Source organism: Salimicrobium halophilum, from assembly GCF_900100295.1.
In the GTDB taxonomy this organism is placed as follows: Bacteria; Bacillota; Bacilli; order Bacillales; family Halobacillaceae; genus Salimicrobium; species Salimicrobium halophilum.
In genome coordinates, this window is record NZ_FNEV01000007.1 from 115344 (window position 1) to 173014 (window position 57671).

Consider the following 57671-nt stretch of genomic DNA (forward strand, 5'->3'; position numbering starts at 1 on the left):
CTGCTTCAGAGCACAGGAGATCTTGATGGAGTGGATAATCCGCATAGCCCAACAATTGGTTGTGAACCCGGCCGCCGACCTCCTCTGGACGCAGTCGCCGGTGAACGAGCCATTTCTGGAACCAGGCAGCTTCCAAGCCTGGACGGGCGGCTTTCGTTACGAAATCGAGTACATGAGGAGCTCCGAACGTCGGGAATCCGATTTGTGTAGTCGAATCAAGGTAAGGGTTCGTTTTATCCCAGGCGGCATCCCCATAGCTTAGTAGAATCAAGCACGCTGTAACTCCGTCTTCCACCGTGATGTCATGGTGGACATATTCGCCCAGATCCCGTCCATTTCGAATGTAGCGGGGGATTGAATCGTACTCAGGATCGCAAGGAAGCCCTCCGTTTTGTATGGCGAGCCAATCCTCGTATGTGGTCAGGTAATCGATTCCCGGGGTCGTGGTTCGGTAACGCTGGGTGATCTGCGTCGCTACGTACGGAACGTCTTTCCAAAGAAATTGGGAAACGTAAGGTCCTTCCAACGTACCCGGAAGATGCCCACGGAATAAGGTCTGAGGGGTGACCTGATCCCTCGTTTTCGGTCCTCGGAAATCTTCCAGAGAAGATAGCTCTTTTGCGGCCTCTATCGTGAGAGGGTGGGTATCGTAATCATCGAAAGGAATGTCACGTGTCAGAGCCTGCCAATAGACTTCCACCATCTCTGCTGCCATTTCGGCGCTGGCAAGTGGAGCTGGAGGTGGGGTCGTCAACTGATGACTGTCCGGACCGACCATTTCGAATGCATAGGCTGCTTGGGGATCCACCATTTTTCGTTTTCCTGCAAGGGGGAGATTTTCATAATCTTTCGGTTCTCCACATTCCAGTATATGGATGTATTGTTCGTAGGCATCGACATTCACTTCACCGAGAGAATCATGGGGCAAAGCTTTCGAAAAGCTGGCTATTTTACCCTGGTAGTGTGTTTCGTCTCCATTCGTAGGGTGGTTTGAGAGCGAGCGATTTCTATAGAACAAAGCTGCTTTCACGCGGATCACAAAAGCTTTCAGTCGTCGCTTCCATTTGGAAACGATTTGTTTGGCGAACGTCACTCGTATTCCTCCTCTCTATAAACGTTCACCATAGTATATGTAGAATAATGGAGCGGCGAGTGGACCAATCGACCAGTTTTGACTAAAGTCGGGCGCAAAAAAAGCGGACTTGGAGTACAAAAAAATCCAGCCCTTCCGAGTAGAAGAGCCGGATTCTTCATCAGCTTCGTGACTGTCGCAAAAACCTGGGATAGGAGAGCAGGGCAAGCACCATTCCCGCAATCCCTGCAAAAATAAGAAACAACAGATGGAACCAGACATCGGTCACATTCCCGTCCGAGAGGATGATTTCTTTGTACCCCTGTAATGCCCAATACTGAGGCAGTGCCTGACTGAGGGTACGGACGATGTCCGGCATGAACTCGACCGGCATCCACAGACCTCCGAGCAATGCACCGCCAAGCGCCAGGATCTGGGTCAGGGCGATTCCCATGTTTTCTGTTTTGACGATTACAGCCATCGCCATGCCCCATCCGGTTACGATGAAGGCCAAAGCCAAGGATAATAGAATAAGAGCGAAGGGGTCTCCCAGTGGCAGATCGTAGATGATGACACCGAACCCGAACAAGACGGTAATCTGAATAAGTACGATGATGATGAACGGCACCCATTTCCCGAAAAAGTATTGATAGATGGAGATAGGGGTACTCGCGATTCTTGAAACCATTCCCCGCTCTCTGTCTTTCACGAAGACGATGACCATGGAGATCATGATGAAAAAAGCGAACATGATCGTATACCCTGGTATGATTTGGGTGACGACCTCTTTGTAGCTTGTACTTTCATCCCCGGAAAAGATCGCGACAAATGCCACGATAAAAACGACCGGAAGAACGAATGTCCAAAACCACAGTCCTTTATCCTGGATCGTTTTCTTCAACTCTGTGCGTGCAATCGCCCACATCCTTCATTCCTCCTTTGATTAAGCATTGCGCAGCTGGGTACCTGTCAGATGGAAAAAGATATCTTCGAGTCTCGGATGGTATAGTTCCAAGCGGTGAGGTTCAAGGTTGTGTTCGTCACAATACGTAACCAGATCCCTCAAGGTCAGGAGAGGCTCATCGCTGTTCAAGAGGTAGCCATTCCCTTTCTTCTCGACTTTCCCGAAGTTTTGGAGCATTTCCGGTTCTACATCCTGACCGGAAATGAACAAGGATGGTTTCGCATACTTGTCCAATAACGCTTCCATACGTCCGAATTCCACAAGCTCTCCTTTGTCGATCAGACCGATGCTGTCACAAAGTTGCTCCACTTCTTCCATGTAGTGGCTGGAATAGATGATTGTGCTTCCGGCCTCCTTCAATTGATGGATGATGGAAAAAATCGAATTGCGGGACTGCGGATCGATTCCCACAGTCGGTTCGTCCATGATGATAATGCTCGGATTGTGCAGCAAAGCACAGCCGATGTTCAATCTCCGTTTCATCCCTCCGGAAAATGTTACCACTTTATTTTTCGCCCGGTGAACCAGGCCTATCTGTTCGAGGACTTCGTCTATCCGCTTATGAAGTTCTTTTTTCTTCAATCCGTAAAGGGTTCCGAAAAGCATCAGGTTGTCATAGGCGGTCAGGGTTTCTTCGAGACAAATCTCCTGAGGGATATATCCCAATTGCTGTTTGATTTTCGAACGATCCTTTGAGACTTTCCACTCATTTACCTGGATGTCACCTTCAAAATCAAGGAGGATACCGGATAAAATCTTCATGAGCGTTGATTTTCCGGCTCCGTTCGGACCTACAAGACCGAAGCACGTGCCTTCCTCGATTTGAAAATCGATATTTTCGAGTGCCTGGATGGAACCATATTGCTTGCTTACGTTTTCGACATTGATCATGTAGCTGCCACCCTCTCCCTGCGTTCTGCTTATATGTACGTCAGCCAGATGATAAAGTTTCAGAATTTTCTTCTGAATGTGAAACTTTTTCAGCTCTTATCCGGTAGGTAAAGAGTAAAGGAGATGAGGGCTATGGCTGACCGGATTGATGAGTTACGCAAACAAGTGGATCTGAAAACAGCGAAGAAACTGGAGCTTGAGAAGGTGGATAGAATCATGAAGCGACTTGAAGAATTTTCACCTGAATGTGAAACATGTGCAAACGATAAGAGGCGCCTTGCACAACAATTGGACGATCTGCTCGAGAAGAACGGGAATCTTGAGAAGAACGATATTGAGAAGCTTAAAAAGGTGAAAGGGGACATGATTTCTCATCTTCAAAAAGTGCATAAAATGGTCCCTGAAGGTCAGAATGTAGGATTGTTTATGGCGATCGGAATAAGTATCGGTACGTCTCTCGGCCTTGTTGTGTTTGAGAATATGGCGATAGGGATATCTCTTGGTCTTGCAATGGGGGTAGCAGTAGGGTCAGGGAAAGATGCCGAAGCTAAAAAGAAGGGGCTTACGATATAACGGAGAGAAGGTCTGCGCTTAATTATGCGAATGACATTGTAAAAAAAGCACTTATCCACTGGGAATAAGTGCTCTTAAGGCCTGACTACTGATTATCAGTATTTTCGACGTGTAATTCTTTATAGGTAGAAACGATATTCTGAACGGTGAACCCATAATCTTTGAACAGGTCTCCGGCTGGACCGGAGGCACCGAATTGATCGATCGTCAGTGTATCTCCGTAATCTCCTGTATATTCTCTCCATCCGAGAGATGCGCCGAGTTCAATGGCCAGGCGTGTTTTGACAGCAGGGTCCAGCACGCTCTGTTTATATTCTTTGGACTGTTGGTCGAATCGATCCCAGCTTGGCATGCTTACGACAGATACATACACCCCTTCATCTTCAAGCTCTTTCTGTGCTTCAAGGGCGATAGATACTTCTGATCCTGAAGCAAGCAATAATCCGTCCGCTTCCCCTGTCACATGCGAGACGATATAGGCTCCTTTTCGGACGCCTTCCGTTACTTTCGCTTGTTCAACATTAAATGTAGGAAGCCCTTGTCGAGTGAGAACGAGAGCCGTTGGTGTGTCTGTGCTTTCTATGGCAAGTTCCCACGCAGCTCGTGTTTCTTTGGCATCCGCCGGACGGATGATTGACATTCCAGGCATAGCGCGGAAAGAGGCGAGTTGTTCAACAGGCTGGTGCGTCGGACCATCCTCGCCGACGGCTATGCTGTCGTGCGTAAATACATAGGTGACAGGTAATTTCATCAAAGCAGCAAGTCTGGCTGCCGGTCTCAGATAATCGGAGAACACGAAGAATGTTGCTCCAAAGACTTTCAATCCACCATGCAGTGCTATCCCGTTGATAGCTGCACCCATCGCAAATTCCCGGACTCCGAACCAGATGTTACGTCCATCGTAGCCATCAAGGCCATAATTCTTCTCCCCATCGATCAGCGTTTTGTTCGAGCTTGCCAGGTCCGCCGAACCACCGATGAAGGAAGGGTGAGCTTTTGCGAGGGTATCGATCACCTTTCCTGAAGAAGCCCTTGTGGCCACTTCTTCTCCATCAGAGAACTCCGGCAGGGAATCCGTCCATTGTTCCGGGAGCTCACCTCGAAGGGCTTGTTCAAATTGTCGGGCTAAGTCCGGATATTCCCGCTTATATGATTCGAACATGTTCTCCCACTTTGCTTCTTTTTCTTTGCCGGACTCTTTCAGTTGATGAAAGTGCTCAGCTACCGTTTCAGGCACGTAAAAGGATTCCTCATACTCCCAAGCATAGGATTCTTTCGTTATATTCACTTCTTCCTCGCCGAGGGGAGCCCCGTGGGAGGCTGACGTACCCGATTTGTTCGGAGAACCGTAGCCGATGGTCGTCTTGATCTCAATGAGGGTAGGTCGGTCCGATTCCAGCTTCGCTTCCTGGATGGCTTTTTGGATCGCTGCCATGTCGTTGCCATCCTCCACACGTAACACTTGCCATCCATAAGCCTGGAATCGATCTCCTACATTTTCCGAGAAAGATCTGTCCAGATCTCCATCGAGGGAGATATCGTTGGAATCATATAATAATACCAATCGCCCCAGTTTGAGGTGTCCGGCGAGGGAAGCGGCTTCCGCAGATACCCCTTCCATCAGATCGCCATCTCCGCAGAGGGTATACGTATAATGATCTATAATATGAAAATCGTCTCTGTTGTACGTTTCAGCCAGGTGACGCTCGGCCATGGCCATACCTACGGACATAGCGATACCCTGCCCCAAAGGTCCTGTGGTAGCTTCTACGCCCGGGGTGTGACCGAACTCAGGATGGCCGGGAGTTTTACTGCCGTGCTGTCTGAAAGATTTCAGATCATCCATCGTCACGTCATAACCGAACAAGTGTAATAAGCTATATAACAACATCGAACCGTGACCCGCAGATAAGACGAACCGATCCCGGTTGAACCAATGCGGGTTATTCGGGTTATGGTTCATTTCTTTCGCCCATAAAGTATAGGCCATCGGAGCAGCTCCCATCGGTAAACCGGGATGCCCCGAACCTGCTTTTTCCACGGCATCGATCGAAAGCGTCCGGATGGTATCGATCGATAATTGATCTATCAGTTTAGTTGTTTCTGTTTGCATGTCCCTCACTCCTGATCTTTAGTTCTTCCAAGTGTCTCACCACTGTTTTTCATGGTTTTTCTGCTGAAACAAGCGGAGATTTTAGAAGGTAGCATCTAAAATCTCCGTGTGATCATATGAAGTTTCTGTCGTCACTTTTGGCCAAATGCTCTGTGGCCTTGTCTCTTTTTTGGTAAAATCTATTCCGTCTTAAGTCTCTCTAACAATTCATCCAGTTTCGGATCGCCGATATAATTCTCGATGGCGATGATTTCATGATTATCATAGGACATCTTCGCCCGGTCCACCAGATTTTTGTGAACGACGATGATATCTGAATCCTGAGGGACATCTTCAATTCTGTAGTGTTTCACTTCAATCCCTTCAATTCCTGCTTTCTGCAGCTTCTTCCTGAAGGTAGTTGCACCCATCGCACTGCTTCCGGCGCCCGCATCACAGGCAAAGGAAATTTTGTCGATGTCTTCTTTAGCATCTGCCTCATCAGAAGCAGCGCCATTAGAAGCGTTAAGCACTTGTTTTCCTTCTGATTTCATGTTTTTCGATTTTTCGATGGACTCGTTCAACGCTTCTCCATCTTCTTCTTTTGTTTTCGTCAGCTTCAGGATCAGGGAAGTGACAAGGAAGGAAACGACGGTTGCCACAAGGACACCCAGGATGATTCCTACGAAACTTCCTTTAGGAGTCAAAGCTAGATAGGCGAAGATGGAACCTGGGCTGGGTCCAGCTACAAGTCCTGCGTCGAAAAGTTGGAACGTTGCGATACCGGACGCACCACCAGCGATGACACCGAGAATTGTAAGTGGTTTCATTAGTACGTAAGGGAAATACAATTCATGGATACCACCGAAGAAGTGGATGATGATCGCGCCTGGCGCTGTTCTTCTTGAAACGGTGTTACCAAAGAATGTGTATGCCAAAAGCAGACCGAGACCCGGTCCCGGGTTAGAAGCTACAGTGAAATAAATGGACTTTCCGACTTCAGCTGTTTGCTGTAGCCCCAATGGGTAATAGATACCCTGGTCAATCACGTTGTTCAAGAACAGTACTTTCGCCGGCTCATTGATAAGAGATAGCAACGGAAGGAAACCGGTTGCAACCAAAGCTTCAATTGCTATTGTTACCCCTTCATTTGCAGCTTCAATGATCGGTCCGATAACCGTATAAGAAAGAAGTAGCAAAAAGAACCCAAGGATACCGATAGAGAAGTTATTCACGATCATTTCAAAACCGGCGCGGATTCTATTTTCCAATAATTTATCGAAGTGTTTGATGATCCAACCGCCGAGTGGTCCAATGATCATCGCACCGAGGAACATCGGAATATCAGCACCGATGATCATACCGATGGCACCGATCGAACCCATGACAGCTCCCCGTTGACCTCCGACCATCCGGCCGCCTGTATAAGCTAAGAGCAGCGGCAAAAGGAAATTGATGGTGGGACCGACCAGTTTCGCCAGGTATTCATTCGGCATCCACCCGGTCGGAATGAATAGGGCAGTAAGAATACCCCATGCGATAAATGCGCCAATGTTTGGGAGCACCATATTGGTCAGGAATCCACCCATGGCTTGAATTTTTGCGCGAACGGACGATTTAGGAGCAGAAGAATCCGGCATTGTAAATTCGTTTGACATACTATTTCCACCTTTCCGTGTAGAGTATAACTATAAAACTAAGAGATAAAGGCTTCATTCAAATAATTTGGAAAGGGGAACGCAGGTAAAGGCTCCCCCTTTAGAAAACGTAAGGAAAGTTACTCGGCGCTCTCGATCAGACGAAGGATTTCTTCTTTACTTTCAGCTTTCTCCAATCCTTCTTTGGTATCTTCCTCGGATAGGACTTCGGCGAGAGTAGAAATAAGATCAAGGTGACCGTCGCTGTCCGTAGCCGCCAGTACCAGAATAAGAGAAACTTCCTTGTCTTCCGGATAAAGGACGGGTTTCTCCAGTTTCAGAAGTGAAACCCCCGTGCTGTTCACTTCTCCGGCGTTTTGCGCGTGAGGCATAGCTACTCCAGGCACAATGACGATATACGGTCCGAATTCGTGAACATTATTGATCATTTTCTCGATATAGCTTTCTTTGATGTTTCCCTGGTTCAACAAAGGCTCAGCTGCTACCTTGATGGATTCTTCCCAGGAGGAAACGGAATCCTGAAATGTCACAGTGTCTTTCAAGTGAGTGCTTAACATGATGAACAGTCCTTTCTTCATTGATTTACGATAGAGAGTAAATCATTCTTTTCCTTAAGCTTGGTGTAGTTGTTCTGGATAGCCTGACATATATCATCGTTCTCCAACCCGGTTACGTGTACGATGGCTTTTTCTATCCCTCGTTCTTCGATGAGGTTCTGTAGCTTCACAGATTCTTCATCCTCCGGGTTGTCGAATAAGAATCCGGCTGCAATAGCCACGGTTAGGTGTTCCGTCGGCAGTCCCGATCGGCGAAGCTCTTGTGTCGGTTTGCTCAATCTTTCATTCTGTCCCAGTTTTCTAAGAGGGGCTCTTCCCACTCGGAAAATATTATCACTAATATTCTTATTTTTGAATCGATTTATGATTTTCTCGATATAATCATTCATTTCGTCCTGCGATACGTCGAAGTTCTCCACAAAGTACTGGGCTGATTCGTGCATTGTTCCCCGTACGAACGTTTCGATGTCCGGGTTCTCCAGGGCACTCTGAATCGTAGGTTCTTCGTAAAGAAACGCGATGTATGCGGTGGTGGCATGTCCCATGTTTACGAGAAACAGTTTTCTTTCGATGAATGGCTTCAGATCATTCACATACGTCGCGCCGTAAATGGGGGGCAGGTCGTGATTGCCCATTTCCTTTTCATTGATGACCCATTCATAGAACGGTTCGACTAAAGCGGTTTCATAATCTGCACCTTCTTTGGATAGAGCAAGACGATCCACGGAAGCGTTAGGAAAGCTGACCAGACTCAAGATTTCTTCCATCTCTTCAGGTGATACGTGTTTTTCCACTTCAGCTTGTAGGGTGGAAGAAGCGTTGATCGCATTTTCATTCGCTATGATGTCGAGCTTGTTATGATTCCACGTTATCCTTTGCAACAGCGCGTTTGCCAAAGTTCCTGCAATCCGGTGCAGGTTATGGACACCGATGGAGGTCGTTATGACATCCGCATGCTGAATCCTATTGATCACTTCTTCCTGCTGATTCAAACTGTTCAAGGCTGAAACCGGGGAGACCGTCTCAGTCGTCTCGGCATCATCTAATAGTTCGACATGGTAACGATTCGTTTCGTTGAAGCGATCGATCGCTTCCTGATCGACATCAACGAAACAAACGTCGTAACCTGTCTTGTTCAGCAAATAACCGATGAAGCCCTTTCCGATGTTCCCGGCTCCGAAATGTAATGCTAGCATTTTACTATCTCCTTTCGGAAAGAACGAAGGCCGTCCGTTCCCTTACTATTCCAGGTTCGCGTGGTATTCCCAAAGGCTTGGCATATCGATGTCCTGCTCACGGATCAGCATCAATGCGAGTGTATCTCCGAGTAACAGCAAACTTTGTTCAAACAGGCTTGTCATCGGTTGGACGGATGGGATTTCATTCGGCAACTGAAGTTTGGTACTTACCGGGATCCTTACAAATACGTCGGAGTATTCTTTCATGGAACAATCAGGATTTGCACCGATGTGGGCGATCCTTGCGTTGTATTTCTTCGCCTTCTGAGCAATGGTCAGTGGGAATGCTGACTCTCCACTTCCGGACCCTACAATAAGAAGGTCATTTTCAGTAATGGCCGGTTCCGTAATCTGGCCGACCACGTACGTTTTGATGCCGAGATGTGCCAATCGCTTGGCTACCCCTTGTAAGGAAAGAAGAACTCTGCCGACACCTACGAAGAATACTTTGTCCGCCTTTTTGATTTCTGCCAGCAGTTCATCTGCACTGTCCCCGTCAATCTGATTCAGTGTATTGGAAAGTTCTTCTACGATTTCTTTTTGAGCCTGATTATAATCCATTATTTCGTTACCTCCTCTGAAGAAAGACCTTCAGCAATTTTTTCTTCCATGATCTTTTTGTTTTCAGCGATGCTTCGTTCCTTGATGAATAGGCTTGTGCTTCCTGCAACCAGGATATCTGCGCCTGCATTCACCAGTTCAGGAATGGTTTCGAGGGAAACTCGGCCGTCTACTTCGATTCGTGTATCCAGTCCTTTTTCCTGGATGAGTGCTTGCAGATCTTTCACCTTTTTGGTGGCGTAAGGAACCTGTTTCTCATTTTTGTCTGTTGCAAATCCAGGGTTGATCAGCATCAGCAGCACCGTATCGCACTGAGGCAGGATATAATCCAGCGACGATAGCGGGGTGGAAGGGTTCAAGGCGACTCCGACCTTCGTTCCGCTTTTCCTAATCAAGTTCACGTAGCGGTCGATATGGACGCTGCTTTCTAAATGGAAAGAAATCTGCTCGACACCGATGTCGATCATTTCCTGAATGAAAAACTCATTATCGTTCGCCATGATATGAACGTCGAAATTCATATCCGTGACTTTTCTCAACTGTTTGATCGTATCAATACCAAGAGGCATGCTCGGGCTGAACGATCCATCAATGACATCTATGTGTAACGTATCTAATCCTTCATTTTCGATTGCTTTAACGCTTTTCTCCAAATTACATAAATCTCCACTCATGATGGAGGGTGCAATAGTGATTGCTCTTTTCTGCATGTTGTTGCCTCCTTGTGCTGCTTTTTCTTAATTGTAAAGCGTTATCATGCAGATGTAAACACAAAAATTGCATGTTTTTGTCGAAAGTCTGCGTGTTTGGCTTTGTTTTGTGCATGTCTCTGCGTTTGTGGTAGGATGGAAAAAAAGGACAATGAAGGGTGAAGGAGTTTTGTTAAAACAAGAACGTCAACAGAAGATACTAGAAATCCTCAATGGAGAGCAGAGAGTCATTGCCAGTGATCTCAGTCAACGCCTCTTTGTTTCAGAAGATACGATACGCAGAGATTTGAAAGAGTTGGATAATAAAGGTCTGATCCGTAGAGTCCATAGTGGAGCGATGAGAATAGGGCCGCCGGTAGTAGACTTTTCTACAAGAAAGAATGTCATGAATGAGTTGAAGATGGATTTGGCCAAAAAGGCGCTGGAGTTTATTAAAGAGGACATGGTTCTTCTGATCGATGGAGGAACCACGAACTTACACTTTGTAAACCAGCTGCCTTTGACACTGAAAGCCACGGTCATCACGAACAGTCCACCGATCGCCATGGCTTTGACGAACCATAATGATATTGAAGTGATCATGATCGGCGGAACGTTGTTCAAGGAATCTATGGTGAACCTTGGGGTAAATACGGTGGAATTCCTGGATAATATCAGGGCTGATTTGTATGTTATGGGGATCCATAAAATCGATCCGAACATCGGTATCAGTGTTCCGAGTTTAGGGGAGGCTGAGGTCAAAAGAAAAATGGCATCTGTATCGAATGAGATTCTGGCTATGGTGACCTCTGATAAATTGAACACTTTCTCGAATCATATCGTCACTCCGGCAAGCGCCTTGACTTATCTGATTACAGATAACGACCAATCCGATATTTTGAGTTCTTATCATAGTCAACAGATCACAGTCGTCAATGAATAACCGTTAGCGCAAATACGCAATTCGGAAAGAAGGTTAAGAGTTCATTCCTTGATATCTCTTAACCTTTTATTATGGAAGGGGAAAACCAATGCCTGACTTAACGGAAAACATTATTCTCGTCACCGGAGCGAACCGGGGCCAGGGTAAAGCCATCGCTGAACACCTGGCCGACCTCGGAGCAACTGTAGGTGTAGGGGCTCGTAACTATGAAGAAGCAGAGCACACAGCTGATACAATCGAAAACGCTTTTCCTGTGAAGCTGGATGTGACAAAAGAACGAGACTGGAAAGAAGCGGTTGAACATGTCGTAACGAACTACGATAGAATCAATGCGCTCGTGAACAATGCCGGTCTCCTGACGCGGAAACCTTTCACGGAAATCACGCTGGACGACTACCGTCAGATGATCGAAGTCAACCAGCTCGGCGTTTTTATGGGGATGCAGGCCGTCATTCCTCAGATGGCGAGTCAGCAGAAAGGTTCGATTGTGAATAACGTATCGATCTCCGCGTTCGCTCCCATCAGCCAGTCCTCGGCTTATGCTGCAACCAAAGCGTCGGTCGTAGCTATGTCGAAAGCGGCTGCCATCGAAAATGGGCCGAAAGGGATCCGCATCAATATGATCCATCCAGGCGGCATCGAGACGGATATGGCTACCGGTGGAAAAGGAGTGCCGTCCTTTTATGATTCTGTGCCCCTTGGCCGCATCGGTCAGCCATCGGAAATCGCAAAAGCCGTCGCCTTCCTCGCTTCTGAGGAGAGTTCCTATTGCACAGGTGCTGAACTTACCGTCGACGGCGGTATGACTCTCGGCACGACCGATCAGTAACTTTTTTCAAAAACAGTGACACCTGATCAGGGCTCCCTTCGATTATAGCTGTGAAGGGAGGGAATGCTGATGGCTGTTACCACAGAACGGATCAGTTCCACACTGAAGCTTCAGTTCGCAACAGGGATGGATGAATTCGGAGAACCGATGACAAAGACGAAATCGTTCCGCAATGTCCGCACCGATGCTACGACAGAAGCTCTTTATGAAATCGTAGCGAAGCTCAAAGATTTGCAGCAACATTCACTCGTCAAAGTGACGAGAGATGATGAATCATCGATCGTGCACACAGAAAACTAAGGGGGAGTTAGCGAATGAAGAAGCTGGAGCTGAAGTTTTTGAATGAAGACGGGAAAGTCGTAACGGTTTCTCTGGATGCCCCGGTCGAGCCGGCGGATCCGGTAGCGGTCGGAGCGGCGATGGATGAGATCATCACGCAGGATGCTTTTTCATCCTCCGGGAGAGCGCTCGTGTCGAAGAAGCAGGCCCGGATTGTCGAACGGAACGTCACAGATATTGAAATGTAACGAAGAGAAGTCGCCGAAGAGGCGGCTTTTTTTTGGAAAAAATATTTCAGGAAAAGTTTCAGAAAAAGAGACACCTGATCGGTAGTTCCTTCGATTATAGTTATGAAAGGAGGGAACGCTGATGGCTCTAATGACAGAACGCATTGATTCAACGCTGAAACTTACGTTCGAAACGGGCGCGGACGAATTCGGAGAACCGACGTACAAAACGAAATCATTCCGAAATGTCCGCACCAATGCCACCTCTGACGCACTTTACGCAGTCGTTGAGAAACTTGACGTCCTGCAGCAGTACACGCTTGCCGAAGTGACCAGAGACGATGAATCATCTATCGTCTATATCCAGGACTAAGGAGGAATAGAGTATGAAGAAGTTGGAATTGAAGTTTCTGAATGAAGACGGGAAGGTCGTAACCATTTCCCTGGATGCCCCGGTGGAACCCGCGGATCCTGTTGCGGTAGGAGCGGCGATGGATGAAATCATCAGTCAGGACTGTTTCCTCTCCTCAGGAGGAGCACTTGTCCAGAAGAAACAGGCACGCATCGTCGAACGGAACGTCAACGAAATCGAGCTTTAATATAGAGAAGCCGCTGCTGAAGCGGCTTTTCTCATAGAAAGGGGAAAGAATATGGACATGGGGATGCAGTTCCTGACGGATGTCGGCTTTCCGATTGCGGTCACTTTCTACCTGTTGCACCGTATTGAAGGGAAATTGGACATTCTGATTGAAACCATTCATCAGATTCCTGAAAAAAGAACGTAATGAAGAAGAAGCCTGTACCTCTTGCCATGAGGCTGTTCACAGCTCGGGACTAAGAGGAGAGGCTTCTTTTCTTTACATGAAAAATTGTCACATAAAGTTAATCATTTTTTTACGTAAAAACGGGTAGAGAGTCTGTGTCATAGAATCACCAGCATGACAAAGGAGGGACTACTAATGAAAGCAGCAGTATGGTATGGAAAAAAAGATTTGCGCGTAGAAGAACGTGAACTGAAACCTCTGAAAGATCATGAAGTGAAAGTACGCGTCGGTTGGGCCGGTATTTGTGGAAGTGACCTTCACGAATATGAAGAAGGTCCTGTCTTTATGCCGAGCGAAGCGAAAGATGAATTGACCGGGGAACAGACACCTCTGACGATGGGGCATGAGTTTGCCGGAGTCGTAGAAGAAGTCGGTTCAGAAGTGAAAAACATAAAAGCAGGAGATCGTGTGGCCATCAACCCTACCCTCACGCATGGCAACAAACCGGAAATCGTGGATATTTATGACGGGTTCAGTTTCATTGGTCTTCATGGTGACGGAGGGTTTACGACCTATGCGAATGTCCCGGAAGCGAATGCTTATCTTCTTCCGGAATCAATGACCCTGCAGGATGGAGCGCTTGTGGAGCCGATGGCAGTAGCAGTTCAGGCGGTGAAAGAAGCGGACATGCAGTTCGGAGATACCGTAGCAGTGTTCGGTGCAGGACCGATCGGGCTTGTAACGATTCTGGCTGCCAAGGCTGCCGGTGCAACTCGCATCATAGCCCTCGACCTTTCCGAGAAACGACTGGAGAAAGCGAAAGAGCTTGGAGCGACTGATATTATAAATTCCGGAGACACCGATCCGGTGGTAGCCATCCGCAAACTCGAGAAAGATGGAGTGGACGTAGCTTTTGAAGTGGCAGGGGTGGAACCTACCTTCAAACAGGCCATTGATGCAACGAAAGCACGCGGCACGATGGTTATCGTATCCATTTTCGCAAAATCGATCGACTGGAACCCGATGCAGTTGACCGGGAGCGGTGTGAAGGTGACATCAACGATCGCTTATTCACCGACTACCTTCCAGCAGACGGTCGATCTGATGGGGACGGGGCAGTTGAATCCGCGTGGGATCATCACCGATAAGATTCAACTCGATGATATTGTAGATAAAGGGTTTGAAGCTCTCAGCAATGACAAATCCCAGGCGAAGATCCTGGTGGAATTGAGCGGGGAAAAGTAAAATTTCAAAATATATAAGAGGTCTTGTGGAACAGCTATTTGTTCTACGAGACCTTTTTTTGTTTAAAATTCAGATTTTTCGATAAAAAATCATATATTTTTAAATCTTCTGGATAGCCCGGAGAATCAACGTTTGTTCACTGTATGAGTAATCCTTTCCGAAATTTGTATATACAAATTTGAAGAATAGTGTTGACTCGGGTCATGTAAGAGGTCTATACTCTGTGTAAGCCTTTTCACGAAAACGTTTTCGAAAACGGCGTTCGTCGTGAGGAATGAGACATTCATTTCAAGGTATATCTTAAAACATTGAGGGAGGAACTCACATGAAAGTTGGGAAGAAGGCACTCTTTTCGTTGGTCTTTATCAGTTTAATAATGGTTCTAGCAGCTTGTGGCGGAGATTCCGGAGGAGAAAGTTCCGGAGACGGGGAAGGTGGAAATGGAGAGAAGATCACCATTTTCCAGAGTAAAGTGGAAATCTCTGATGCCCTTGAAGAACTTGCTGCCACATACACGGAAGAAACAGGGGTGGAAGTGGAAATTGTCGGTACGACCGGGGACGATTACTTCTCTCAACTGCAGATCAAGTTGAACAGTGAACAGGGACCTTCCATTTTCACTCTTGGGAATGAGAGGGAAGCACAAAGACTTGAGTCTTATGTCCACGACATGAGCGACCTCGAGTATACGCAGAACATCGCCCCTAACATGGGACTGATGAACGGGGAAGAGCTTGTGGGAATCCCTTATGGTATCGAAGGTTTCGGTCTTGTCTACAACAAAGATCTTGTAAATGAAGAAGACATCACGGATTATGAGTCGTTTGTAAGCGAAATGGAAAGGTTGAAAGGGGAGGACGTCAATCCGATCAGTCTTTCTCAGGAAGCGTTCTTCCTTATCGGTCACCCAAGCAACTATCCATTCGCGCTTCAGGATGACTACAGAACATATATCGATAATCTGTCAGCTGGCGATACATCGATGACAGAAACCGAAGAGTTCCAGAAGTTCGGTGAATTCATGGGAGCCATTAAAGAGCACGGCGTCAACCCTATGGATGTGAACTATGATGAACAGATGGGAGCTTTCGCAAACGGGGAAACAGCGATGGTTCACCAGGGGAACTGGTCTTACGGAATTCTTCAGGATTATGAAGTAGATTTTGAGGTCGGCATGATGCCATTCCCACTTATGGGCAATGACAAATTGGCTGTAGGTGTCGGTGGTAACTGGGCCGTTAACGGTACGAAGAGTGAAGAAGAAATCGCAGCAGCGAATGATTTCCTTGAGTGGATGCACACGAGTGAAACTGGTAAGCAGTATGTCGTGGAAGAATTCGGTTTCCTTCCGGCCATGACGAACATTGACGCCGGAGAAGTCGATCCGCTTTCCCAGGATGTACTGGAAGCTTCCAACAGCGGCGAAACGATTCCATGGGCGATCAACTACTTCCCTGCAGGAGTCATCCAGAACGATTTCACCCCTGCAGCACAGGAATTCTTCCTGAACGAAGACGCAACGGGAGAAGACCTGATCGAAGGACTGGATAGTGCCTGGGATAATGCAACGAAATAACTGACAACAAGAGAATCCGTGGGCACGCTCTGACAGTGGAGGGTGTCCACACTCTCTTTTCAGACAAAGCACGGTGAAGAAAGAGGGATACATGTGACCAAACGTAAAAAATGGGGATGGTTCTTACTATTTACCGGCCCCTTACTACTTATATTTCTGACAGTCGTCATCGTTCCGTTCATTATAGGAACGTTCTATTCTTTCTTTCAGTGGGATGGAATCAGCGCAAACCCGATGGTGTTCAATGGGCTTGAAAACTATAAAAACCTGTTGGAGGACGAGCGGTTCCTGGAGTCAGCCTGGCTTACGGTGAAATTCACGGTATTTTCCGTAATTACTATCAATGTCGTGGGCTTAAGCTTCGCTTTATTTGTCACTTCCAAATTGAAAATCGCCAATACGGCACGCACGATGTTCTTCATGCCATACCTGATCGGTGGCTTGATTCTCGGTTACATCTGGCAGTTCGTTTTCTCGGACGTTTTGAAAATGGTCGGAGAGTGGACCGGATGGGGCAGCATTTTCTTCAACTGGCTGAATGACCCGGAGTTTGCCCTATATACGCTCGTATTCGTCTTTACCTGGCAGATGGCCGGTTATGTCATGATCATCTATATTACAGGCTTACAGGGCATTCCGAAAGATATCATAGAAGCGGCCCATATCGACGGAGCGAACAAATGGCAACAGCTGAAAAGCATAACGTTCCCGTTGCTCATGCCGGCATTCACGATCAGCTTGTTCCTGACGTTATCGATGGCCTTCAAGATCTATGACGTCAACCTATCACTCACCAATGGTGGGCCTGCGAATGCGACAGAGTTATTCGCGATGAATATTTTCAATGAAATCTTCGGCTACGGTAACTACGGGTATGGACAGGCGAAGGCGATTATATTCTTCCTTATCGTCGCCGGTGTAGCTCTGACACAGGTGTATGTCACGAAGAAAAGGGAGGTTGAGATGTAATGAAAAAGCCGAATGCGTATATCAGAGAAATATTGCTTTTCCTTTTGGCTCTTGTATTTTTATCTCCCATTTACATCATTGCCGTGAACTCGTTCAAGGATCGTGCCTCGCTGTATGAAAACGTGTTGGCCTTTCCTACAGAGTTCAACTTCGGTAACTATGCCCAGGCAATCGACGACATGAACTTCATGATGGCCTTATTCAACTCTTTTGTTATTACGACGATTTCGGTCATCATCATCGTCATTCTTTCGTCCATGACGGCATGGATGCTGGCACGGACTCCGCATCCTATCAGTAACATCATTTTCATGCTGTTCATCTCTACAATGCTTATTCCGTTCCAGACGATTATGATGCCACTTATACAGGAAATGGGCTGGATCATGGACTTTACTGGATTTACGATGCTTGATTCGCGTGGCGGTCTGATCTTCATGCACGTCGGCTTCAACTCGGCGATTTCCGTATTCTTGTACCACGGATTTGTGAAATCGATTCCGATTTCTCTGGAAGAAGCGGCGACGATCGATGGAGCTTCGAAAATGGGAGTGTTCTGGAAAATCATCTTCCCTATGCTTAAACCGATTACAGTAACCGTATTGATCATCAATGTCATCACGATCTGGAACGACTACCTCTTGCCGTCCCTCGTGTTGACTTCTACGGATTTGCGGACCATCCCGCTTTCCACGTTCTATTTCTTCGGGGAATTCACGATTGAATGGAACCTGGCGATGGCAGGGCTCGTCATGACGGTTATTCCGGTAGTCATTTTCTACGCTTTGGCACAGAAACACATTATCCAGGGTATCGGAGACGGGGCAGTAAAATAACAAGAAAAGGAGGGAGAGCCCTATGCAAAGTTATACCGGTGTTTTCGGCTTCATCTATCTGCTTGCTTCCTGGTTTATGAGATTCTCTGTCACCAACTTTCTATGGTTTATTCTCAACGTTCCTATAGTAATTGTGGTCTGGACGTATCTTGTCAGTGATGAAGGAACGCATATATACGCTCTGCCTCTCGTTGTATTACTGCCACTTATCTTCTATCCGGCTACAACAGCTCTGTTTGCGATGGCGAGAGATTGGATGAGAGATGAAGAACACCATACTCTCTTAAAAACGTATCTTGTTTATCTGAAGAACAATTACAGAACGAGCTTTGTGGCTGGAGCGATCTGGACACTTATCTGGAGCGTCTGGGTTTTGGATTTCCGCTTTTTCGCGGATAACAGCGAGTTGATGGCTACCATTTTTTCCATCTTAGGCATTCTGCTGGCAGTGATGAACCTGCACTTTTTTTCCATGGTGGTTCATTACAACATGACGATCCGCGAACGGTTCATCAACAGCTTTTACATGACGGTCGGACGACCGGGGGTCACGGTGGTTACAGCTTTGATCGTTTCCTTCATCATTTATATTGCGAGCACCCTGTGGTTCGTCACCGTCTTCTTCGCGGGTTCTCTTATCGCTACCACCTCTTTCTATCTGTTCTACAGATCTTACTTAAAAATCCGCCAGGAAGCCTGTAATATGTAGGTTAAGAGGTAGAAAGCGGGAGAGGAGCGGATGAGCATATGACATCCATCAAAGAAGTGGCGAAAGCGGCGAATGTATCCGTCAGCGTGGTATCGAAAGCGTTGAATGACTATCCGGATATCAAGCCGGAGACAAAAGAACGGATTTTACAGATTGCCGAAGAGATGAATTACTCTCCGAATCTGGCAGGACGGAACCTTTCTTCGAAAAAACAGATGAACATCGGGCTGATCTCGTCGGCCGTTTTCAATTCGAGTGAGAAGGACACGAACGCTTATCAGGTAATCAAAGGTATTTATAGAGGAGTGGAAGATAACAATCATGAACTGTCCGTCTTCCTGATCGATTCCAAAAAACAAAAGCAGAAAAGCTATGCTCAGTTTTGCAGGGAACGAAATATAGGCGGAGCGATCCTTCAGGGACTGAGGATGGATGACCCTTACTTTAAGGAGTTAGTGGATACGAATATCCCCTGTGTCTATATAGATCATATTACGGATGAGAAATCCGAAAATATAGGAAGCATTTCTATTGATAACTATGCAGCGGGCATAGAAATGACGGACCATTTACTAGAGAGAGGTCACCGGGAGATCGTGGTTATAGGTGGAGTGGAAGAAACCTTCGTCAACGCCAAACGGTTAGAGGGGGCTCGCGAATCTTTCCGTAAACACGGAATTCCTTTGCCTGAAGAGTCGATTATCCATGCGAACTTTGATGAAGACCAGGCCTACCGGGAAGCGACGGAGTTGTTGAAAAAAAGGCAGCCGACCGCATTTTTGTGCTTCAGTGATCTGATGGCGTACGGAATTATGAAAGCAGTGAAAGAAGCGGGGCTAACTATTCCGGAAGACGTTTCTGTGATAGGGTTCGACGACTTGCCTTTCAGTGCCATAACCAATCCGCCACTTACGACGATCAATCAGAACTTCTTCGACATAGGAAACGAGGCGGCTCAACTTCTCGTGAAAGTTATGGAGAAGAAGCAATCGAGCCAGCACGTCATGGTGAATCATGAACTTGTAGAACGTGGAAGTGTGCGGGATATACACAAAAGATAAAGGAGAAAGATCATGGAATATAGCGTAATAAAAGAAGACGATCTGTTTTTGACTACTGAGAAGAGTGGGGACGTGGAAGGGTCTGAGGAGAAAGGCTATGGGCTTTATACCAAAGACACGAGGTTTTTGAGCAAGTTCGAATTGATGCTGAATGACAGTAAGCCATCGCTCCTTTCTTCGGATGATGACGAAAACTATAGAGCTTCTATGCGTCTCGTAGAAGTCGAGGAGGATAAAGGGGCGACAGAAGCCTTGCGTGAGCGTTTTATCTACGACGGCATTCTATATGAACGGATGACGTTCACGAATTATTTCCTTGAAGAGAGAACGTTGAAAGTGAACGTGCATTTTGACGTGGACTTCCGGGATATGTTTCTCGTGCGTGGATTCGCGACAGGAGAGACAGGAGAGAAGACAGGTATTACATATGAAGATCAATCGATGGTAATCGGTTATCAAGGAAAAGACGATGTTCCACGTGAAACACGGATTACCTGGAAAGAATCGGGGGCGCATGTTGTGGAAGAAGGGGAAGTGGAAGCAATATGGACCCTTGCCCCCCAGGAAAGAAAGACGCTCACTTTTATGATCCATCCGGTCATCAACGGAGGGAGTAAGCAGGCTCTGGAATTTGAAGAAGCTCTCGGGCGTCTGGAGAACTCTTATGAAGAATGGACCAGTCAGGGGACGAAGATAGACAGTGATCATCCTATTTTCAATAAAGTCTATCATCGCGGAGTCATCGACACGCGGATGCTTATGACTGATGTCGGATTCGGAGATGTACCTGTAGCAGGGGTGCCGTGGTATTCTGTTCCTTTTGGCCGGGACAGCCTGATTACCTCTCTGTTCCTGCTGCCTTTTCAACCGGAACAGGTCAAAGGAACGTTGCAGACGCTGGCGCATTATCAAGGGAAAGAAGAGAATCTGTACAGAGACGAGCAGCCGGGCAAAATCATGCACGAGCTCCGTTCCGGCGAGTTGGCATCAACAGGTCAAATTCCGTTCACGCCTTATTACGGAACGGTGGACGCAACGCCTTTGTTCGTGATTTTGGCTACGGAATATTACAACTGGACTAAGGATGAAGCGTTTCTGAAGCAGATGAAGCCTTCTCTGGATAAGGCTATCGAATGGATCGATCAGTACGGAAGTATCCGGGGAGATGGGTTCGTCCAGTATCAACAGACGACAGACGCTGGTTTCGTGAATCAGGGATGGAAGGATTCGGATAACTCGAACGTTCATGAGGACGGAACGCTGGCCAAAGACCCGATTTCACTGGTGGAAGTGCAGGGCTATGTGTACCAGGCGAAGACTACTCTCGCAGATGTTTACAAAGAAATCGGAGAAACAGAGAGGGCCGAGCAACTGAGAGAAGAAGCCGAACTCTTAAGCGACCGGTTCGAGAAAGCATTCTGGATGGAAGAAGAACAATTCTATGCGCTTGGTCTCGACGGAGAAGGGAAGCAGATCAAAGCTCTCACTTCGAATCCGGGTCACCTGTTGATGTCAGGCATCAGTGAAGAACAGCGTGAAAGGTCCGTAGCTGAGAAACTCGTCGGTAAATCACTGTTCAGCGGCTACGGGGTCCGTACGATGTCGGACGATTCCACCGGATACTATCCGATGAGCTACCACAATGGAAGTGTTTGGCCACACGATAACGCGATGATTCTTCTCGGTCTGTCTCAAGTCGGAAAATCGGAAGCGGTGACGGTCATCGAAGGGTTGCTGGATGCAGCTGAATACTTCGAGCATCTCCGCTTACCTGAATTGTTCTGCGGCTACAGCAAGGAAGAAGGTCATCTGGTACCTTACCCGACGACGTGTTCCCCGCAAGCCTGGGCGGCTACCGCTTCGTTTGTATTCCTTCAGTCCATTTCCGGAGTAGAGCCGGATGCCTACAACGAGCAGATCATCGTGGAGCCGGCGTTCCCTCAAGGAATGACTCGTTTGAAAGTGGAGGATATGCGGATCGGAGAAGGCAGACTATCGCTTGTAATCACGAAAGAAGAGGAAGGCTACGCGTTTGAAGTGTCGGAGAATACGTCAGGCTGGGAACTTACTTTCAGAGAAAAAGTAGTGATGGATTAGGTACCGAAGAAGAATTCTTATATGGAGAGGGACGTTTATGAAGGACTATCCGAAACTGTTTATTTTCGATTTGGACGGAGTGATCACGGATACAGCCGAACAGCACTACGTTGCGTGGAAAGAGATGGCGCAGAGCATCGGCATAGAGATAGATAGAGAATTCAATGAAAGCTTGAAAGGTGTATCGAGAGGGGATTCTCTTGATAAAATTCTGAACCTCAACCACAACCTCCATGTCTCTGAGGAACAAAAGACGGAGTTGATGGAGAAGAAGAATGAAGCTTATCGAGAGCTCATCACCTCGATTGAACCTGAAGATATCTACCCGGGGATCGGTGAACTGTTGGAGAGATTGAGGGAAAACAGTATAAAAATTGCGTTAGGCTCTGCAAGCAAAAATGCTCCCTTCATCATTAAGCAATTGCAGATCGAGCACCATTTCGATTACGTGGTAGACCCGGCATCTGTCGAGAATGGAAAGCCTGCGCCGGATATTTTTCTGAAAGCGGCGGATGAGCTGGACGTTGCCTACGAGGAATGTGTAGGTATCGAAGACGCGATTGCAGGGGTCACAGCGATCAATGAGGCAGGCATGTTTTCGGTAGGTGTCGGAGACGAAGCACAGTTGGATCACGCTGATTACGTCGTGGCAGACACGGCTGAACTGAAATTAGAAGCCATCATCGATCGGTTCGATGAGGCAAATAGAAAGATGTAAAGGATGTGAAGAGATGTCATGGACGATCGAAAGCAGCAAATTGAACCAGAGTGATTTACTGACGAATGAGAGTCTCTTTTTCCTCGGAAACGGATACCTCGGCGTGCGGGGCAACTTCGAAGAGGGCTACTCGGAAGGCGATAAATCCATACGCGGCACCTATATCAACGCTTTCCATGACAAGGTGGACATCGAATATGGAGAGAAGCTGCATGGCTTCCCGGACACGCAGGAGAAGCTGCTCAATATCATGGATGCGCAAAGTGTGCAGGTCTGGTTGGATGACGAGCGGTTTTCGCTGTTTGAAGGAGAAGTCCTGGATTTTCAGCGTAAGCTTCGAATGGATCAGGGATATTCAGAAAGAATCGTACATTGGAGATCTCCGAAAGGCAAAGAAGTGAACATCACGTTCAAGAGACTTGTATCGTTTGTAAATCGGGAAGTGTTTGTACAGGAGATAACGGTGGATCCGGTCAAAGGTGTAGAAAGGATTGCCATCCACTCAGAGCTTGAAGGGGACGTTTCGAATTTCGTCGATCCGGATGATCCGCGTGTAGCTTCCGGTCATGCGAAGAGACTTGCAGCAGGCGCCGTATATGAAACGGATGGATGTCACGTGGCAGGTGCCGAGACGCATGAGACGAAGATGTCCGTATGTTGTTCTTCGAAAACGTTTTCGGACAAAGAGAACCACGATTATGAGAGCAACATCGAAGGCGCAAAGGCACAGGAGACGTATACTTTTTCCGGAGAAGAGAAAATCACCTTCACGAAACGTAACGTCTACATGGATTCCATGAGATATGGACAGAATCTTGAAAAGAAAGCAGTGCAACTCCAGGGAGAATTGGCGGATGATCGCTTTGAAGATTTTCTGGAAGAGCAGGCCCGATACCTGAACGACTTCTGGAAAACATCTGATATTCTCATCGACGGGGACGACGACTTGCAACAGGGGATCCGGTTCAATATGTATCACCTGCTGCAGTCTGTTGGGAAAGATCCGAAAAGCAACATTGCAGCGAAAGGCCTTTCCGGGGAAGGATACGAAGGTCATTATTTCTGGGACACGGAGATTTACATGTTCCCGTTCTTCCTGATGACGAACCCTGAGATAGCGAAGAACCTGCTTCTTCATCGTCATTCTTTGTTGGATAGTGCACGTCAGCGGGCGAAGGACATCGGCCACACGAGAGGCGCACTGTTTCCGTGGCGTACGATCACCGGAGGAGAAAGCTCGGCCTTTTTCCCGGCGGGTACCGCACAGTATCACATCAATGGCGATATCGCCTATAGCTATATCCAATACTATATGGTGTCCGGAGACGAAGACTTCTTCAGAAATGAAATGGCGGAAGTGCTCTTTGAAACATCCCGGCTATGGCTCGAAGTCGGCCACTTTCATAACGGTCAGTTCCGGATCGACAGTGTCACCGGACCCGATGAATATACGTGTATCGTGAACAATAACTACTACACGAACGTCATGGCGAAGAATAACTTGCTGTGGGCGGGGAAAATTTATGACCATTTGAAAAAGGAAGACCCTGAGAGGCTTACGGAACTGATGAACGATTTGGAAGCAGAGGAAGAAGAAATTGAAATGTGGAAGGAAGCCGCCGAGAAGATGTTCCTCCCGTACAACGAGGAATTGAAAATCAATGAGCAGGACGATACCTTCCTGCAAAAAGGGAAATGGGACCTCGACACCACGCCGAAAGACAAGTATCCGCTACTCTTGAATTATCATCCACTGCTGTTGTACCGTTATCAGGTATGTAAGCAGGCGGATACCGTACTTGCTCATTTTCTTCTGGAGGATTTCACAGATCAGGATACGATCGAGCATTCCTATAATTATTATGAAGCGGTCACTACGCACGATTCGTCGCTATCTTTCTGTGTGTTCAGTATCATGGCGTCCAAGCTCGGACAGAAAGAGAAAGCGTACGACTACTTCAGCAAAACGTCGCGACTGGATATTGATAATCTTCACGGTAATACGAAGGACGGTCTGCACATGGCGAACATGGGAGGTACCTGGATGGGGATCGTTTACGGCTTTGCAGGGCTCAGAGTGAAAGAATCGAATGTTCACTTTTCTCCTTATCTGCCTGAGCAGTGGGGATCCTTAGAGTTCAATATCAGATATAGAAATTGTTTGATCAACCTGAAGCTGACAGAAGGGAAAGTGGTTTATACGCTCGTAGAGGGAGATGCTGTCCGTATCTTCCATATGGATTCGGAGATATCTCTGGATCCGGGTGTGCCCGTTGAAAAAAGAACTTCCCTGTGAGCTGCATATATAAAGACTCTGAGTAACATAATACAAAAGGGCCCTCATGAAACAGTCATTATGGTCTATGAGGGCTTTTTCATCATTGATTATAGATTTCCTCTTCCCGCACAACTCTCCACAGGTTCTGGTCTCTCATTTCTTCATTCAACTGCTCTGCGTGCCGTTCGGCTTCTTCTTTCTCTTCGAACATTTTGAATTTCCGGGACGTAGCATGATGGAGCACTTCCAGATAGTCCCCGCTTCCTTTCACCAGTAAAAACAATGGCTCCACTCCTCTCTATATCTTTTCACGCATCTATTATTACAAACAAATCATTTTCAATAAAGAAAATCCCCCGTGAAATCTTTTCGACAATTGAATGATATACTGTACATACTTAGACAGAAAAGGAGTGAGGAAGTTGAACAAAACACAATTAGGGGTGCGGATGCGGGATAGCTTCTGGTTCCTCCCGGCGGTCTACAGCTTACTGGCCCTGGTAGTGGTGAGTATCGTAAATGGGTTGGATACGCTAGTCGTACCTCTCATCCAGGACCATATGCCTTCCTTCTTCTTTATGGAGAAAAGCGTGGCACAGACGATGTACGGGTCCCTGATCACTTCGATCCTTACGATGACGACGATCAGTTTCTCTACCATTATGGTCGTCCTGACCACGTATACGACACAATTCTCTCCTCGTACGTTGCAGGACTTTATGAAGAGTAAGATTACGAAGCACGTGCTCGGTGTCTTCTCTTACGGGTTCGTTTTCACACTGATGAACCTGTTATTACTCGGAAGCGGGGATCAGAAACAGTTCATCGCTCCTTTTCTGACAGTGATCGTAGCAATCATAAGTCTCGGTTTCTTTATCCTGTTTATCCACCACTCTTCCCGGTTCGTACAGGTGAACAATCTTATCGGAAAAATCCGGACCGACGCCTCTACGCTTATTGAAAACACGTTCCAGGAGAAAAACTATACGGAAGCCACAGAATGGGATGAGAAAGAAATTCATGAATGGCAAACTTACACGCCTTATGCGGTCAAAGCGAAGCAATCGGGATATCTGCAGGGCATCAGGACGGAAGGGCTCCTGGCCTTCGCCAAAAAGCATGACATTCTACTTGTCGCTGCGTTTCAGATGGGGGATTATATCCAAAAAGGTGCGCCTGTCTTTTACTACTGGAAAAAGGAACAAGGCGAAGAGAACGAAGGTTTGGAAGCTTGCACGAATTACATTGTTATCGGCAATGAACGGACCGATGTGCAGGACATCGAATTCTCGATTCAGAAACTGGTGGAAATTGCCGTGAAGGCCATTTCTACGGGGATCAACGACCCTCATACCGCCGTGAACTGCATCAACCGGATCGGATCGCTCCTTGCTGACCTGGCTTCGGTGTATGAGCCGATCCGCTATTACGCAGACGATGACGAGAACCTGCGTTTCATGATGGAACCGAAAAAGTTCCGGGATTACCTCTATAAAAGTTTTTATCAGGTTCGTTTATACGGGAAGAAGGACCTCACCGTCATGGACGCGGTGCTGGAGGCGTTATACAAAATAGCCATCGTCCACCACGGTCAGATCAAAGAGGATACGTGGCGCTTCGCGGAATACATCATCGAGTCCACGAATATAGAAGAAATGCATGAACTCGATTTCGAGCGTTTCTATGAGACATGCAAGAAGCTTGCAGATGAGTGTGAGAAAGAGTTGCCTTTTGAGAGTGTACGCAATGGATCTTAATTGAAAGAGAGCCCCGGGGACTGATACTGGGGCTCTCTCTATGTTTTATTCTAACGTAGAATTTTTTCCATAGCTTTTCCTTTTGCCAATTCATCGATCAGCTTATCCAGGTAACGGATTTCCTGCATCGTCGGTTCTTCGATTTCTTCTACGCGCACCCCGCAGATGACGCCTTTGATTTCTTTTCGGGAAGGGTTCAGTTCAGGGGCCGCAGCGAAGAAGGTCTCGAAGTCTGTTCCCTGTTCCAGGTGGGCATCCAATTCTTCCTGGCTGTAGCCGGTCAGCCAGCGGATGATTTCGTCGACTTCTTCTTTGGTCCGGTCTTTCTTTTCCGCTTTTGTGACATAGTGGGGATAGACTTTTGAAACACTCATAGTATAGATTTTGTGTTTGGTCATACTCTATCACTCCTCTCAATAACTGGTATCTTTATTATACCACTCCTATTGTTGTAGGATGACTGAAGCATAAGCTGGATAAGAAGGTGAGCAATCGAAACGTTTGAACCATAGCGTCTGAGCCGTTTCTTATCATAATGAAAAGAAGGTAGACTTTGATTATCCAAAGTCTACCTTCTTCATTTTACAATCTCCGTATTATTTTCTTCGCCCTCAATAAAAGTTTTCTGCGCCTTATTAAAGCGCTTGGGAGCGAATTTATGGTGCAGCTTCGAGAACTGCATTCCGAGCTCCGCACTGAAAAATCCAAGCAATACTCCAGCTAATAGGGAAATAGCTACAATCAACCAATCTCCTCCTGAAGCGAATGTGGAAAAAGCTCCTACAAAAATTCCCGGCGTATAATTCGTCGGCTTTACGGTACCGAGCAACACCATAACTGTGGTCACGATTCCACTGAAAATCGCCATCCCTCCGGAGAATTCGGTGGTTGTAGAAAGTAGGAGAATCATCATCCCACAAGCCACTCCGGTAATATTGGTGATTGATGCTGTAGCCAAAGCTCTGAACCTACCTGTTCCCACAGCAAAAAAGGTTGTACACCCGGCAAAGCCGGCCCAGATCAACATTCCAAAAAACGGGGCGATATACGTCCATATTCCACTCAACAGTCCGGTTGCCAAAGCAGCAGCCATTCTCACCATCTCCTATATATTAATGCGAAAAGCTAATAAATTAGTATAGTACGAACTATTACTATATAAGGTGGTTGAATACTTGTAAATAGTTATTTCTGCATTATTTAAGGAAGGATGAGGGTTAAAGGTCTACTTAAGCTCTTTATTATAGAGTTCTATTAACTTTTCTCTCAATTCCGGTTCAGTAGCATAGATGTATAACCCTCTCATCCCTCGCTTCATCAACACATTGATAGAGTTCAGGATCACTTTTTCTTTGAGTGCCTCGTTTTCCGCTTCCGTTTTATCTTTTCGTGAAGCGAAAGCTCCTTTATCTTTATATTTTTCCGGTTTGATCACGAGTGAATCTTTGTCGGGGTCGTACGTTACGGAGGGGCCGAGAACGACTCCTACGTAATTCAGATCGAACCCCTGCACGGTATAGATAGAGCCTACTTCATGAATCGTATCCGCTTCTTCCGCCCACGTCGTGTTCTCATGGGTGACGTTCCATGGCATGTTGATTCCGTCTTCATCTACGTAATAGGTCTGACCATCTTTTTTGTGTAGATAATCAAAGGTCGAGACGATCCGTGAGAGGCCATATCTTTCATTCTTTTCGAAGATCGCTTTTTTGAAGACTTCAGGATCCTCAAAGATCTTAAGTTCAAAGTTCTCTTCCTTTTGGGTGGGAACAGGAAGCAATCGCTTATTCACAAAGTGATCAACCCAATCTACGATGTCTTCGGAAGCGTTCATCCGGAATTGATCGGTCAATGTGAAAGTCTCGGCATTATAATTCTTCGTGATTTCATTGAGTAGCTGGTTGTTCCAATAACTTTTCAGCTTAAGGACTTGTTTCGAATCGAAAATCACGACTGTTATGTTGCTACGTTTGATGATTTCATCCAATTGATTATCATAGCGGAAATTATTATATGAATCTTCCTTCGTCAATAGCAGATGAGCTTCGTCTACCAGGGTAATATCCGCCTTTTGTTCATACTTATCCATTTGATTGATGAAAGAGGTAGGTTTGACGAATTGTTTCTTCTTCAAATTCGGGAGACTGAAAGCGATATGTTTATAGGTTTTCAACATTTCACTATGGTTTACAAGCACATAGTTATCAGAATTATGTAGGGAAGAAGAAGGTTCTTTGGATAGGTCTTGAATCGTATTGAACAAAGAGCTCAATAATACGCTTTTGCCGCTGCCGGCTTCTCCTTCGACGATGAAGACATGATGCCCTTCTTGATCCATTTTCTTTTGGCAGAAATCAATGATTTCTTCTTTTACATCCAATTGTTGCTCGGAGAGTTCTTTGTAGGGAGAAAGCTTGTAAATATCTTTATTTTGCAGATGTTCTATTGTCTGTTCAGCAATCTGCTCTTCTCTTAATTTCTCCCATATGTCGTTGAAAATTTCATTGTTATACATGTCCTTTTGGTAATAGTCATGCATTTTTTCTGCCCTTGTTTGACTGACGTTTTGAAGTTTGTATTTATTATCAGCGATGAAGTAGTTGATCAACTTCGTCTCGATGTTATACGTTGCAGATTGGTTGAGTTTGTTATGACCTATGAGAACCGTCTCGTTATGAAGGTTTCTCTCAGGGGAAGCAAGGTGGGTTTTCAATCGTCGTCGTGCTTGAGCGGTTTGACCGATATAAGCGATGGATTTCTTCTTATTCAAAAGAAGATAGACGACAGGGTAGTTATTCAAGTAGATGGTATGTATCTTACTAAGTTCATTATCAGTAAAGGTTCGCTTTTCGAATATCAGTTCATTCTGCATTTTAGTCACTCCTTGATGAAGGGTTTTCGTAATGAGAGATAGGAGGAGCTTGAACTATGAGGTGACGATTTAGGCATCAAAAATATCATGGTATGTACTTTTTCTTATTGTTGTAAACAGGAACCCCTGGCTTTAATGCAAACCGGGGGTTCCTTCTATACATTATTCAATTCTCCACCGTTTCTTCTTCCTTGATCCATTCACCCGACCAGGACTCGAGCTCCTTCATGAGAGGCTCCATATCTTTCCCTTTCTCCGTAAGCGAATACTCGATACGGACGGGAGTCTCCGGGAACACTTCACGTTTTACTATCCCTTCATTCTCCAAGTGCTTCAGACGATCAGAGAGGAGTCTTCCGCTGATGCCGACCGAAGATTCGATCGTGCAGAAGCGCTGGGGTCCTTCCATCAGTTGATATATGACGAGACCGGTCCATCGTTTGCTTAATATGCTCATAGCTTTTTCAAATTTCGGACAGATTTTAGATGTATCCATGATTCATCACTCCTGAGCTTATTTTATCACACGTGTTTGATTAGTAAAAAGATTATGTAATACAACTTAGTTCGTTGACATAATCAATTTATTAATATACACTTACTTACGAAAAGTAACTTAATAAAAACTGGAAGGGGAAATTAAAATGAACAAAGAAGAAACAGGAAGTCTTATTGTACGAGTCATCTTGGGGATCATCTTTTTCATGCACGGGTTGGACAAATTTCAGGGAGGACTTGGCAACACGGCAGGATTTTTCGATAGTGTCGGGGTTCCTGGATTTCTCGCATATGTGGTCGCATTCATTGAACTTATAGGTGGAATCGTGCTGATTCTTGGTATCGGAACGAAAGTGATCGGAACGTTGTTCGCCATAATCATGGTTGGTGCTATACTTACTGCAAAACGCTCTGCCGGTTTTCTCGGAGGGTATGAGCTGGATTTGGCATTACTTGGAATGTCTATCTACACAGCCCTGGCAGGAAATAAAGGTTTCGCTTTGGGAGAAACTCTATTCACTTCAGATCGCGATAAAACGCTTGAAAAAGCATCCTGAATATAAGAAAAAAGGAGAGAATCAACATGTCATTTCACCAAAAGCCGGTCACTTTCGTCAAAGACGTAACGATAAGAGTAGCCGATTTAGAGAAGTCGCTTCAGTTTTATAGGGAAGTCATCGGTTTGAATGTTCTTGAGCGAAAGGACGGTAGAGCCGATTTGACGGCAGACGGAAAGACTTCCATTTTGTCTCTCGAGGAAATCGAGAATCCTGTTCCTAAACAGCGGGGAAGAGCCGGGCTTTATCATTTCGCGATTCTTCTTCCTGAGAAGTCGGATCTTGCGTCGGTAGTGCGTCATTCCGCTGAAAAAAGGATACCGATCGGGTCTTCCGATCACCTCGTAAGTGAGGCGCTGTATTTGAACGACCCGGACGGGAACGGGATCGAGATTTATATAGACCGCGATCCTTCAGAATGGACGTGGAATGGAGACCAGGTGACTATGACGGTCGATCCCCTGGATTTCGAGCAGCTGATTGCGGCCGGAGGAGAAGAAGCGAAATCATGGAACGGTTTGCCTGAAGAAACGATTATGGGGCATATCCATCTGCACGTTTCCGATTTACAGGAAGCAGAGAAATTTTATATCGAAGGTCTCGGGTTCGACGTCGTGAATCGGTTTGGAGCGCAGGCTCTCTTCATTTCTGACGGAGATTACCATCATCACATAGGTTTGAACACGTGGGCGGGAGTCGGCGTACCTGCTACTTCGCCGGAAAGCCCGGGTCTCGAATCATATACCATCGTTCTTCCTGATGAAGAAACGAGGAAGAACACGATCAGTCGCGTAGAAGGTCTCGGAGCGGAAGTTGTCCAGGAAGAGGACGCTTTTGTGACGGAAGACCCATCCGGGAATCGTATTCGTCTGGTCGTGTGAGGCCTTTACCTTTAGAAATCCCTGTCGTTATAGGACAGGGATTTTTTTCTATGTGATAGTATAGATGAAAAGGCATAAAAATAAGAAAGTGTGTAGAGAGCATACATACGTTGCAGAACTTGCAGTTAAAAGTCAGTAGAAGAAATGCTGATTGATGAAAGCGAAATTTTCCCTCAGGAAGGGTGGTATTCGATGAGGCTGATATCGATTTGTCCCAGCAATACCGAACTCTCGGTATATCTCGGTCTGAAAGAGTCGCTTGTAGGAGTGGACAATTATTCTGATTGGCCGGAAGAAGTTCTGGGCTTACCGAGGCTAGGTCCGGATTTAAGCATCGACATGGACAAGGTGGAAGAACTGCAACCCGATCTGGTTCTGGCTTCTCTCACGGTGCCGGGTATGGAGAAGAACATTGAAGAACTTGAAAACAGAGAGATTCCCTACGTGATCGTTCCGAACCCCACTACATTGACGGAAGTCGGGGAATGCCTGCTGTTTGTCGGAGAAGCGACGGGTACGAAAGAGAAAGCCCTGAAGCTGAAAAAGAAGTACGACTCCATCCTCGGTTATTATCAGCGACTGTCCACACAAGTCGAACAACCGAAGACTGTATACTGGGAATGGTGGCCGAAACCGATATTCACGCCTGGAGCGGAGAACTGGCTCACTGAAATCAGCGAGCTTTCCGGCGGTAGTAACATTTTCGAGGATCAGCAAAAGGCAAGTGTAGAGACCGATTGGGACGATGTCAGAGAGAGGGACCCGGATGTCTTCTGCGTCGTTTGGGTAGGGGTCGAGCATGAAAAGGTGAACACCAAGGTTATCTATCGCCGGGACCGCGCGGAAGAAATGAGATCTCTGAATAACGGGAATCTGCATGTGCTGGAAGAGCCGTTATTCTGCAGACCGTCCCCAAGGTTGTTGCTCGGGCTGGTCAAAATTGCGAACATCCTTCACCCGTCGGTTTATCCTTCGTTCCCCGAAGGTATGGATCCTTTGATCGACCATGCAAAAGGGTGGGGATTTTCCGATGACTAATCGTTATCATTGCTGCGCTACGTGTAAACACTTCCGTATCGAGGTCCAGGAGAATCGAAGCAAACGTATTTATTGTGAAAGGCTCGGTTTTGATACGAAGCCGACCTATCAGTTCAACTGCTGGGATCCGAAAGAACGGGTAAAGAAAGCGATGGAGAAGGAATCGGAATAGTTACAAATATAAAAACGCCCTGTATGCGTCCGGGTAATGGACGCATACAGGGCGTTTGTTATGCAGAGCGTTGTTCGCTTGAGGAAGCTTTGTCTTTCTTCAATCGGAATGGAGCCGTGATCAGTGCGAAAATCAGAAACAGCCCCATGTACCCGATCAGCGGATAGAAGATGGAAACGAGATCGGTGAACCCTACGAAACTGAGACCGAGCGCGACCGCTCCGATGATGAACACGAACTGCTTGTGCTGCTTCGTCCCGAATGTGGTGAAGCGTGCCGCGAGTGAGAAGAACATGCTGACCGCCGTGTTGAAGATCATCCCGAACAAGACAAGCGAGAACAATAGACCAAGCCCTGGTGAAATGTCGGCTACGAGCTTCAACATCGGCATATCGACACTGGCTACGACGTCCACCTGTGAAAAGATGGCGAGGTGGGACAGGACAATCATCAGTCCGAGCGAAAGGCCACCGAGCAGCCCTCCGATAGAGGAGATGTGCTCATCTTTCTCCGTTCCTCCCATCAATAAAGCCATGGAAGCCCCGACGGCGATGTTGAATGATACATAATTGATCGCGGACAAAAGCCATCCGGGTAAAAGCAGGAAAGATCCATTTACAACGGAATCCTGCGCTTTAGCCGTAGCATCCAGTTCGCTGAGGGATGTGTCCATCGTCGCAACGCTGTAGGCTGCGATAAGAAGCACGGATCCAATCAGAAACGGAGTGATACTTCCGATGATATTCACGACCTTTTCCACATTCAATAGAATGGTAGCGACGACTAGTACGCTCATCAGTATAATTCCGAAGACAGGCGGGAGTCCGAATTGCTGGCTCGGGATGGATCCTGCTCCGGCAATCATAACGACACCGACCCCGAACAGGGTGAAGATGATGACGCAATCGACGATGAACCCGAGCCACTTGTATCCACTCACGGTATAGATAGCCTCTTTGTGGGAGGTGGCTTTCATGCGTGTCCCTAGTCTGGTAAGCATCATACCCATGTAGGCGAAGATGGCTGTGGCTACAATGGCGCCGATGGTCCCGGCATAGCCGTAACTTGTGAAATACTGCAGGATTTCCTGGCCGGATGCGAAGCCGGCACCGACGATGATGCCGATGAAGGCGCTGGCTATTTTCAATATTCTGTTCATGTGAATTCTCTCCTTATGTATGAGTTCCCTCTTCAAACCTCACTAATTTTACCATGAATGCGCTTTCTTAGAAATGGATGCGTTTATTGTTGAAATCAAGCGATTTTTCTGAAAAATAACCGCCCTGTCTTTGTGCGAATGTGTTATTCTATTATAAAATATGTTTTACTAATAAGTTGCACACATAGTCAGGAGGGCTCATCAGTGAATAAGAAACACCTGGATTTACTGGCGGAAAAGTACGATAGTGAAGAGAAAGTCGTTACAGAAATCATTAATCTGGAAGCGATTCTGAACCTGCCAAAGGGAACGGAACACTTCGTGAGTGACTTGCACGGGGAATATCAGGCGTTCCAGCACGTACTCAGGAACGGCTCGGGGAAAGTGAAAGAGAAGATCAGTGATATTTTCAAGAACGAACTCACCGAAGATGAAATCAGTGAATTCGCGACACTCATCTATTACCCGGAAGAGAAGCTGAAACTGATCAAAAGTAACTTCACGAGTGATGAAGAACTGAATGAATGGTATAAGACGATCATCGAACGTATGCTACAGCTGATTCCATACGCTTCTTCCAAATATACACGGACGAAATTGAGGAAGGCATTGCCGTCGCAGTTCGTTTTCCTCATAGAAGAGCTTTTATATAAAACCGATAAATATACAAATAAGACCGACTATTACTCCAGCATCACGGAACAGATCATCAGTCTGCGTCAGGCGGATAAACTGATTTCCGGACTCGCCTATACGATTCAGCGTCTCGTCGTCGATCACCTTCATGTCGTCGGAGATATTTACGATCGGGGCCCGGAACCGGACAAAATCATGGATACGCTCATAGACTATCATTCTCTTGATATCCAGTGGGGCAATCACGATGTATTGTGGCTCGGGGCGTATGCCGGATCGAAAGTGTGCCTGGCTAATATCTTGAGGATCTGTGCCCGCTATGCCAACCTAGACATCATCGAAGACGCGTATGGGATCAATCTGCGCCCGCTTCTTAACCTCGCGGAGAAGTATTATGAGGATAACCCGGCATTTCGTCCGAAACTTCAGGGCGACGAACGCCTCACGGAGCAGGAGAAACTGCAGATTACAAAGATCCACCAGGCGATTGCGATGATCCAGTTCAAGCTCGAGAGTCCGATCATCAAGCGCCGTGACTGCTTCAACATGGAGGGCAGACTTTTGCTTGAAAAGGTGGACTATGATCGTAAAGAAGTGACGATCAAAGGGGAAACGCATCCGCTTGAGAATGGATGTTTCCAGACCGTGGATCCGGAAGACCCGGCCCGGCTTTTGGAAGAAGAGCAGCAGGTGATCGATAAGTTGTTATTCTCCATCCAGCATTCGGAGAAGCTGACGCGTCATATGAAGTTCCTTATGAAGAAAGGGAATCTTTACCTTAAATATAATGGGAACCTGCTGATCCATGGCTGCATTCCGCTCGATAAAGACGGAAATATGGAAACGATGACAATCGAAGGGGAGACACGCGGGGGGCGTGAACTTCTGGATCTATTCGAGGAGAAGCTGAGATACAGCTTTGCACACCCTGAGATGACTGAAGATCTCGCAACGGATATGGTGTGGTATCTGTGGACCGGGGAGTATTCCTCGTTGTTCGGGAAGCGCGAGATGACAACGTTTGAGCGTTATTTCATCAAAGACAAGAGTACTCATAAAGAAGAGAAGAACCCCTATTACTACTTAAGAGAGAATGAGGATGTCTGCCGGAAGATGCTAGAGGATTTCGGACTCGATCCGGCTCAGGGCCATATCATCAACGGTCATACGCCGGTGAAAGAAATCGAAGGGGAGAATCCGGTGAAAGCCGGCGGCAAGATGGTGGTCATCGACGGCGGCTTCTCGAAAGCGTATCAGTCGACGACCGGAATCGCGGGATATACACTGTTGTTCAACTCGTTCGGTATGCAGCTCGTTGCTCATCAGAAGTTCAGCTCAAAAGAGGAAGTGTTGAAAGAAGGGATCGATGTCCTATCGGTACGGCGCCTGGTGGATAAAGAGCTGGAACGGAAAATGGTGAGGGAGACGAACATAGGAGAAGAGATCAAAGAACAGATTGCGACACTCAGGGAATTGTTGGAAGCGCGTTACATGAAATGACACTGATGGAGAATCCTATATAAGAAAAAGCTCAGAAGGGGGAATCATCTCCCCTTCTGAGCTTCTGTTTTCATGGAGTGGTCTGCCTGGAGGAGGGAAAGGATGGATTCGTGACATAGAGAGCGGTAATACGCATGCAGGTGGTCCTCGCCTCTCATCAGCCATTGGATCAGGCTACCGTCGATCATCGCGCGCATGCTCATAGAGGTCTGTTCGACATCAGATACATCGAATGTCCCTTCTTCGATCCCCTGCTGAATGATAGTCCTTCCGATCGACCAGCAGTTTTCGTAGAATTGAAGATTGATTACTTTATACCGTTCATTGTTTTTGACCTGCGAGAGAAAATCCAGATAGACCCGGTAGAAGTTTTTATTCTCCTCGGGGCTGATGAAAACCTGACTGATATAGGCTTCGAGCTTTTCTAAAGCCGTGTCTTGCTTATCGATGGATTCCGTTTCTTTCTTATAGATGCTGGTGGTGATCCACTCGAACAACTGCGTGAAGACATCCGCCTTATTGTTGAAATAATAGTTGACGACGCCTTTGCTCACTCCGGCATCATCCGCAATATCCTGGATTGTGACGGATTCATATCCTTTCTCTATGGCAGCATGGAACGCCGCTTTCAGTAACTGTTTGCGTTTCTCTTCCGCTTTTGTATTCATATAGTCATACCTCCATTTTTTCCTAAGAAAAAGTATACAGGAAAAGCTGTTTTATTTCGATATTATACTGACTGTCCAAATTAAATTGACCAGACAGTTTAAAAATTTTATAATCAGGTTATCTAAGGTAAGATAGTTTGCTTATTTCAAAGGAGGATCCCAATGTCTGAAGAATTCAAAGCTCTCGTCGTCAATAAGACCGACGATGATTTCACCGTAAAGTTCGAGTCTCTCACCGGCGATGATCTGCCGGAAGGGGATGTGACAATCGAGGTCCACTATTCAAGTGTGAACTATAAGGACGGACTTGCTTCTATCCCTAACGGAAAAATTGTGCAGTCCTATCCATTCGTACCGGGGATCGATCTGGCAGGAACCGTTACGTCTTCCGATGATTCCCGTTATAAAGAAGGGGACAAGGTCATAGCTACCAGTTACGGTATCGGTGTCTCCCATTACGGAGGCTATAGCGAGTATGCAAGAGTTCCCGGAGAGTGGGTCGTTCCATTGCCGGAAGGTCTCTCGATGAAAGAAGCGATGACACTTGGTACGGCCGGGTTCACCGCAGCCCTTTCCATCCATCAGCTGGAGGAGAGTGGAATTGCCCCTGAATCCGGAGAAATCCTTGTAACAGGAGCTACCGGCGGTGTAGGTAGTGTAGCCGTATCCATGCTTTCGAAAAGAGGGTATCACGTAACGGCGAGTACCGGAAAAGAAAGCGAGCATGAGTACTTAAAAAGTCTTGGAGCGACGAACATCGTCTCCAGAGAAGAAGTGACACCGGAGAAGGTGCGTCCCATCGGCAATCAGCGTTGGGCTGGTGCTGTCGATCCTGTAGGCGGGAAAACGTTAGCTGCTGTTCTGAGTAATACGAAATATGGAGGTGCCGTTGCTGTGAGCGGTCTGACCGGTGGCGGAGACGTTCCGACATCCGTATTCCCGTTCATTCTTCGAGGAGTGAATCTTTTGGGGATCGATTCCGTATATTGCCCGAAACCCCTAAGAGAAACCTTATGGAAACGGATGGCGACTGATCTGAAGCCGTATGGACTCGAAGAGATTTCAAATGAAATATCATTCGGGGATCTTCCGCAGACATTGTCTGATATATTGAATGGTAAAGTGAGAGGGCGTACAGTTGTAAATGTGAAAAATGGATGATCATGCCAAGGAAGCTGCTTTGACAGGCGGCTTCCTTTTGTATAGAGGAAACTTATACAAAAAATGTGTACCTGCCCTTCGTGATTATTGAATAAATACTTTAAATTCCAACTATTCGGTGTTTTGTGGTATTATGAGTCGAAAGAATTAGTTGTGACTGGAGGGGAGGGGCAAGGATGAACTGGATTGATCCCTATACATTTTTATTATGGGTGCTTGGTCTCGGTTCCATGCTGATTGCCGGAGCACTTTTAAAGCCACCACGAAAACTTGCCAGAACGTTGCTTGCCATGTCTACAGGGCTCGCAGGTCTTTTCATATTGTTGACCGTATTTGAGCTCGTGAGCAATGATCGTTCTACGATGGTCATGCTGCGAAACTTCCAACAGGTTCCTCTCGTTATCATTCCGATATTTCTCCTTGGATATGCGAAAGAGTTATATAGGGAAGATTCATTAAAAACGATACGTATGCTGAGCCTCATGGCCATTCCAACGGTCATCGACCTTACTTTATTATTCACGAACCCTTTTCATGGATGGATGAGAGAGGGAGTCACCATAGAAAGTATCTGGGGATATAGTGAGGTGTCTACTCAGGCTACCCCCCTCAATGGCTTCCTGGGAGTATATCCTTTTGTGTTATCCCTCCTGACCATTTTCATTCTGCTACGTAATATGTTCGAGGTCCCGGAGCGATACCGTGCTACCCATTGGGTCTCGGCTTTAGTTATCACTCTGCCGATTCTTTCCATAACGGTCCTCCCTGCGCTATCAATCGAGATACCGGGACTTTTCGCTTTATCGTATGGTTCGATGGCCCTTCTGTTGATTATTGTGAACAAACGTAGGGATTTCAATGCTGTCTGGCCGGTTTCCCGCCAGGAAGTCCTTGAAAATCTTTCCGAAGGCATCATTCTATTCGATAGGGATGGAAGGATTCTTGAAGCGAATCGCGCGGTTTATACCATTATTGAAAATATCTATGACGCTCGTCATTCTTCTCTTATCGAGGAATCGGTCTCTCATGTTTTTGAGGATGTTCCTTATCTGATGGATCCTTTCAATGAGGAGAGGAACTTCTTTTATGAAAAGAATGGGTATTACTTTGACGTGAAGGTTATGAAGTTGAATGATAAAGGCAATGACGTTTCGATGATGGTATGGCAGGATATCACTTCACAAAAAGAAGTGGAACTTCAGCTTCAGGAACTTGCGACCAAGGATCCCCTGACGAAATTGTTGAATCGAAGAGCTTTTCTGGAAATGTATAAAGAGAGTCCGGATAAAGGGGAAGCTTATTTCCTCCTTATCGATATCGATCATTTCAAAGGGTTCAATGACCGTTATGGGCACGCGATAGGAGACGAGGTTCTGAAGTATACTGCCTATCTTCTCGAGAAGGTGTTCAGCGGACAGGGGAATAGTGTCACACGGCTTGGAGGGGAAGAGTTCGGCGTTTTCATGAAAGCGGATGCTGATAAGGCTGTCCGAAAAGCTGAGGAGTTCCAGAATCTTCTGAAGCATGACAGTCTTAAGATATCGCCTGTCATTGAAGAGGAAGTGACCGTCAGTATCGGCATGTGCCACGTTCTCTCTGAGGATTCTTTTGAAGATGTGTATTATTCTGCGGATGAAGCGATGTATCAGGCGAAGCATGGAGGACGGGATCAGGTCCGTGTGGCTGACCCCGTCTGATGCCTGTTTCTTTTATTCATAAAGGTTTTGTAAATTGTCATGGAATGAGGTTCAGGTCGTCGAACTTTGGGAAAACTGGGAATACAGGAAAAGAGGAGGTGCTTTATGGAAAATACCGGATTAGTACTCGAAGGCGGAGGCAGTCGTGGAATTTATACAGCAGGTGTACTGCGGCACTTGATGGAAACGGATATGTATTTGCCGTATGTCGTAGGAGTTTCCGCAGGGGCTTGTAACGGATCCTCGTACATATCGAAACAGATGGACCGGAACCGTGCTGTACTCGTCGATTATGTGAAACATCCTGAATACCTCTCGTTGCGCAATCTTATTCGTAAGCGTCAATTATTCGGTATGGACTTCCTTTTTGATACGTTACCGAATCGCCTCGAGCCATTCGATTATCAGACATTCGAGACGGCAGAAGAAGATTTTGAAGTAGGGACGACGGACTGTATGACCGGCGAACCCGTCTTCTATGATAAAAAGGGATACAACGACGATATGCTGACATTGATGCGGGCTTCGAGCTCTCTGCCGATGGTAGCGCCGGCGGTTCCGTTTGCGGACCGGATGCTGATGGATGGAGGGATCGCCTCCCCGATACCGATCGATCGGTCAGTAAGCAAAGGAAACAAGAAACACGTCGTCGTCCTCACCCAGGTCCGGGATTATGTGAAAAAGCCTCAGTCCGTCGGTTGGTACATGAGAAGGAAGTACCGACAGTTTCCAGGCTTACTGAAAGCGATGGAAAGACGTCATCATGTCTATAACGAGACGCTTTCTTATATCCGTGAAGAAGAGAAGAAAGGGAATGTGTTCGTGATTTCCCCGTCTCTTTCACCTGGTGTAGGTCGGGTAGAGAGAAACAGGGATAAGCTCACAACTTTATATCGCCAGGGAATAGAAGATGCACGCGAGCTTGAGGTGTCGTTGAAGGAGTTTCTGGCATAGAGAAAGAACAGGGGAACGGGCCCTGTTCTTTTTTTGAGCTTTTTTCGACAAAAATTATTAGGCATGATGAAAAAGTGTATCATAACTTCGCTTATGAACCATTTTTCTTAAGGATAATGAAAAAACTATCGCATACGTAACTTTATGAGATGTTTTCAGTCTTCATACCTTGTAAAAACATCTCATTAATCTCCGAAACGCTATCAGGGCATCACTCACTCGAAGAAGTATCTCTTTTCACATAAACGAGCTCAACGTCTTCTTCAATCCCGCGGAGATGCTCTTCGCTGGATTCACTCTCCCAGCCATCAAGATCTTCTTTCATACTTTCAAACAGATCAGAAGTGAGCACGATATCATTCCCCCGGCTTTTCTGTTCAATGCGGGAGGCGACGTTCACCGTGTGCCCGAAATAGTCGAGCAGGTCGTTGGCATTCACTGCGATGACCGGACCGCTGTGCATACCTACTTTAATTTCCAGCGGTTCCTGGACCTTCTCCCGCAGGTCTTCGATGTCCTTCTGAATTTGCATGGCTGCATGAAAGGCGTTCGTCTCTTTGGAAAATGCGGCCATGACGGAATCTCCGATAGTTTTGACGATGCTCCCTTCGTGCTTTCTTACAATGTCACGTATGAAATCGAAGTGCTTGCGTACATCCGCATAAGCGGGAGCGTCGCCGACCTTTTCATACATACTTGTAGATCCCCGAAGGTCCGTGAACAGGATCGTCATGTTGCTGATATGGATTTCCTGATCTGGTGACAGCACTTCCGTTGCGAACAGGTCACGGAAGAGTTGCAGAGAGGTCAGTTCTTTTGCTGTCAGTGCATCTTCATTCCACTGCGTTTCTTCCATCACAAGAACGGTTTCCTCTTCGTTACGGTTGTGAACCGTAAGAGATGTTCCTGGAGTGTAAAAAGCAGCGTCAAAGCCTTCCCTCGTAATGGTCAAAGTCGTATCTACGGTCGTCGTGTTCTCTGTATCGATGCCGGCCGTGAAGTTATGCCCGAGTACCCGGAAACGCACGTCGGTCTGAGGCACCGGAATCATCACGTCAGAGGAGCCTGGTGCCAGACGGAATTGGGCGATGATATGCGGAGCGTTGACGGGGCCGTTCAGGCAGTAGATGTCTTGCCTTACTTTCCGAATCGACTCATGTGGGCGGAACTGCATTTCGATCAATCTGTCGAAATCAACGTCGTAGTCGACACCACATAAGTCACAGTGTACCTGGCCGGATACATCTTTTAAGGTGCTGGCCGTGGCTTTCGGAACGCGGCAATTCGGGCATAGCATGCTCCAGTGCTGTTCAAGGATCCCCATCTTTGTGGCCAGGAGGAATAATCGTACCGTTTCCCGCCGATCGAAACCATAAATCTTCGCCCACCTGTAAGGGCGGATGGCGTTCACTTCTTCATTATCAAGGTGAAGGATGTCTGCCTGGAGTCGGTTTGCCATAACAGTAGGGACCTCTTCCTCCTTCAATTTTTCGATGCGTGTTTCAAGAAGACTATCGTCCGCTTCAATTCGTGCATTGGTCTGAGGACGGGGAAGAGACATGCTCTGATTCTCTTCGAAAGACGCTGCATAGCCGAAGGTTTCTCTCAGTTTGGGTAAAATAACGTGAGACAGCATCATCCGGCCGAGGGCATTTCTATAAGTGAACGTCCCTTTGAGTTTCAGGAAGCTCGTTTCTGCCGTTTCTGCTCTCGTATGAACCTGCCAGACGACACGTTCCACAGGCCCCTTTTCATACACTCTCTCGACTTCATACCACTCATCCCGTACCCAGGAGAAGACCTGCTCTTTCCATTCCACAGGTATTATGCAGAAAGCTTTGGCTTCGGCGGAACGATAGAATTCCCCTCCTTCTTCTTTCCGGAAGGGGGAGAAACGTACGGGGAACAGACCGATATAATGGTTCAGGTGGTTAGAATCCGAAAGTTGTTCCCACAAAATATGTACGGGCAGCTGTATGGTCTGTTCCTCTTCATAGTGGATCGTGTTGTCCTGTTTCATAGGTCTCTTCTCCTTCAGGCGGATGAATACTCATCTCTTATTTTCCGGAAGACATCGAAATTATCGAGAAATATCGTCATTAGACGGGGGTCGAAATGTCGGCCGATCTGTTTTCGGAAATGATCGAGAATTTTATGATCCGGCCAGGCTTTTTTATAAATCCTGTCACTGCCGAGAGCATCGAAGACGTCTGCGATGGCGGTGATACGGCCGAAAATGTGGATGTCTTCTCCTTTTATTCCCCTTGGATACCCGGTTCCGTCCCATTTTTCATGATGTTCATATGCGATACGGGCCGCAGCTTGCAGTAATTCCCGTTTGGAATGGCGGAAGATGTGATAACCGATGTCTGTGTGTTCTTTCATTTTTTCGAACTCTTCGTCCGTCAGCTTCCCGGGTTTCAAAAGAAGAGTGTCGGGAATCGCGACTTTTCCGATATCATGCATAGGGGAGGCGGACATCAATAGTCGTGCCTCCTGTTCCGTCATACCTGCAAGAATTGCCAGGCGGTAGGAGTAGAGGGCGACACGTTTGACATGATGGCCGGTTTCCTTGGAACGGCTCTCCCCGATTTGCCCCATCGTTTCGAGAAGTTCTTTCTGCGTAGCGAGGAGTTCTTCGTGGAGAAGTTTGGAATCGAGGGCGTTGCCGGCGTAAGATGCGGCAAGACGAACGATTTCCTCATCTTCTTCATTGAAAACGTCGCCAGGAGGGAGCTTGTTGATGGCCTGGAATGCTCCTATGTACTCTCCATCCGTATTCATGAACGGGACGCACAGAATCGCTTTCGTTTGATATCCGGTCGATAGATCCACTGCAGGGTTGAACCGTTCATCCTGGTAAGCGTCTTTCACATGTACGACTTCTCCTGTTCGGATAGAAGTGCCGACAAGTCCGCTGTCAGCAGGGATGCGCAATTCTTCGACCCCATGAGCGGTGGTTGTCCAAAGTTCTTGTTCTTCGGAATCGAGAATCCATACGGTGCACCGATCGGCAGAGGCCAGGTCTTTTCCTAAATTGGCAAGTTGCATCAGTGTTTTGTGCAAATCGCTTTCACCGGAAATGCCTGCAATATAGGAAAGGATGGTAGTCAGCTTATGTTTCGCAGTCATGGAGGTTCTCCTTCCATATATACAAAAGGTTATTATTCTTATATGATTAGTATATCTAAATTATCAGGAAAAAGGACGGAAATTTCAACTAAGGAGGACTGGTTTCATGAGTCCATTTAGCTATATGCTGATCGGCCACCTGTTCGGTGATTATCTGTTCCAGACGAAGTGGATGGCTATACATAAGGCGGATCAGTGGCCGGCGCTACTTGTACACTCCACGGTATATACATTATTTGTCCTCCTCGCCTGTCTCTGGGGAGGAGTCGATGTCGGTTGGCTCGGCTTCGCTTTCATCTGGGGCACACACGTATTCCTCGATCGTCGTGGGTTTGTAACCTGGTGGAGCCGGACGATCATGCGCAACAAAGATCCCGAGATAGCATGGCTGTGTATCATCGTCGATCAGGTTTTTCATATTTTCGTATTGGCACTCGTCCTTCACTATCAACTTTAGTCATTACTTATACTATCGTCAGAAAAGGGGTAGTTGTTAGGAAGTCTGCAAGAGGGAAAGGTGGTAAAAATCATTCTGTATCTACTGGTGGGGTGTGCTCTTCTTGGAATTATCATTTTGATCTCAAGACTCATAACTGTACGCTATCGGTTTCAGGGAAAGACCCTGGAGTTCAGTTATGGCTTCAGCAGGAACGCGGTTCAGATGAATGTGGAAAATATCCATCAAATCTATGATATCGACTGGGGGAGGATTCCGGATTATACCGCTCAAATGGGCACCCCGGGAAGAGATTACTCCGGTTTGATTTTCGAAATGAAGGATGGACGTAACTACTTGATCCACATGCAGAATTGCAGGAAGCTGTTAGAGAGGATCGAATCGAAGAATCCGGCCATTTCCTTTGATGTTTCGTCAACTTTTTTCAATTGAGGACAAGATCATAGAGAAAAATCCAAATAAACGGAAGGCCCATCTATCGAGATGTGGTCTTTTTTTAATCGTTATCAGAAAACTATCCATTTTTTAATGGGTGAAACGGAAGGAATTGTCACCCGTAAATAAAGATAAGTCAGATTTCAAAAGGGGGAGATTCTGTGTTTATCGTCACGATTTTGATTGGATTATGTATTTTATTTTTCCCATTGCAGGGGATTAGGGACTTCAAGACGGAAAAGGTAAGTTTCAAAATTATAAGACTTTCGTTCATAGCGTTGTCTCTGTTTTTCCTTACGGTGGGAGTCATCGATCTTATGAACTTTATCAATCACCCGGATACTTATATGCGGTAACAAGAAATTTAAGCCGATAATGGGGTCCTGTATCCGTTCACTTGTTCCGGAGATTCAGTTGCGGCAGGATTCGACAAAAAATATCAGAATATTAGCACGAAATTAATTGTAATCGCGATAAGAACCTTTTATGCTAGTAATATAAGGTCATTTGCACGGGTTTACGTCAATCAGAAGGGGAGTGATAGGTTGTCAGATTTTTCTGCTTTAGAGCACGATATTTATTTATTCCACCAGGGAAACCTCCGGTACAGCTATGAACTTCTCGGGGCACATAGAGATACACAGGATGGAACCGCGGGCATAAGATTTATGGTCTGGGCACCGAATGCACAGCAGGTGAGTGTGGTAGGCGACTTCAATGATTGGGATGGCAGGGAACATCCGATGAAAAAATGGAACGAAAATGGGATCTGGCATACGTTCATCCCTGAGCTTGAAAAAGGGGAGATGTACAAGTATGAAATCCTCACTCCCCATGGACATCTGCAGCTGAAAGCGGATCCTTACGCATTTTCCAGTGAATTGCGACCGAATACCGCTTCAGCCATCTATCCCCTCGACCATTACAGGTGGAATGATGATCTATGGATGAAACGCCGAGATGAGATGAATTTCTATGAATCCCCCGTTTCCATCTATGAATTGCATTTAGGGTCATGGAAAAATATCGAATCTGAAGTCTATTATAATTACCGCGATTATGCAGATGAGGTTATTCCCTATGTCAAAGAGCTCGGGTTTACCCACATTGAACTGCTTCCGATAGCGGAACATCCCTTCGATCGCTCGTGGGGCTATCAAATCACGGGTTATTATGCGGTGACTTCCCGTTATGGCACACCGGATGACTTCCGTTACTTCGTGGACCAGTGCCACCAGCATGGCATCGGTGTCATTCTGGACTGGGTCCCGGGGCACTTCTGCAAAGATGCCCATGGTCTTCGCCGGTTTGACGGAGAAGCCCTCTATGAATATGAGAATGTCCTGAAAGCGGAGAAGCCACAATGGGGGACGTTGACGTTCGACTTCGGTCGCAATGAAGTGCAGAGCTTCTTGATTTCCAATGCCATTTACTGGTTGAAGGAGTTCCACCTCGATGGCTTGCGTGTCGATGCGGTAGCCAGCATGCTCTATCTTGATTTCGGCAAGGAGAACGATGAATGGGAACCGAATGAGCATGGAGGCAGGGAGAATCTCGAAGCGATCGCCTTCATCAAAAGGATGAATGAAGCGATTTTCGAAGAAGTCCCGAATGTATTGATGATGGCAGAAGAATCCACGTCTTATCCGCTCGTGAGCGCGCCGACTTATATCGGCGGCCTCGGTTTCAACTATAAATGGAACATGGGCTGGATGAACGACATGCTCCGTTACATGGAAATGGACCCGGTGTTCCGTAAATACAATCATAACCTCATTACGTTTTCGCTGTTCTACGCTTTTTCCGAGAATTTCGTTCTGCCTATCTCTCATGATGAAGTTGTCCACGGTAAGAAATCATTATTGAACAAGATGCCGGGAGACTACTGGCAGAAGTTCGCGAACCTTCGGGCTTTTTTAGCATTTATGTACGCCCACCCCGGTAAAAAATTATTGTTCATGGGTTCGGAATTCGGTCAATTCGATGAATGGAAAGACATGGAAGACCTCGATTGGGAGTTGTTGGATTATGATTCCCACAACTCGACCCTGGACTATGTGAAACAACTGCATCAATTTTATAAAGATATGCCGGCCTTATGGGAATTGGATCACCATGAAGATGGCTTCTCCTGGATCGACCCCCATAATGTTGAACAGAGTGTCCTGTCCTTTATACGGTGCAGCCGGTCGCCGAAAGACCAGCTTCTGGTCGTCTGCAATTTCACTCCGGTCGTCTATCATGACTATAAAGTCGGTGTCCCGCAGCCAGGACATTTCGAGGAAATATTCAATAGTGATGCGGAACATTTTGGTGGTTCCGGACAGAGGAACGGCCTGAAAGCGGAATCCATTCCAGAACCATGGCAGGGTCAGAATCATCATATCAAAATGACGATACCACCGCTTGCGGTAACTTTTTGGAAAAGAGTTAATGGACCGAAGGGGGATTAAATCATGAAAAAAGAATGTGTAGCAATGCTTCTAGCCGGCGGGCAGGGAACAAGACTGAAATCACTCACGAAGCAGATTGCAAAGCCTGCCGTCTATTTTGGAGGAAAATACCGGATCATCGATTTTCCATTGAGCAACTGTACCAACTCCGGTATTGATACGGTAGGGGTGCTCACCCAGTACGAACCATTGATTCTGAATAATTATATCGGCATCGGAAGTGACTGGGATCTCGATCGTAAATACGGCGGCGTTTCCGTGTTGCCACCATACGTCCAGTCGGAAGAAGGAGGAGGCTGGTACACAGGAACCGCCAATGCCATCTATCGAAATATCAAATTCCTCCATCAGTATGACCCGGAGCATGTACTTGTTCTGTCCGGAGACCATATTTACAAAATGGATTACAGCGATATGCTTGACTACCATAAGGCGAGCGGTGCGGATGCGACGATCTCGGTTATTGAAGTTCCGTGGGAGGAAGCGAGCAGGTTCGGCTTGATGAACACCAATGACTACGGTGTGATCACTGAATTTGAGGAGAAACCTGAATTTCCGAAGAGTAATTTGGCTTCGATGGGTGTATACATTTTCCGTTGGGATGTCCTGAAGCGCTATTTGATTGATGATGCCGATAATGAGAATTCTTCGAACGACTTCGGGAAGGATATCATCCCGGCGATGCTCGGAGACCACAAGAAGATGATGGCCTACACCTTTGACGGCTACTGGAAAGACGTAGGGACGGTTGCGAGTTTGTGGGAAGCCAATATGGATTTACTGGAAGAGAATCCAGGACTTGAATTGAATGATCACTCGTGGCGCATCTATTCGAAAAACCCGAATCAACCTCCTCAGTATATCTCCCATGAAGCGAACGTCCATAATGCGCTGATCAATGAAGGTTGCCGCATTCATGGAGACATTGGTCATTCCGTCATCTTCGATGGGGTACGTGTCGGGGAAGGTTCCATCATACGTGACTCGGTCGTCATGCCGGAAGTCAAAGTCGGAAGAAATGTCACTATCAACCGTGCCATCATCGCTGCAGGAAGTGTCATCGAAGATGGAGCTGTCATCGGCGATCCTTCACCGGAAAGCGATATTACATTAGTTGCGGATGAAGACAGTGTCATAGCAAAAAGCTACTTGGAACAGACCATTAAATAGGGGGAGGCTAATCGATGGACCGTATAGCCGGAATCATTAATTTAGATCATGAACAGGATGTATTGGATGAATTGACTTATTTTCGGTGCAGTGCCGCTGTTCCATTTGCCGGACGCTACCGAATGATCGATTTTCCCATCTCTAATATGAGCAACTCCCGGATCGGGTCGATTGCTGTTTTCGCCCGAAGGAAATACCGGTCGTTGATGGACCATTTGGAACAGGGGAAGGCCTGGGATCTGGATCGTAAGCAAGGCGGACTGTTCATCCTTCCTCCAGACTGGAATGATCCGACGGATATTTCCAAAGGGGACCTCCAGCATTTCCATAATAATATCGATTTCATCACACGTACGCTTGCCGACTATATCGTGGTCTCCGGAACACAGAATATCTGCAACATCAACTTCCGCGATGTATTGGAGGAGCATAAAGCTTCAGGTGCGGATGTCACGGTTGTATATAAAAACGTAGAGGAGCTTCACCCGGAACATAAGCGCGCCCATAAACTGACAGTGGATGAACATGGCCGTGTTACCGATATCCATCATGACCAGCGCAGTGCGAATGTCTATATGGACATGTTCATCCTCGAGAAGAATTATTTATACGGGATGATTGAAGATTGCATCGCTCATGGCTGTTCCCACCTTTTCCTCGATGGAATAAAAGCGAGACTGCCGCACATCCATATTCATGCTTACGAATACCAGGGAGCGCATGCCCTGATCAATTCGGTCGAAAGCTACTATCGTCATAGCACGAGCCTGCTGAACGGGGTGAACCAGGAGGATTTGTTCAAAGAGGAAGCGCCTATCTTCACGAAGGTGAAAAATGAACCTCCGACAAAGTATTCGGAGGGTTCGAAAGTGGCGAATACCCTGGTCGCCAATGGCTGTGTCATTGACGGTCATGTGGAAGACAGTATTTTGTTCCGCGGTGTGAAAGTGGCAAAAGGAGCGGTAATCAAAAACTCGATCATTATGCAGCGCTGTGAAATCGACAGCAACGCGGTATTAGAAAATGTCATTTTGGATAAGGACTGTCGTATTTCCAATAGCCGTACGCTGGTCGGGGTTCCTGAAAAGCCATATGTTGTAGCGAAACGTGTTTCCATGTAGGAGATTGCCTATAACGGCAATCTTTTTCCTCTTCCTACATGTGATGAAATGAACAGGTAGAAGGAGTGAACAGGATGAAAATATTGATGACAGGATCCGAATGCACCCCCTTCATCAAAACAGGCGGACTGGCAGATGTACTCGGTTCCCTTCCGGAGGCATTGCAGGAGCAGGGGGAGGATGTGCGTATTGTCCTTCCGAAATATCAGGAGATCAGTGATGAATGGAAAGCACAAATGGAACCATTGCTGGAAATGAATGTGACACTTGGCTGGCGTAATCAGTATGCCGGTGTCGAAACCATCGAACATAATGGCGTAACCGTCTATTTTATCGATAATGAATACTATTTCAAGCGTTCGAATTTGTATGGATACGGGGATGAAGCGGAACGTTTCGTATTTTTCAACCGGGCTGTAATGGAAATGATCAAAGAGCTGGAGTGGACGCCTGATGTCATCCATTGCCATGACTGGCAGAGCGGTTTGATACCTGTATTCCTTCACACCCATTACAAAGAGGACCCTGTCTTTAAAAACATGAAAACGGTCTTTACCATCCATAATCTGAAATACCAGGGAATATTCTCGGCCGACGTTTTATATGACTTGATGGAGCTGGACGAGCGTCTGATGTCACCGGAAGGGCTTGAGTTCTTCGGTGACATCAACTTCATGAAGGGAGCGTTGAATTTCGCTGATCGTATCACGACTGTCAGTGAAACTTACGCAAAAGAGATTCAAACCCCTTATTATGGGGAAAACCTAGATGGAGTATTACGGAGCAAATCGGATCGTATGGTCGGAATCGTGAACGGCATCAATATAAAAGACTATGATCCCATGAAAGATGAAGCGCTCGCCTTCCCCTACCGAAGTTCGCTGACGAAAAAATGTCATAATAAACTCTGGCTGCAAAAAAAATTGGGCCTTCCGGTACGAAGCGATGTTCCGATGATCAGCATCGTTTCCCGGCTTGTGGAGCAGAAAGGTTTCGATTTGATTGCCCGGGTCATTGATGAACTGCTGGATACTGAGGATATCCAGCTAGTTGTACTTGGTACAGGAGAATATGATTATGAACAAATGTTTGAGTGGGCACAATCGAAGTATCCGGCGAAGATGTCCGCGAATATCCTGTTCAGTGAATCCTTTTCCCGTCAAGTGTACGCAGCAAGTGACATGTTCCTGATGCCATCGAGGTTTGAACCGTGCGGCATCGGACAATTGATCGCGCTGCGCTACCTGTCTGTCCCTATCGTCAGGGAAACAGGAGGGCTTGCTGACACTGTGCAGCCATACAATGAACAGACAGGGGAAGGGAACGGCTTCACATTTACGAATTACAATGCCCACGACATGCTGTTCACCATCCGTCGGTCCCTTGAATTTTACCAGGATAAAGAGGTCTGGAAACCGCTCATTAAAAATATTACGAAAAGTCAATTTCCATGGAAGTATTCTGCACGCCAGTATCGTGAGGTGTACGCGCAGGTCATGGAATAGGGCAGGATGAATGGAGGAAACCGTAAATGTTCAGCGATAAAGAGGAATTCAAGCAGGCATTTTCCCAGAAGCTCGAGGCTGAGCTGGGTAAGACAGTTGAAACCGCTACAGAGGTGGATGCTTATAGAGTTCTTGGTTCGCTGTTGCGTGAAAGAATCGGAAAGAAATGGCTGGAGACCCATCAGCGCTACGAACAGGAGAAGGAAAAACAAGTCTACTATTTTTCGATGGAATTTCTGATGGGCAGGTTAATGGGGAATAATCTATTGAACATGCAGGTGGTCGGTGTCGTCTCGGAAGGTTTGAAGGACTTGGGGTTCGACCTGAGTGAATTGGAGGAAGAAGAGAGCGATGCAGGACTTGGTAACGGTGGACTCGGCAGGCTGGCTGCCTGTTTTCTGGACTCTCTTGCTTCGTTAGGTCTTGCCGGGCATGGCTATGGAATCCGCTATAAATACGGGATGTTCGACCAGAAGATCATCGATGGCAACCAGGTCGAATTCCCTGATCTATGGTTGTCCCGTGAATTCGTCTGGGAAGTCCGTCGACCGGAAGAAGCCGTGGAGGTCCGGTTAGGCGGTCATGTGTCATCAAGGGAGGATGAAGATGGCAACCTTCATTTTGACCACTATGATTATGAGCAGGTCCAGGCAGTTCCCTACGACGTTCCGGTTGTAGGTTATGAAAGTGATACCGTAAACACGCTGCGCCTGTGGTCTGTCGAAGCCAACCTGGATGATACGATCAAGAAAGCGGAAAAGCTGAACGAATTCGGAAATTTCCTCGGTCATAAGCGCTCCCTGGAAGCGATATCGGAATTCCTGTATCCCGATGACTCTCATGAAGAAGGAAAACAACTAAGATTGAAACAGGAATACTTTCTGGTATCAGCGGGGGTGCAGAGCGCTGTGCGAGCTTTTGAACAATTGGATCTTCCCTGGGCCGCTTTTCCTGAGAAAGTCGCCCTTCATATCAATGATACCCACCCGGCGATGGTCATTCCCGAATTGATGCGTGTATTGATGGATGAAAAGCAACTGGGATGGAAAGAAGCCTGGGGTATCACCCAAGCTTCCGTTTCCTATACCAACCATACGACGCTCAGTGAAGCGCTGGAATCGTGGCCGGTAGATATGGTCCGTCAATTGTTGCCGAGGATTTTCATGATTATGGAAGAAATCAACGAGCGGTTCTGCCAATCACTATGGGAACAGTACCCGGGAGAATTCGATCGCATCGCGGAACTCGCCATTATAGCCGATGGACAGGTGAAAATGGCACACCTGGCGATTGTTGGAAGCCATAGTATCAATGGGGTGGCGAAGCTGCATACGGAGATACTGAAAAAACGGGAGATGAAAATTTTCTACGATACGTTCCCGGAGCGGTTCAACAACAAGACCAACGGCATTACCCACAGGCGCTGGCTGATGCATGCCAACAAGCCTCTTGCCGGGCTTATTACTGACACGATCGGTGAAACCTGGATCGATAAACCTGCCCGGCTCACAGATCTGCTGGCTTATCAGGACGACGCAGGGGTATTGGATCGAATTCAAGCCATCAAGCAAAGGAACAAAGAAAGCTTGGCTTCCTGGGTTTATGAGAAGAAAGGAATTTCCCTTGATCCCCAATCGATCTTCGACGTCCACATCAAGCGGCTCCATGGCTACAAGCGGCAGCTCCTGAACGCCCTGCATATCATGCACCTGTATAACAAAATCAAAATGGATCCAACGCTCGCCATGGCTCCGAGAACCTTCTTTTTCGGGGCAAAAGCAGCACAAGGCTACCATTATGCCAAGAAAATCATTAAGCTGATCAATACGATTGCTGATGTGGTGAATAATGACCCGGTGGTAAACAGCAAGCTTAAAGTCGTTTTTCTGGAAAATTATTCGGTTTCCCTTGCGGAACGAATCATTCCGGCAGCCAATGTCAGTGAACAGATCTCGACTGCAAGCAAAGAAGCTTCCGGTACGGGGAACATGAAGCTGATGATGAACGGGGCATTGACGCTTGGAACGATGGATGGTGCCAATGTGGAAATCCATGAACTTGTAGGGAAGGACAACATTTACACGTTCGGGTTAAGCTCCGAGGAAGTTTTGGAATATTACCGGTCCGGCAGCTACTCTTCGAAGCACATTTACGAAACGGACGAAGTTGTTCGACTCACTGTCGATCAGTTGATTCATTACAGTCCTTTTTCCAAAGGGGATACGGAGTTCCAGGAAATCTACGATTCGCTTATTTCTCATAACGATGAATTTTTTGTACTGAAGGATTTCCAAGCTTATGTAGCTGCTCAAGAGCAGGTCGGCATCGATTACCAGAATGAACAGACCTGGAACAGGAAAAGCCTGATCAACATCGCGCATGCCGGGAAATTTTCCAGTGACCGGACTATCCAGGAATATGCTTCGGATATCTGGCGAATCGCACCGGTGAACACGTTCAAGTGATCGATGAATGGAGGAGGACGCAGGATGAAATCAGATGACGTTTATCATAACAGCTTTCATACACAATATCGCGAGCCATTCGGTGCTGCACCTAATGGCTCGAATGTCACACTCACCATCGATATCCATAACCACTACCGTATTTCGAACGTCATCCTTCATTACATTCTGGATAAAACGGATCATGAAAAAACGCAGGAAATGGATATCTATGCAGAGCAGCACCAGTTTTTTGGGTATGAGACGACAATCGTCATGCCGGAAGACCCCCAGCTGGTCTGGTACTATTTTGAAATTCAGCTCGAGGATGGAGAGTTTTTTTACGGACGACGGAACATCGAAGAAAGCGGGCACGGGATGGTTTACGAGCAAGTGCCTCCGTCCTGGCAGATTACCGTTTATGATCCTGACTACGAAACTCCGGCATGGTGGAAGCACGGGACGATCTATCAGATTTTCCCCGACCGCTTCTATGCGGCAGGAGAACGTGAGCTTGCCAAAGCCCCAAAGACAAGCTTGATGCACAGCCATTGGGACAATGACCCGATTTATATCCGGGATGAGAATGGTGCGGTCGTCCGGTGGGATTTCTTCGGGGGGAATATCCGGGGGATTATGGAAAAGCTTGATTATATCGAGTCGCTCGGTGTCACGGTGATCTACTTGAACCCTGTTTTTGAAGCGGAAAGCAATCACCGTTATGATACCGGTGATTATCATACGGTCGATCAGCTGCTCGGAAGCAATGAAGATTTAGCAGAACTTACCCGCAAGGCCAAGGACCGTGGGATTGAAATTATGCTCGATGGTGTCTTCAATCATACCGGAAGCAACAGTATTTATTTCAACCAGCGCGACCAGTATGATTCTCTCGGAGCCTATCAATCGGAAGAATCACCTTATCATTCCTGGTACATGTTCCACGACCATCCGGATGAATATGAATCATGGTGGGGCGTCGGGACCCTTCCGACGGTTGATAAAGACGATGAAAGCTACCGGAACTTTCTTATCCATAAGGAAGATAGCGTCCTGAAATACTGGCAAAAACACGGACTTAAGCACTGGCGTCTCGATGTTGCGGATGAATTGACCGATGACTTGATCAAGCAAATCTACCAGCAGTTGAAAAAAGAGGATGCTTCCAGTGTGTTGCTGGGAGAAGTATGGGAAGACGCCACGACAAAAATCGGCCATGGTAAGCGGAGGGACTATTTGCTTGGCGGTGTCCTGGATTCGGTTATGAACTATCCGTTACGAGGATTGATGCTCGCGTTCATGAACGGGGATGCTGATGCCTTTGATGTCGAACGTCGGTTGTTGACACTGAGCGAGCACTATCCGAAGCACTACTTTTATGCATTGATGAATATGTTATCCAGCCATGACGTCGAACGAGTCAAGACGATGCTCGACTTGTTTTTGCCGGAAGATATGGAAGCGGACGACAAAGCTGTCATCGTCGATGCCCAGGTGAAAGCACTCAGCTTGTGGCTCTATACGTTTCCTGGAGTACCATCGCTTTATTACGGGGATGAGGCAGGTTTGACCGGTGGCAGTGACCCGGATAACCGTAAGCCATATCCATGGAACAGGGAAGATGAGAGTCTGGTAGAGTGGTATCAAAGAATCGGGAAATGGCGCCGTGAGCACCAGGCGTTGCGTACCGGCTACTGGAAATCCCATTCCCTCCATCATGATGTGTATTCCTTTGAACGGTGGATAGAAAACGGCGTCGACAATTTCGGTGGAAGTGCCAGCAACGAACATATGGTCTATCTTTTCAACCGTCATATCAACGAAACTCGGAAAGTGTCTCTAACGGTGAGAAAAGGGAAGTGGCAGCATATGGAGAATAAAAAGCGAGTGTTCAAGGCGAAAGGCGGCGTACTGACGTTGACATTAGGACCGTCTGAAAGCATGCTGCTTCGTCATATGCATTAACTGTAGAGGACCATGTCGGAAGTACGGACATATGCTATGTGCATATTCCGTACTTCTTTGGCGTGAGAGGATATTCCGCTCTTTTAACGGAAGGTTCACACATATACATAGCCTCCAGCGCATATAGTTCAGCGAAAGGGTATTTATCTCTTCTTTACCTGCTTCGGGTATTTCGTTAAGTTTTTGCTTGATTTTGAAAACGTTACCATTTAGAATTAGAAAAAATGACAGAAGGAGAGACAGAGATGGCAACGATCAACGAGAAAGCAATCGCAGAAATTGGAGATATCGTTACGTTCGAACGGAAAAATGAAACATGGACCGGGCAAGTGGTACCATCCGGCTGCACGAACTCTGTCGTAGTCGATTTGCGCGTCATGGATAAGCTGCCGGACCGGGAGAATGCTTCTCACCTTACTTGCGTCAATCACAAGAATTACCGGATCGTTTCCCGTTCTTCGTGAACATCGGGGTCCGGTATACATAAAAGAATAGGTTCGTGCCTACCGGCTGAAGAAGTCCGGTAGGCATTTTTGATTGTCTCGGGTTTGATTTCAGATACGTGCGGGTACTTTTAAGAGTTCATCCGTTTATATGTGGAGAGGGATCAGATGGCTGTAATCTCTGTAATTCGACCTGAATATTTAAATTTTACGACAATAGTGATAAACTGATTATGGAAATACAATATACTGGGGAAGATGTATTTTTAGTCTGACAACGCTGCATCTTTTCTTCAATACATAGGGAGTAGGATTGGTGACATGACTAAACAGCATACGGAAACAGACATTATTTTGATCGGTGCCGGTATCATGAGCGCGACATTGGCTTCACTGCTTAAGGAACTGGCTCCTGAATGGAACATCAAAGTATTCGAACGACTCGAAAAAGCAGGGGAAGAAAGTTCAAATGTATGGAACAACGCGGGCACAGGCCACGCTGCTCTTTGTGAGCTGAACTATACGAAAGAGCAGGAAGACGGTTCGATCGACATTAGTAAAGCCGTAAACATCAATGAGAAATTTGAAGTATCGAAACAATTCTGGTCCTATCTTGTAGAACGTGGATTGATCAAGGATCCCGGTTCGTTCATCCAGCCGATTCCGCATATCAGTTTCGTACGAGGCGAGGACCACGTGGATTTCTTAAGAAAGCGCTACGAAAAAATGACAGCGCATCCTTTATTCGAAGGCATGCTTTACGCAGAAGACAGAGAAACGCTCGAGCAGTGGATGCCGCTTATGATGAAAGATCGTCCAAAGGATGAAGCGGTGGCTGCGACGAAGATCGATTCGGGTACGGACGTGAACTTCGGAGTGTTGACGAATGTGTTGCTGGATCATGCGACAGAAGGTAACGTGGACGTGCGATACAATCAGGACGTCAGTGATATCGTACGTGCAGACGACGGAAGCTGGGAAGTGCAGGTGCACAACTTGAACGAAGATCGCATCGAGCATCACAAAGCTCCTTTCGTGTTCATCGGAAGCGGCGGCGGAAGCCTTCATCTCTTGCAGAAGTCCGGTGTTCCGGAAGGACAAGGCTTCGGCGGCTTCCCGGTCAGTGGACAGTTCCTTGTGTGCGATAATCCGGAAGTGGTGAAGCAGCACCGCGGAAAAGTGTACAGCAAAGCACCAGTCGGAGCACCTCCGATGTCTGTGCCACACCTGGATACACGCTTCATCGATGGAAAAGAGACGCTTCTATTCGGTCCTTTCGCCGGATTTTCACCGAAATTCCAGAAGACGGGATCACTCATGGATCTTCTTAATTCCGTGAGACCGGACAACCTGGTGACGATGGTTGCGGCCGGAGCGAAAAACGTGCCGCTGACGAAGTACCTCATCCAGCAGGTTCTCCTTTCCAAAGAGCAACGCGTGGAAGCGCTCCGTGAATTCGTTCCGGATGCCAAAGAAGGAGACTGGGACCTTGTGACAGCCGGACAGCGCGTACAGATACTGAAGGATACCGATGATGGTGGAAAAGGAACCCTTCAGTTCGGTACGGAGCTTGTAACGGCAGGCGACGGATCCCTCGCAGCTCTTCTCGGAGCATCTCCAGGTGCCTCGACAGCCGTGTCGATTATGCTTGAGCTGATGGAAAAATGCTTCCCTGAGCGCGTAGAGGAATGGGAGTCGGTCATCCGTGAAATGGTGCCGTCCTATGGCGTGACGCTTGCGGATGATCGTGAGCTGATTGAGGAAGTGCAGGATTATACGACGAAGACATTGAATCTTGTAGGACGCAGACAGACGAGCGTCACATGATTTTGAAACGTCTTCTTCCGGTCTGTTTGGGCTGGGAGAGGGCGTTTTTGTTTTGGCGGGGAAATTATGCGATGTTTTTGACAGGAATACTTTTGAAAAATACCTTATTCCCATGGGAATAAGGTATTTTTCGTATGCGAAATTATAAAAATATTTTATAACAAAGAGTATGCGATGATTCTCAAGAAATCCGTGGTCGAAAGTGTCGCATAACCAGTTAATTAATAACTAGAAGGCTCAGTCTCTGCGTACGCGAATCGTCGGCGTGTGGAAGCGGAGAATGTAAATCAATTGTTCCTTCATGTAATCGGCAGAAGGTTCGAAATCCTGTTCAATCCAGTTG

55 protein-coding genes (2 of these 55 cut by a window edge) are annotated in these 57671 nt (G+C 46.9%); 36 read left to right on the forward strand and 19 right to left on the reverse strand.

Annotation, left to right across the window (positions count from 1 at the left end; genetic code table 11):
- The 3 genes from BLQ44_RS11800 to BLQ44_RS11810 all read right to left on the reverse strand — a co-directional run.
- Positions 1-1093: the 5' portion of a vanadium-dependent haloperoxidase gene (locus BLQ44_RS11800; protein ID WP_093194099.1), read on the reverse strand. It extends 428 nt beyond the left edge of the window; the window shows 1093 of its 1521 coding nt (coding positions 1-1093); its start codon is at positions 1091-1093; the stop codon falls past the left edge of the window.
- Positions 1094-1253: 160 nt separating this feature from the next.
- Positions 1254-1997 carry an ABC transporter permease gene (locus BLQ44_RS11805; RefSeq protein ID WP_093194100.1) on the reverse strand — a complete coding sequence of 248 codons (744 nt, stop codon included), beginning with the start codon at positions 1995-1997 and terminating at the stop codon, positions 1254-1256.
- An 18-nt stretch (positions 1998-2015) separates the two neighbouring features.
- Entirely contained in the window at positions 2016-2927 is a 912-nt protein-coding gene (locus BLQ44_RS11810) for an ABC transporter ATP-binding protein (protein ID WP_093194101.1), read from the reverse strand.
- Between the two features lie 132 nt (positions 2928-3059).
- On the opposite strand from BLQ44_RS11810, the gene BLQ44_RS16730 reads away from it, so the two are divergent.
- Complete coding sequence (locus BLQ44_RS16730) at positions 3060-3500, forward strand: hypothetical protein (protein WP_245688162.1); 441 nt, start codon at positions 3060-3062, stop codon at positions 3498-3500.
- An 85-nt stretch (positions 3501-3585) separates the two neighbouring features.
- Here BLQ44_RS16730 and tkt read toward each other — a convergent pair whose 3' ends face one another.
- The 6 genes from tkt to BLQ44_RS11845 all read right to left on the reverse strand — a co-directional run bounded on the left by tkt (position 3586) and on the right by BLQ44_RS11845 (position 10316).
- Positions 3586-5613: a transketolase gene (tkt, locus tag BLQ44_RS11820; protein WP_093194102.1), complete on the reverse strand. Its 2028-nt coding sequence runs from the start codon at positions 5611-5613 to the stop codon at positions 3586-3588.
- A 179-nt stretch (positions 5614-5792) separates the two neighbouring features.
- Positions 5793-7250, reverse strand: a complete 1458-nt coding sequence (locus BLQ44_RS11825; RefSeq protein WP_281241411.1) for a PTS mannitol transporter subunit IICB — start codon at positions 7248-7250, stop codon at positions 5793-5795.
- A gap of 119 nt (positions 7251-7369) precedes the next feature.
- The gene (locus BLQ44_RS11830; protein ID WP_093194168.1) at positions 7370-7807 is read right to left on the reverse strand and encodes a PTS sugar transporter subunit IIA; all 438 of its coding nucleotides are present in this window, start codon (positions 7805-7807) and stop codon (positions 7370-7372) included.
- A 17-nt stretch (positions 7808-7824) separates the two neighbouring features.
- The gene (locus tag BLQ44_RS11835; RefSeq protein ID WP_093194103.1) at positions 7825-9003 is read right to left on the reverse strand and encodes a mannitol-1-phosphate 5-dehydrogenase; all 1179 of its coding nucleotides are present in this window, start codon (positions 9001-9003) and stop codon (positions 7825-7827) included.
- Between the two features lie 45 nt (positions 9004-9048).
- Positions 9049-9606: a 6-phospho-3-hexuloisomerase gene (gene hxlB / locus BLQ44_RS11840; RefSeq protein WP_093194104.1), complete on the reverse strand. Its 558-nt coding sequence runs from the start codon at positions 9604-9606 to the stop codon at positions 9049-9051.
- The gene (locus BLQ44_RS11845; protein WP_093194105.1) at positions 9606-10316 is read right to left on the reverse strand and encodes a ribulose-phosphate 3-epimerase; all 711 of its coding nucleotides are present in this window, start codon (positions 10314-10316) and stop codon (positions 9606-9608) included. Before BLQ44_RS11845 ends, hxlB begins: the two co-directional genes overlap by 1 nt.
- A 169-nt stretch (positions 10317-10485) precedes the next feature.
- On the opposite strand from BLQ44_RS11845, the gene BLQ44_RS11850 reads away from it, so the two are divergent.
- The 16 genes from BLQ44_RS11850 (at position 10486) to BLQ44_RS11925 (ending at position 24844) form a co-directional block, all read left to right on the forward strand.
- Complete coding sequence (locus BLQ44_RS11850) at positions 10486-11238, forward strand: DeoR/GlpR family DNA-binding transcription regulator (protein ID WP_093194169.1); 753 nt, start codon at positions 10486-10488, stop codon at positions 11236-11238.
- Between the two features lie 88 nt (positions 11239-11326).
- A complete protein-coding gene (locus BLQ44_RS11855) occupies positions 11327-12067 on the forward strand; it encodes an SDR family NAD(P)-dependent oxidoreductase (protein ID WP_093194106.1) in 741 nt (246 codons plus the stop codon).
- A gap of 69 nt (positions 12068-12136) precedes the next feature.
- On the forward strand, positions 12137-12367 hold the full coding sequence (locus tag BLQ44_RS11860) for a DUF1659 domain-containing protein (protein ID WP_093194107.1): 231 nt from the start codon (positions 12137-12139) through the stop codon (positions 12365-12367).
- A gap of 14 nt (positions 12368-12381) precedes the next feature.
- Positions 12382-12594 (forward strand): DUF2922 domain-containing protein, encoded by a 213-nt coding sequence (locus BLQ44_RS11865; protein ID WP_093194108.1) that lies wholly within the window; start codon positions 12382-12384, stop codon positions 12592-12594.
- Positions 12595-12715: 121 nt separating this feature from the next.
- Entirely contained in the window at positions 12716-12946 is a 231-nt protein-coding gene (locus tag BLQ44_RS11870) for a DUF1659 domain-containing protein (RefSeq protein ID WP_093194109.1), read from the forward strand.
- Between the two features lie 13 nt (positions 12947-12959).
- Complete coding sequence (locus tag BLQ44_RS11875) at positions 12960-13172, forward strand: DUF2922 domain-containing protein (protein ID WP_093194110.1); 213 nt, start codon at positions 12960-12962, stop codon at positions 13170-13172.
- 51 nt (positions 13173-13223) lie between these two features.
- Positions 13224-13358: a YvrJ family protein gene (locus BLQ44_RS11880; RefSeq protein ID WP_093194111.1), complete on the forward strand. Its 135-nt coding sequence runs from the start codon at positions 13224-13226 to the stop codon at positions 13356-13358.
- 174 nt (positions 13359-13532) lie between these two features.
- Positions 13533-14582: a 2,3-butanediol dehydrogenase gene (locus BLQ44_RS11885; protein ID WP_093194112.1), complete on the forward strand. Its 1050-nt coding sequence runs from the start codon at positions 13533-13535 to the stop codon at positions 14580-14582.
- Between the two features lie 325 nt (positions 14583-14907).
- A complete protein-coding gene (locus tag BLQ44_RS11890) occupies positions 14908-16158 on the forward strand; it encodes a sugar ABC transporter substrate-binding protein (protein ID WP_093194113.1) in 1251 nt (416 codons plus the stop codon).
- Positions 16159-16251: 93 nt separating this feature from the next.
- A complete protein-coding gene (locus BLQ44_RS11895) occupies positions 16252-17127 on the forward strand; it encodes a carbohydrate ABC transporter permease (RefSeq protein WP_093194114.1) in 876 nt (291 codons plus the stop codon).
- The gene (locus BLQ44_RS11900) at positions 17127-17963 is read left to right on the forward strand and encodes a carbohydrate ABC transporter permease (RefSeq protein WP_093194115.1); all 837 of its coding nucleotides are present in this window, start codon (positions 17127-17129) and stop codon (positions 17961-17963) included. The genes BLQ44_RS11895 and BLQ44_RS11900 overlap by 1 nt, the downstream gene beginning before the upstream one ends.
- A gap of 22 nt (positions 17964-17985) precedes the next feature.
- Positions 17986-18672 (forward strand): YesL family protein, encoded by a 687-nt coding sequence (locus BLQ44_RS11905; protein ID WP_093194116.1) that lies wholly within the window; start codon positions 17986-17988, stop codon positions 18670-18672.
- Between the two features lie 38 nt (positions 18673-18710).
- The gene (locus BLQ44_RS11910) at positions 18711-19733 is read left to right on the forward strand and encodes a LacI family DNA-binding transcriptional regulator (RefSeq protein WP_093194117.1); all 1023 of its coding nucleotides are present in this window, start codon (positions 18711-18713) and stop codon (positions 19731-19733) included.
- A gap of 12 nt (positions 19734-19745) precedes the next feature.
- Positions 19746-21830, forward strand: a complete 2085-nt coding sequence (locus tag BLQ44_RS11915) for an amylo-alpha-1,6-glucosidase (protein WP_093194118.1) — start codon at positions 19746-19748, stop codon at positions 21828-21830.
- 37 nt (positions 21831-21867) lie between these two features.
- Positions 21868-22548: a beta-phosphoglucomutase gene (gene pgmB / locus BLQ44_RS11920; RefSeq protein ID WP_093194119.1), complete on the forward strand. Its 681-nt coding sequence runs from the start codon at positions 21868-21870 to the stop codon at positions 22546-22548.
- 13 nt (positions 22549-22561) lie between these two features.
- Entirely contained in the window at positions 22562-24844 is a 2283-nt protein-coding gene (locus tag BLQ44_RS11925) for a glycoside hydrolase family 65 protein (RefSeq protein ID WP_093194120.1), read from the forward strand.
- Positions 24845-24926: 82 nt separating this feature from the next.
- On the opposite strand, the gene BLQ44_RS11930 is transcribed toward BLQ44_RS11925, so the two are convergent.
- Positions 24927-25109, reverse strand: coding sequence for a hypothetical protein (locus BLQ44_RS11930; RefSeq protein WP_093194121.1), 183 nt, complete (start codon positions 25107-25109; stop codon positions 24927-24929).
- 139 nt (positions 25110-25248) lie between these two features.
- Here BLQ44_RS11930 and BLQ44_RS11935 point away from each other — a divergent pair, with 139 nt between their 5' ends.
- Entirely contained in the window at positions 25249-26583 is a 1335-nt protein-coding gene (locus tag BLQ44_RS11935) for a DUF2254 domain-containing protein (protein WP_093194122.1), read from the forward strand.
- A 50-nt stretch (positions 26584-26633) separates the two neighbouring features.
- Here the strand turns inward: BLQ44_RS11935 and BLQ44_RS11940 are convergent, their stop codons facing one another.
- The 4 genes from BLQ44_RS11940 to BLQ44_RS11955 form a co-directional block, all read right to left on the reverse strand.
- Entirely contained in the window at positions 26634-26981 is a 348-nt protein-coding gene (locus BLQ44_RS11940; RefSeq protein WP_093194123.1) for a DUF2200 domain-containing protein, read from the reverse strand.
- Positions 26982-27160: 179 nt separating this feature from the next.
- The gene (locus tag BLQ44_RS11945; RefSeq protein WP_093194124.1) at positions 27161-27676 is read right to left on the reverse strand and encodes a DUF1097 domain-containing protein; all 516 of its coding nucleotides are present in this window, start codon (positions 27674-27676) and stop codon (positions 27161-27163) included.
- A 132-nt stretch (positions 27677-27808) separates the two neighbouring features.
- Positions 27809-29455, reverse strand: coding sequence for a DUF2075 domain-containing protein (locus tag BLQ44_RS11950; protein ID WP_093194125.1), 1647 nt, complete (start codon positions 29453-29455; stop codon positions 27809-27811).
- Positions 29456-29621: 166 nt separating this feature from the next.
- Positions 29622-29951, reverse strand: a complete 330-nt coding sequence (locus tag BLQ44_RS11955) for a winged helix-turn-helix transcriptional regulator (protein WP_093194126.1) — start codon at positions 29949-29951, stop codon at positions 29622-29624.
- 148 nt (positions 29952-30099) lie between these two features.
- Between BLQ44_RS11955 and BLQ44_RS11960 the strand changes: the two genes are divergently transcribed.
- The 4 genes from BLQ44_RS11960 to BLQ44_RS11975 all read left to right on the forward strand — a co-directional run bounded on the left by BLQ44_RS11960 (position 30100) and on the right by BLQ44_RS11975 (position 32601).
- On the forward strand, positions 30100-30510 hold the full coding sequence (locus BLQ44_RS11960) for a DoxX family protein (RefSeq protein WP_093194127.1): 411 nt from the start codon (positions 30100-30102) through the stop codon (positions 30508-30510).
- 26 nt (positions 30511-30536) lie between these two features.
- Positions 30537-31391, forward strand: coding sequence for a VOC family protein (locus BLQ44_RS11965; protein ID WP_093194128.1), 855 nt, complete (start codon positions 30537-30539; stop codon positions 31389-31391).
- Positions 31392-31583: 192 nt separating this feature from the next.
- The gene (locus tag BLQ44_RS11970) at positions 31584-32429 is read left to right on the forward strand and encodes a cobalamin-binding protein (protein WP_093194170.1); all 846 of its coding nucleotides are present in this window, start codon (positions 31584-31586) and stop codon (positions 32427-32429) included.
- Positions 32422-32601: a hypothetical protein gene (locus BLQ44_RS11975; protein ID WP_093194129.1), complete on the forward strand. Its 180-nt coding sequence runs from the start codon at positions 32422-32424 to the stop codon at positions 32599-32601. The genes BLQ44_RS11970 and BLQ44_RS11975 overlap by 8 nt, the downstream gene beginning before the upstream one ends.
- 58 nt (positions 32602-32659) lie before the next feature.
- Here BLQ44_RS11975 and BLQ44_RS11980 read toward each other — a convergent pair whose 3' ends face one another.
- Entirely contained in the window at positions 32660-33760 is a 1101-nt protein-coding gene (locus tag BLQ44_RS11980; RefSeq protein ID WP_093194130.1) for a YkvI family membrane protein, read from the reverse strand.
- A gap of 204 nt (positions 33761-33964) precedes the next feature.
- On the opposite strand from BLQ44_RS11980, the gene BLQ44_RS11985 reads away from it, so the two are divergent.
- On the forward strand, positions 33965-35896 hold the full coding sequence (locus BLQ44_RS11985; protein WP_093194131.1) for a fructose-1,6-bisphosphatase: 1932 nt from the start codon (positions 33965-33967) through the stop codon (positions 35894-35896).
- Between the two features lie 44 nt (positions 35897-35940).
- Here BLQ44_RS11985 and BLQ44_RS11990 read toward each other — a convergent pair whose 3' ends face one another.
- Positions 35941-36564 carry a TetR/AcrR family transcriptional regulator gene (locus BLQ44_RS11990; protein ID WP_093194132.1) on the reverse strand — a complete coding sequence of 208 codons (624 nt, stop codon included), beginning with the start codon at positions 36562-36564 and terminating at the stop codon, positions 35941-35943.
- 162 nt (positions 36565-36726) lie between these two features.
- Here BLQ44_RS11990 and BLQ44_RS11995 point away from each other — a divergent pair, with 162 nt between their 5' ends.
- From BLQ44_RS11995 to BLQ44_RS12005, 3 genes are all read left to right on the forward strand, one after another.
- The gene (locus BLQ44_RS11995) at positions 36727-37725 is read left to right on the forward strand and encodes an NADPH:quinone oxidoreductase family protein (RefSeq protein WP_093194133.1); all 999 of its coding nucleotides are present in this window, start codon (positions 36727-36729) and stop codon (positions 37723-37725) included.
- A 176-nt stretch (positions 37726-37901) separates the two neighbouring features.
- Positions 37902-39422 carry a sensor domain-containing diguanylate cyclase gene (locus BLQ44_RS12000; RefSeq protein WP_093194134.1) on the forward strand — a complete coding sequence of 507 codons (1521 nt, stop codon included), beginning with the start codon at positions 37902-37904 and terminating at the stop codon, positions 39420-39422.
- A 105-nt stretch (positions 39423-39527) separates the two neighbouring features.
- Positions 39528-40376: a patatin-like phospholipase family protein gene (locus BLQ44_RS12005; protein WP_093194135.1), complete on the forward strand. Its 849-nt coding sequence runs from the start codon at positions 39528-39530 to the stop codon at positions 40374-40376.
- A 211-nt stretch (positions 40377-40587) separates the two neighbouring features.
- Here the strand turns inward: BLQ44_RS12005 and BLQ44_RS12010 are convergent, their stop codons facing one another.
- Positions 40588-42396: an adenylate/guanylate cyclase domain-containing protein gene (locus BLQ44_RS12010; protein ID WP_093194136.1), complete on the reverse strand. Its 1809-nt coding sequence runs from the start codon at positions 42394-42396 to the stop codon at positions 40588-40590.
- A gap of 14 nt (positions 42397-42410) precedes the next feature.
- The gene (locus tag BLQ44_RS12015) at positions 42411-43508 is read right to left on the reverse strand and encodes an HD domain-containing phosphohydrolase (RefSeq protein ID WP_093194137.1); all 1098 of its coding nucleotides are present in this window, start codon (positions 43506-43508) and stop codon (positions 42411-42413) included.
- Between the two features lie 106 nt (positions 43509-43614).
- On the opposite strand from BLQ44_RS12015, the gene BLQ44_RS12020 reads away from it, so the two are divergent.
- The 10 genes from BLQ44_RS12020 (at position 43615) to BLQ44_RS12070 (ending at position 57328) form a co-directional block, all read left to right on the forward strand.
- Complete coding sequence (locus BLQ44_RS12020) at positions 43615-43965, forward strand: DUF3307 domain-containing protein (RefSeq protein ID WP_093194138.1); 351 nt, start codon at positions 43615-43617, stop codon at positions 43963-43965.
- Positions 43966-44025: 60 nt separating this feature from the next.
- Positions 44026-44397 (forward strand): hypothetical protein, encoded by a 372-nt coding sequence (locus BLQ44_RS12025; RefSeq protein WP_093194139.1) that lies wholly within the window; start codon positions 44026-44028, stop codon positions 44395-44397.
- Positions 44398-44945: 548 nt separating this feature from the next.
- The gene (gene glgB, locus BLQ44_RS12035; protein ID WP_093194141.1) at positions 44946-46853 is read left to right on the forward strand and encodes a 1,4-alpha-glucan branching protein GlgB; all 1908 of its coding nucleotides are present in this window, start codon (positions 44946-44948) and stop codon (positions 46851-46853) included.
- Positions 46854-48023: a glucose-1-phosphate adenylyltransferase gene (locus tag BLQ44_RS12040; protein WP_281241416.1), complete on the forward strand. Its 1170-nt coding sequence runs from the start codon at positions 46854-46856 to the stop codon at positions 48021-48023.
- Positions 48024-48037: 14 nt separating this feature from the next.
- On the forward strand, positions 48038-49144 hold the full coding sequence (gene glgD / locus BLQ44_RS12045; protein ID WP_093194143.1) for a glucose-1-phosphate adenylyltransferase subunit GlgD: 1107 nt from the start codon (positions 48038-48040) through the stop codon (positions 49142-49144).
- A gap of 74 nt (positions 49145-49218) precedes the next feature.
- Entirely contained in the window at positions 49219-50649 is a 1431-nt protein-coding gene (gene glgA, locus BLQ44_RS12050) for a glycogen synthase GlgA (RefSeq protein ID WP_093194144.1), read from the forward strand.
- Between the two features lie 26 nt (positions 50650-50675).
- Complete coding sequence (locus tag BLQ44_RS12055) at positions 50676-53114, forward strand: glycogen/starch/alpha-glucan phosphorylase (protein ID WP_093194145.1); 2439 nt, start codon at positions 50676-50678, stop codon at positions 53112-53114.
- Positions 53115-53138: 24 nt separating this feature from the next.
- The gene (locus BLQ44_RS12060; protein ID WP_093194146.1) at positions 53139-55058 is read left to right on the forward strand and encodes a glycoside hydrolase family 13 protein; all 1920 of its coding nucleotides are present in this window, start codon (positions 53139-53141) and stop codon (positions 55056-55058) included.
- Between the two features lie 245 nt (positions 55059-55303).
- Positions 55304-55522, forward strand: a complete 219-nt coding sequence (locus BLQ44_RS12065) for a YkvS family protein (RefSeq protein ID WP_093194147.1) — start codon at positions 55304-55306, stop codon at positions 55520-55522.
- A 300-nt stretch (positions 55523-55822) separates the two neighbouring features.
- The gene (locus BLQ44_RS12070; RefSeq protein WP_093194148.1) at positions 55823-57328 is read left to right on the forward strand and encodes a malate:quinone oxidoreductase; all 1506 of its coding nucleotides are present in this window, start codon (positions 55823-55825) and stop codon (positions 57326-57328) included.
- A gap of 237 nt (positions 57329-57565) precedes the next feature.
- On the opposite strand, the gene BLQ44_RS12075 is transcribed toward BLQ44_RS12070, so the two are convergent.
- Positions 57566-57671, reverse strand: partial view of a TetR/AcrR family transcriptional regulator gene (locus BLQ44_RS12075; RefSeq protein ID WP_093194149.1) — the 3' portion only. 491 nt of this gene lie beyond the right edge of the window; 106 of the gene's 597 nt are visible here — the last part of the coding sequence; its start codon lies beyond the right edge, outside the window; the stop codon is at positions 57566-57568.

Coding starts and splice junctions, on each gene's coding strand:
- BLQ44_RS11830 (WP_093194168.1), bottom strand. CDS start 7,807: ATGTTAAGCACTCACTTGAAAGACACTGTGACATTTCAGGATTCCGTT.
- BLQ44_RS12020 (WP_093194138.1), top strand. CDS start 43,615: ATGAGTCCATTTAGCTATATGCTGATCGGCCACCTGTTCGGTGATTAT.
- BLQ44_RS11940 (WP_093194123.1), bottom strand. CDS start 26,981: ATGACCAAACACAAAATCTATACTATGAGTGTTTCAAAAGTCTATCCC.
- BLQ44_RS12010 (WP_093194136.1), bottom strand. CDS start 42,396: ATGAAACAGGACAACACGATCCACTATGAAGAGGAACAGACCATACAG.
- BLQ44_RS12015 (WP_093194137.1), bottom strand. CDS start 43,508: ATGACTGCGAAACATAAGCTGACTACCATCCTTTCCTATATTGCAGGC.
- BLQ44_RS11855 (WP_093194106.1), top strand. CDS start 11,327: ATGCCTGACTTAACGGAAAACATTATTCTCGTCACCGGAGCGAACCGG.
- BLQ44_RS11810 (WP_093194101.1), bottom strand. CDS start 2,927: ATGATCAATGTCGAAAACGTAAGCAAGCAATATGGTTCCATCCAGGCA.
- BLQ44_RS11945 (WP_093194124.1), bottom strand. CDS start 27,676: ATGGCTGCTGCTTTGGCAACCGGACTGTTGAGTGGAATATGGACGTAT.
- BLQ44_RS12065 (WP_093194147.1), top strand. CDS start 55,304: ATGGCAACGATCAACGAGAAAGCAATCGCAGAAATTGGAGATATCGTT.
- BLQ44_RS11905 (WP_093194116.1), top strand. CDS start 17,986: ATGCAAAGTTATACCGGTGTTTTCGGCTTCATCTATCTGCTTGCTTCC.
- hxlB (WP_093194104.1), bottom strand. CDS start 9,606: ATGGATTATAATCAGGCTCAAAAAGAAATCGTAGAAGAACTTTCCAAT.
- BLQ44_RS11990 (WP_093194132.1), bottom strand. CDS start 36,564: ATGAATACAAAAGCGGAAGAGAAACGCAAACAGTTACTGAAAGCGGCG.
- BLQ44_RS11870 (WP_093194109.1), top strand. CDS start 12,716: ATGGCTCTAATGACAGAACGCATTGATTCAACGCTGAAACTTACGTTC.
- glgD (WP_093194143.1), top strand. CDS start 48,038: ATGGACCGTATAGCCGGAATCATTAATTTAGATCATGAACAGGATGTA.
- BLQ44_RS11900 (WP_093194115.1), top strand. CDS start 17,127: ATGAAAAAGCCGAATGCGTATATCAGAGAAATATTGCTTTTCCTTTTG.
- BLQ44_RS11965 (WP_093194128.1), top strand. CDS start 30,537: ATGTCATTTCACCAAAAGCCGGTCACTTTCGTCAAAGACGTAACGATA.
- BLQ44_RS11805 (WP_093194100.1), bottom strand. CDS start 1,997: ATGTGGGCGATTGCACGCACAGAGTTGAAGAAAACGATCCAGGATAAA.
- BLQ44_RS11865 (WP_093194108.1), top strand. CDS start 12,382: ATGAAGAAGCTGGAGCTGAAGTTTTTGAATGAAGACGGGAAAGTCGTA.
- BLQ44_RS11890 (WP_093194113.1), top strand. CDS start 14,908: ATGAAAGTTGGGAAGAAGGCACTCTTTTCGTTGGTCTTTATCAGTTTA.
- BLQ44_RS11995 (WP_093194133.1), top strand. CDS start 36,727: ATGTCTGAAGAATTCAAAGCTCTCGTCGTCAATAAGACCGACGATGAT.
- BLQ44_RS11910 (WP_093194117.1), top strand. CDS start 18,711: ATGACATCCATCAAAGAAGTGGCGAAAGCGGCGAATGTATCCGTCAGC.
- BLQ44_RS11950 (WP_093194125.1), bottom strand. CDS start 29,455: ATGCAGAATGAACTGATATTCGAAAAGCGAACCTTTACTGATAATGAA.
- tkt (WP_093194102.1), bottom strand. CDS start 5,613: ATGCAAACAGAAACAACTAAACTGATAGATCAATTATCGATCGATACC.
- BLQ44_RS12055 (WP_093194145.1), top strand. CDS start 50,676: ATGTTCAGCGATAAAGAGGAATTCAAGCAGGCATTTTCCCAGAAGCTC.
- BLQ44_RS11860 (WP_093194107.1), top strand. CDS start 12,137: ATGGCTGTTACCACAGAACGGATCAGTTCCACACTGAAGCTTCAGTTC.
- BLQ44_RS11885 (WP_093194112.1), top strand. CDS start 13,533: ATGAAAGCAGCAGTATGGTATGGAAAAAAAGATTTGCGCGTAGAAGAA.
- pgmB (WP_093194119.1), top strand. CDS start 21,868: ATGAAGGACTATCCGAAACTGTTTATTTTCGATTTGGACGGAGTGATC.
- BLQ44_RS11835 (WP_093194103.1), bottom strand. CDS start 9,003: ATGCTAGCATTACATTTCGGAGCCGGGAACATCGGAAAGGGCTTCATC.
- BLQ44_RS11955 (WP_093194126.1), bottom strand. CDS start 29,951: ATGGATACATCTAAAATCTGTCCGAAATTTGAAAAAGCTATGAGCATA.
- BLQ44_RS11975 (WP_093194129.1), top strand. CDS start 32,422: ATGACTAATCGTTATCATTGCTGCGCTACGTGTAAACACTTCCGTATC.
- BLQ44_RS11925 (WP_093194120.1), top strand. CDS start 22,562: ATGTCATGGACGATCGAAAGCAGCAAATTGAACCAGAGTGATTTACTG.
- BLQ44_RS12000 (WP_093194134.1), top strand. CDS start 37,902: ATGAACTGGATTGATCCCTATACATTTTTATTATGGGTGCTTGGTCTC.
- BLQ44_RS12070 (WP_093194148.1), top strand. CDS start 55,823: ATGACTAAACAGCATACGGAAACAGACATTATTTTGATCGGTGCCGGT.
- BLQ44_RS11880 (WP_093194111.1), top strand. CDS start 13,224: ATGGACATGGGGATGCAGTTCCTGACGGATGTCGGCTTTCCGATTGCG.
- BLQ44_RS12060 (WP_093194146.1), top strand. CDS start 53,139: ATGAAATCAGATGACGTTTATCATAACAGCTTTCATACACAATATCGC.
- BLQ44_RS11875 (WP_093194110.1), top strand. CDS start 12,960: ATGAAGAAGTTGGAATTGAAGTTTCTGAATGAAGACGGGAAGGTCGTA.
- BLQ44_RS12005 (WP_093194135.1), top strand. CDS start 39,528: ATGGAAAATACCGGATTAGTACTCGAAGGCGGAGGCAGTCGTGGAATT.
- BLQ44_RS11980 (WP_093194130.1), bottom strand. CDS start 33,760: ATGAACAGAATATTGAAAATAGCCAGCGCCTTCATCGGCATCATCGTC.
- glgA (WP_093194144.1), top strand. CDS start 49,219: ATGAAAATATTGATGACAGGATCCGAATGCACCCCCTTCATCAAAACA.
- BLQ44_RS11960 (WP_093194127.1), top strand. CDS start 30,100: ATGAACAAAGAAGAAACAGGAAGTCTTATTGTACGAGTCATCTTGGGG.
- BLQ44_RS16730 (WP_245688162.1), top strand. CDS start 3,060: ATGGCTGACCGGATTGATGAGTTACGCAAACAAGTGGATCTGAAAACA.
- BLQ44_RS11845 (WP_093194105.1), bottom strand. CDS start 10,316: ATGCAGAAAAGAGCAATCACTATTGCACCCTCCATCATGAGTGGAGAT.
- BLQ44_RS11970 (WP_093194170.1), top strand. CDS start 31,584: ATGAGGCTGATATCGATTTGTCCCAGCAATACCGAACTCTCGGTATAT.
- BLQ44_RS11915 (WP_093194118.1), top strand. CDS start 19,746: ATGGAATATAGCGTAATAAAAGAAGACGATCTGTTTTTGACTACTGAG.
- BLQ44_RS11825 (WP_281241411.1), bottom strand. CDS start 7,250: ATGTCAAACGAATTTACAATGCCGGATTCTTCTGCTCCTAAATCGTCC.